Annotated in this window: 59 protein-coding genes and 2 riboswitches (1 of these 61 running past the window's edge); of the genes, 53 read left to right on the top strand and 6 right to left on the bottom strand. The window is 35.4% G+C overall.

Annotation, left to right across the window (positions count from 1 at the left end):
- Together C7381_RS03135 and C7381_RS03130 are read left to right on the top strand one after the other, a co-directional pair.
- Window positions 1-129: the final stretch of a dihydroorotase gene (locus C7381_RS03135; protein ID WP_165803576.1), read on the top strand. The gene continues 1,140 nt to the left of window position 1, outside the view; only the last 129 of its 1,269 coding nucleotides appear in the window; the start codon falls outside the window, past its left edge; its stop codon occupies window positions 127-129.
- The gene (locus C7381_RS03130) at window positions 107-1,213 is read left to right on the top strand and encodes an ATP-NAD kinase family protein (protein ID WP_245893711.1); all 1,107 of its coding nucleotides are present in this window, start codon (window positions 107-109) and stop codon (window positions 1,211-1,213) included. Before C7381_RS03135 ends, C7381_RS03130 begins: the two co-directional genes overlap by 23 nt.
- Window positions 1,214-1,246: 33 nt before the next feature.
- On the opposite strand, the gene C7381_RS03125 is transcribed toward C7381_RS03130, so the two are convergent.
- Window positions 1,247-1,849, bottom strand: coding sequence for an S-layer homology domain-containing protein (locus tag C7381_RS03125; protein WP_116479849.1), 603 nt, complete (start codon window positions 1,847-1,849; stop codon window positions 1,247-1,249).
- 238 nt (window positions 1,850-2,087) lie between these two features.
- Here C7381_RS03125 and C7381_RS03120 point away from each other — a divergent pair, with 238 nt between their 5' ends.
- The 12 genes from C7381_RS03120 (at window position 2,088) to C7381_RS03065 (ending at window position 14,996) form a co-directional block, all read left to right on the top strand.
- Entirely contained in the window at window positions 2,088-4,142 is a 2,055-nt protein-coding gene (locus tag C7381_RS03120) for an S-layer homology domain-containing protein (protein ID WP_165803575.1), read from the top strand.
- A gap of 54 nt (window positions 4,143-4,196) precedes the next feature.
- Entirely contained in the window at window positions 4,197-5,453 is a 1,257-nt protein-coding gene (locus C7381_RS03115; RefSeq protein ID WP_116479847.1) for a tRNA nucleotidyltransferase/poly(A) polymerase family protein, read from the top strand.
- A gap of 1 nt (window position 5,454) precedes the next feature.
- Complete coding sequence (locus tag C7381_RS03110; protein WP_034546022.1) at window positions 5,455-6,783, top strand: phosphohexomutase domain-containing protein; 1,329 nt, start codon at window positions 5,455-5,457, stop codon at window positions 6,781-6,783.
- Window position 6,784: 1 nt separating this feature from the next.
- Window positions 6,785-7,612: a DegV family protein gene (locus C7381_RS03105; RefSeq protein ID WP_116479846.1), complete on the top strand. Its 828-nt coding sequence runs from the start codon at window positions 6,785-6,787 to the stop codon at window positions 7,610-7,612.
- Window positions 7,612-8,643 carry a tRNA 2-thiouridine(34) synthase MnmA gene (gene mnmA / locus C7381_RS03100; protein ID WP_034546017.1) on the top strand — a complete coding sequence of 344 codons (1,032 nt, stop codon included), beginning with the start codon at window positions 7,612-7,614 and terminating at the stop codon, window positions 8,641-8,643. The genes C7381_RS03105 and mnmA overlap by 1 nt, the downstream gene beginning before the upstream one ends.
- Entirely contained in the window at window positions 8,633-9,595 is a 963-nt protein-coding gene (locus C7381_RS03095) for an adenylyltransferase/cytidyltransferase family protein (RefSeq protein WP_116479845.1), read from the top strand. Before mnmA ends, C7381_RS03095 begins: the two co-directional genes overlap by 11 nt.
- Window positions 9,596-10,729 (top strand): GNAT family N-acetyltransferase, encoded by a 1,134-nt coding sequence (locus C7381_RS03090; protein WP_116479844.1) that lies wholly within the window; start codon window positions 9,596-9,598, stop codon window positions 10,727-10,729. It abuts the gene before it with no gap.
- A 219-nt stretch (window positions 10,730-10,948) separates the two neighbouring features.
- Window positions 10,949-12,118, top strand: coding sequence for a TlpA family protein disulfide reductase (locus tag C7381_RS03085; RefSeq protein WP_034546012.1), 1,170 nt, complete (start codon window positions 10,949-10,951; stop codon window positions 12,116-12,118).
- Between the two features lie 32 nt (window positions 12,119-12,150).
- The gene (locus tag C7381_RS03080; protein ID WP_375713352.1) at window positions 12,151-12,267 is read left to right on the top strand and encodes a CD1871A family CXXC motif-containing protein; all 117 of its coding nucleotides are present in this window, start codon (window positions 12,151-12,153) and stop codon (window positions 12,265-12,267) included.
- On the top strand, window positions 12,260-13,168 hold the full coding sequence (locus C7381_RS03075; RefSeq protein WP_245893708.1) for a 4Fe-4S binding protein: 909 nt from the start codon (window positions 12,260-12,262) through the stop codon (window positions 13,166-13,168). The genes C7381_RS03080 and C7381_RS03075 overlap by 8 nt, the downstream gene beginning before the upstream one ends.
- A 33-nt stretch (window positions 13,169-13,201) precedes the next feature.
- Window positions 13,202-13,867, top strand: a complete 666-nt coding sequence (locus C7381_RS03070; RefSeq protein WP_116479843.1) for a response regulator transcription factor — start codon at window positions 13,202-13,204, stop codon at window positions 13,865-13,867.
- Window positions 13,868-13,871: 4 nt separating this feature from the next.
- Window positions 13,872-14,996 carry a sensor histidine kinase gene (locus tag C7381_RS03065; protein ID WP_116479842.1) on the top strand — a complete coding sequence of 375 codons (1,125 nt, stop codon included), beginning with the start codon at window positions 13,872-13,874 and terminating at the stop codon, window positions 14,994-14,996.
- A gap of 162 nt (window positions 14,997-15,158) precedes the next feature.
- Here the strand turns inward: C7381_RS03065 and metK are convergent, their stop codons facing one another.
- The 3 genes from metK to C7381_RS03050 all read right to left on the bottom strand — a co-directional run bounded on the left by metK (window position 15,159) and on the right by C7381_RS03050 (window position 18,067).
- Entirely contained in the window at window positions 15,159-16,331 is a 1,173-nt protein-coding gene (metK, locus tag C7381_RS03060; protein ID WP_116479841.1) for a methionine adenosyltransferase, read from the bottom strand.
- An 81-nt stretch (window positions 16,332-16,412) separates the two neighbouring features.
- Window positions 16,413-16,502: riboswitch (SAM riboswitch) on the bottom strand.
- Between the two features lie 37 nt (window positions 16,503-16,539).
- The gene (locus C7381_RS03055) at window positions 16,540-17,718 is read right to left on the bottom strand and encodes a cation:proton antiporter (RefSeq protein WP_116479840.1); all 1,179 of its coding nucleotides are present in this window, start codon (window positions 17,716-17,718) and stop codon (window positions 16,540-16,542) included.
- A gap of 16 nt (window positions 17,719-17,734) precedes the next feature.
- Window positions 17,735-18,067 carry a hypothetical protein gene (locus C7381_RS03050; protein ID WP_116479839.1) on the bottom strand — a complete coding sequence of 111 codons (333 nt, stop codon included), beginning with the start codon at window positions 18,065-18,067 and terminating at the stop codon, window positions 17,735-17,737.
- A 228-nt stretch (window positions 18,068-18,295) separates the two neighbouring features.
- On the opposite strand from C7381_RS03050, the gene guaB reads away from it, so the two are divergent.
- The 5 genes from guaB to C7381_RS03025 all read left to right on the top strand — a co-directional run bounded on the left by guaB (window position 18,296) and on the right by C7381_RS03025 (window position 24,326).
- Window positions 18,296-19,753 carry an IMP dehydrogenase gene (gene guaB / locus C7381_RS03045; RefSeq protein ID WP_116479838.1) on the top strand — a complete coding sequence of 486 codons (1,458 nt, stop codon included), beginning with the start codon at window positions 18,296-18,298 and terminating at the stop codon, window positions 19,751-19,753.
- A 244-nt stretch (window positions 19,754-19,997) separates the two neighbouring features.
- The gene (locus tag C7381_RS03040; RefSeq protein ID WP_116479837.1) at window positions 19,998-22,016 is read left to right on the top strand and encodes a heavy metal translocating P-type ATPase; all 2,019 of its coding nucleotides are present in this window, start codon (window positions 19,998-20,000) and stop codon (window positions 22,014-22,016) included.
- A gap of 94 nt (window positions 22,017-22,110) precedes the next feature.
- Window positions 22,111-22,692 carry a hypothetical protein gene (locus C7381_RS03035; protein ID WP_116479836.1) on the top strand — a complete coding sequence of 194 codons (582 nt, stop codon included), beginning with the start codon at window positions 22,111-22,113 and terminating at the stop codon, window positions 22,690-22,692.
- Window position 22,693: 1 nt separating this feature from the next.
- On the top strand, window positions 22,694-23,332 hold the full coding sequence (locus tag C7381_RS03030) for a cobalamin B12-binding domain-containing protein (RefSeq protein ID WP_116479835.1): 639 nt from the start codon (window positions 22,694-22,696) through the stop codon (window positions 23,330-23,332).
- A complete protein-coding gene (locus C7381_RS03025; protein WP_245893706.1) occupies window positions 23,319-24,326 on the top strand; it encodes a uroporphyrinogen decarboxylase family protein in 1,008 nt (335 codons plus the stop codon). The genes C7381_RS03030 and C7381_RS03025 overlap by 14 nt, the downstream gene beginning before the upstream one ends.
- 36 nt (window positions 24,327-24,362) lie before the next feature.
- On the opposite strand, the gene C7381_RS03020 is transcribed toward C7381_RS03025, so the two are convergent.
- Both C7381_RS03020 and C7381_RS03015 read right to left on the bottom strand, forming a co-directional pair.
- Window positions 24,363-25,160: an ABC transporter permease gene (locus tag C7381_RS03020; RefSeq protein ID WP_245893703.1), complete on the bottom strand. Its 798-nt coding sequence runs from the start codon at window positions 25,158-25,160 to the stop codon at window positions 24,363-24,365.
- Entirely contained in the window at window positions 25,132-25,764 is a 633-nt protein-coding gene (locus C7381_RS03015; protein WP_116479832.1) for an ABC transporter ATP-binding protein, read from the bottom strand. The genes C7381_RS03020 and C7381_RS03015 overlap by 29 nt, the downstream gene beginning before the upstream one ends.
- 172 nt (window positions 25,765-25,936) lie before the next feature.
- Between C7381_RS03015 and map the strand changes: the two genes are divergently transcribed.
- The 34 genes from map (at window position 25,937) to grdD (ending at window position 57,510) form a co-directional block, all read left to right on the top strand.
- Window positions 25,937-26,695: a type I methionyl aminopeptidase gene (gene map, locus C7381_RS03010; RefSeq protein ID WP_116479831.1), complete on the top strand. Its 759-nt coding sequence runs from the start codon at window positions 25,937-25,939 to the stop codon at window positions 26,693-26,695.
- Window positions 26,688-28,031: an MATE family efflux transporter gene (locus tag C7381_RS03005; protein WP_116479830.1), complete on the top strand. Its 1,344-nt coding sequence runs from the start codon at window positions 26,688-26,690 to the stop codon at window positions 28,029-28,031. The genes map and C7381_RS03005 overlap by 8 nt, the downstream gene beginning before the upstream one ends.
- Window positions 28,021-28,344, top strand: coding sequence for a DUF1667 domain-containing protein (locus C7381_RS03000; protein WP_245893722.1), 324 nt, complete (start codon window positions 28,021-28,023; stop codon window positions 28,342-28,344). The genes C7381_RS03005 and C7381_RS03000 overlap by 11 nt, the downstream gene beginning before the upstream one ends.
- Before the next feature lie 12 nt (window positions 28,345-28,356).
- The gene (locus C7381_RS02995) at window positions 28,357-29,133 is read left to right on the top strand and encodes a peptidylprolyl isomerase (protein ID WP_081935437.1); all 777 of its coding nucleotides are present in this window, start codon (window positions 28,357-28,359) and stop codon (window positions 29,131-29,133) included.
- A 77-nt stretch (window positions 29,134-29,210) separates the two neighbouring features.
- Entirely contained in the window at window positions 29,211-30,431 is a 1,221-nt protein-coding gene (hflX, locus tag C7381_RS02990; protein WP_116479829.1) for a GTPase HflX, read from the top strand.
- Window position 30,432: 1 nt separating this feature from the next.
- Window positions 30,433-31,056: a YigZ family protein gene (locus C7381_RS02985; RefSeq protein WP_116479828.1), complete on the top strand. Its 624-nt coding sequence runs from the start codon at window positions 30,433-30,435 to the stop codon at window positions 31,054-31,056.
- Complete coding sequence (gene nadE / locus C7381_RS02980; protein ID WP_165803574.1) at window positions 31,056-31,778, top strand: NAD(+) synthase; 723 nt, start codon at window positions 31,056-31,058, stop codon at window positions 31,776-31,778. Before C7381_RS02985 ends, nadE begins: the two co-directional genes overlap by 1 nt.
- 1 nt (window position 31,779) lies before the next feature.
- On the top strand, window positions 31,780-32,508 hold the full coding sequence (locus C7381_RS02975; RefSeq protein ID WP_034545963.1) for a YebC/PmpR family DNA-binding transcriptional regulator: 729 nt from the start codon (window positions 31,780-31,782) through the stop codon (window positions 32,506-32,508).
- Between the two features lie 5 nt (window positions 32,509-32,513).
- Window positions 32,514-33,176 (top strand): TIGR01906 family membrane protein, encoded by a 663-nt coding sequence (locus C7381_RS02970; protein ID WP_116479826.1) that lies wholly within the window; start codon window positions 32,514-32,516, stop codon window positions 33,174-33,176.
- A complete protein-coding gene (gene deoC, locus C7381_RS02965) occupies window positions 33,163-33,807 on the top strand; it encodes a deoxyribose-phosphate aldolase (protein ID WP_116479825.1) in 645 nt (214 codons plus the stop codon). Before C7381_RS02970 ends, deoC begins: the two co-directional genes overlap by 14 nt.
- Before the next feature lie 156 nt (window positions 33,808-33,963).
- Window positions 33,964-34,449 (top strand): division/cell wall cluster transcriptional repressor MraZ, encoded by a 486-nt coding sequence (mraZ, locus tag C7381_RS02960; protein ID WP_245893701.1) that lies wholly within the window; start codon window positions 33,964-33,966, stop codon window positions 34,447-34,449.
- Window positions 34,436-35,368: a 16S rRNA (cytosine(1402)-N(4))-methyltransferase RsmH gene (gene rsmH, locus C7381_RS02955; RefSeq protein ID WP_116479824.1), complete on the top strand. Its 933-nt coding sequence runs from the start codon at window positions 34,436-34,438 to the stop codon at window positions 35,366-35,368. The genes mraZ and rsmH overlap by 14 nt, the downstream gene beginning before the upstream one ends.
- 9 nt (window positions 35,369-35,377) lie before the next feature.
- Window positions 35,378-35,809: an FtsB family cell division protein gene (locus C7381_RS02950; RefSeq protein ID WP_034545954.1), complete on the top strand. Its 432-nt coding sequence runs from the start codon at window positions 35,378-35,380 to the stop codon at window positions 35,807-35,809.
- Window positions 35,809-38,013 (top strand): penicillin-binding transpeptidase domain-containing protein, encoded by a 2,205-nt coding sequence (locus C7381_RS02945; RefSeq protein ID WP_116479823.1) that lies wholly within the window; start codon window positions 35,809-35,811, stop codon window positions 38,011-38,013. The genes C7381_RS02950 and C7381_RS02945 overlap by 1 nt, the downstream gene beginning before the upstream one ends.
- 1 nt (window position 38,014) lies before the next feature.
- Complete coding sequence (mraY, locus tag C7381_RS02940; protein ID WP_116479822.1) at window positions 38,015-38,986, top strand: phospho-N-acetylmuramoyl-pentapeptide-transferase; 972 nt, start codon at window positions 38,015-38,017, stop codon at window positions 38,984-38,986.
- A complete protein-coding gene (gene murD, locus C7381_RS02935) occupies window positions 38,983-40,305 on the top strand; it encodes a UDP-N-acetylmuramoyl-L-alanine--D-glutamate ligase (RefSeq protein WP_116479821.1) in 1,323 nt (440 codons plus the stop codon). Before mraY ends, murD begins: the two co-directional genes overlap by 4 nt.
- Window positions 40,283-41,392, top strand: coding sequence for an FtsW/RodA/SpoVE family cell cycle protein (locus C7381_RS02930; RefSeq protein ID WP_116479820.1), 1,110 nt, complete (start codon window positions 40,283-40,285; stop codon window positions 41,390-41,392). The genes murD and C7381_RS02930 overlap by 23 nt, the downstream gene beginning before the upstream one ends.
- On the top strand, window positions 41,389-42,456 hold the full coding sequence (locus C7381_RS02925; RefSeq protein WP_116479819.1) for a UDP-N-acetylglucosamine--N-acetylmuramyl-(pentapeptide) pyrophosphoryl-undecaprenol N-acetylglucosamine transferase: 1,068 nt from the start codon (window positions 41,389-41,391) through the stop codon (window positions 42,454-42,456). The genes C7381_RS02930 and C7381_RS02925 overlap by 4 nt, the downstream gene beginning before the upstream one ends.
- Complete coding sequence (locus C7381_RS02920; RefSeq protein ID WP_116479818.1) at window positions 42,457-43,221, top strand: cell division protein FtsQ/DivIB; 765 nt, start codon at window positions 42,457-42,459, stop codon at window positions 43,219-43,221.
- Entirely contained in the window at window positions 43,211-43,930 is a 720-nt protein-coding gene (locus C7381_RS02915) for a DUF881 domain-containing protein (RefSeq protein WP_034545937.1), read from the top strand. The genes C7381_RS02920 and C7381_RS02915 overlap by 11 nt, the downstream gene beginning before the upstream one ends.
- A gap of 4 nt (window positions 43,931-43,934) precedes the next feature.
- Entirely contained in the window at window positions 43,935-44,603 is a 669-nt protein-coding gene (locus tag C7381_RS02910) for a DUF881 domain-containing protein (RefSeq protein ID WP_165803573.1), read from the top strand.
- A 2-nt stretch (window positions 44,604-44,605) separates the two neighbouring features.
- Entirely contained in the window at window positions 44,606-44,956 is a 351-nt protein-coding gene (locus C7381_RS02905) for a small basic family protein (RefSeq protein ID WP_034545931.1), read from the top strand.
- A 31-nt stretch (window positions 44,957-44,987) separates the two neighbouring features.
- Window positions 44,988-46,064, top strand: a complete 1,077-nt coding sequence (gene ftsZ / locus C7381_RS02900) for a cell division protein FtsZ (RefSeq protein WP_116479816.1) — start codon at window positions 44,988-44,990, stop codon at window positions 46,062-46,064.
- A gap of 90 nt (window positions 46,065-46,154) precedes the next feature.
- Complete coding sequence (nrdR, locus tag C7381_RS02895; protein WP_034545926.1) at window positions 46,155-46,628, top strand: transcriptional regulator NrdR; 474 nt, start codon at window positions 46,155-46,157, stop codon at window positions 46,626-46,628.
- Window positions 46,615-47,448, top strand: a complete 834-nt coding sequence (locus tag C7381_RS02890) for a Cof-type HAD-IIB family hydrolase (RefSeq protein ID WP_116479815.1) — start codon at window positions 46,615-46,617, stop codon at window positions 47,446-47,448. The genes nrdR and C7381_RS02890 overlap by 14 nt, the downstream gene beginning before the upstream one ends.
- Window positions 47,442-47,906, top strand: a complete 465-nt coding sequence (locus C7381_RS02885) for a tRNA (cytidine(34)-2'-O)-methyltransferase (RefSeq protein WP_034545922.1) — start codon at window positions 47,442-47,444, stop codon at window positions 47,904-47,906. The genes C7381_RS02890 and C7381_RS02885 overlap by 7 nt, the downstream gene beginning before the upstream one ends.
- 91 nt (window positions 47,907-47,997) lie before the next feature.
- Window positions 47,998-49,611: a Na/Pi cotransporter family protein gene (locus C7381_RS02880; RefSeq protein ID WP_116479814.1), complete on the top strand. Its 1,614-nt coding sequence runs from the start codon at window positions 47,998-48,000 to the stop codon at window positions 49,609-49,611.
- A gap of 96 nt (window positions 49,612-49,707) precedes the next feature.
- Window positions 49,708-49,802, top strand: a riboswitch (glycine riboswitch).
- Window positions 49,803-50,026: 224 nt separating this feature from the next.
- On the top strand, window positions 50,027-50,965 hold the full coding sequence (trxB, locus tag C7381_RS02875; protein ID WP_034545917.1) for a thioredoxin-disulfide reductase: 939 nt from the start codon (window positions 50,027-50,029) through the stop codon (window positions 50,963-50,965).
- A gap of 14 nt (window positions 50,966-50,979) precedes the next feature.
- Window positions 50,980-51,294 carry a thioredoxin family protein gene (locus C7381_RS02870; RefSeq protein ID WP_116479813.1) on the top strand — a complete coding sequence of 105 codons (315 nt, stop codon included), beginning with the start codon at window positions 50,980-50,982 and terminating at the stop codon, window positions 51,292-51,294.
- 228 nt (window positions 51,295-51,522) lie between these two features.
- A complete protein-coding gene (locus tag C7381_RS02865) occupies window positions 51,523-52,809 on the top strand; it encodes a glycine/sarcosine/betaine reductase component B subunit (protein WP_034545911.1) in 1,287 nt (428 codons plus the stop codon).
- Between the two features lie 95 nt (window positions 52,810-52,904).
- Window positions 52,905-53,378 (top strand): glycine/sarcosine/betaine reductase complex selenoprotein A, encoded by a 474-nt coding sequence (gene grdA / locus C7381_RS02860; RefSeq protein ID WP_116479812.1) that lies wholly within the window; start codon window positions 52,905-52,907, stop codon window positions 53,376-53,378.
- Window positions 53,379-53,412: 34 nt separating this feature from the next.
- Entirely contained in the window at window positions 53,413-54,723 is a 1,311-nt protein-coding gene (gene grdB, locus C7381_RS02855; RefSeq protein ID WP_081935433.1) for a glycine reductase complex selenoprotein B, read from the top strand.
- 52 nt (window positions 54,724-54,775) lie between these two features.
- Entirely contained in the window at window positions 54,776-56,317 is a 1,542-nt protein-coding gene (grdC, locus tag C7381_RS02850; protein WP_116479811.1) for a glycine/sarcosine/betaine reductase complex component C subunit beta, read from the top strand.
- Between the two features lie 11 nt (window positions 56,318-56,328).
- The gene (gene grdD / locus C7381_RS02845) at window positions 56,329-57,510 is read left to right on the top strand and encodes a glycine/sarcosine/betaine reductase complex component C subunit alpha (RefSeq protein WP_034545896.1); all 1,182 of its coding nucleotides are present in this window, start codon (window positions 56,329-56,331) and stop codon (window positions 57,508-57,510) included.
- Window positions 57,511-57,671 lie beyond the last annotated feature (161 nt).

The raw sequence follows: 57,671 nt of genomic DNA, 5'->3' as shown, positions 1-57,671 counted from the left end.
AGCAAGTCTAAAAACACACCGCTATTCGGTAGAAAAATGATTGGAAAGGTTTTGATGACAATAAAGGATGGAAAGGTTCTTTATAACGATATGAAGGAGGATAAACGTGAAGATAGGTTTAATTGTTAATCCGATGGCTGGAATCGGTGGCTCTGCAGCACTTAAGGGAAGTGACGGTAAGGAAATTCAAAAACTTGCAATAGAGCGTGGGGCTAAACCGAAGGCAAATGAACGTGCAAAAGAAGTATTTGAAATTTTAAAATCTGAAAATAGTATTCCTGAAATTGTTGCGGCTCCGGGCGTCATGGGATCTGCCATGCTCAATAGTTTGGGGATTAAGCATAAAGTTGTGGGCAATATAAAAGATGAAACATCAGGGGAAGACACAACTGATATCGCAAGGGAAATTTTAAAAGAAAATGTGGACCTAATAGTTTTTGCAGGGGGGGACGGAACAGCAAGAAATATTTATGACGCTGTAAAAGACAGTCTTCCTGTTGTGGGAATTCCTGCAGGAACAAAAATGCACTCTGCAGTTTTTGCAAATACTCCAAAATCCGCGGCTTTTCTTATAAATCGAATGATGAACGGGGAAAAAGTAGATAAAATTTTAGAAGAGGTAATGGATATAGATGAAGAAGCATTCAGAAATGAAATCTTAAATGTTAAACTTTATGGTTATATGTATGTTCCGTTTGTTGCAAAATTGATGCAGGCATTAAAGAGTCCATCAACTGCTGGAGGCCAGGCCGATATTGATACAATATGTCATTGTACGGTTGATAATATGGAAGAGAACGTGCTCTATTTTATTGGAACGGGTTCAACTTTAAAACCGATTGCAAACATTTGTGGATATGAAGGTTCCCTTTTGGGAGTCGATGCTGTTTTAAATAAAAAACTTGTGGGAAAAGATCTATCGGAAAAGGAAATATTGGGACTTATTGATAAATATGGAAAGAGTAAAATTATTGTTACAGTAATTGGAGGACAAGGATATATATTTGGTCGTGGAAATCAACAATTTTCACCGGAGGTAATAAAAAAAGTAAGAAAAGAGAATATCATTGTTCTTGCAACAAGAAAAAAATTAAATTCCATACAAGGACCTTTGAGGGTTGATACGGGAGATGAAGACGTAAATAATATGCTAAGAGGATATGTAAAAGTTTTGGTGGATTATGATTTCTATTCCATGAAAAAAGTTGAATAATAAAAAATAACTCTCAATCATATCGATTGGGAGTTATTTTATGTCAAGATTCAAAACGTCCTTTAATTTTATAGTTGAACCTTTTCTTTCTATATTCAGTGCATTTATAATCATCTTTGAAAGTTCGCCACGTTTTATACTGTCGCTGTTTCTTGAATTAATGCCTTCGTTCAGTCCAAGCGAATCTGAAAGAGTAACAATCAAATCTGAATTTTTAGCTTCTTCTTCGTATCCCAGTATCCTGAGTAAGATTGTTTCGAGTTGAAGAACTGTGACGTCATCGCCAACACCAAATATTTTATCAGATTTACCTTCCATAATGCCTTTTTCAGCAGCCCAGATAATAAACGGTCTGTAATAGGCCTTGTTGTCAACATCTTTGAATTCAAGTTTTCCAGTCATAGATTGAGCTCTTTTTTCTTCAGAGTAAAGTCTTGCAATGATTATTACAAGGTCTTGCCTTTGAAGAGTTTCCTCGAGCATCAAATCTCCTTTAGTATCCCCCTTAATGATGTCTGACTTTTCAAGAAGTTTCGCCTCACTATAATATTTAGTTGTATAAGCTTTTACATTTGAATTAAGACAAAACAAAATGACAAAAAACAAAGTGAAAAGCGAATTAACTATTCTTCTCAAGTTCGTGGCCCCTTTCAAGTTTATACAAAAACAACAGTGCACTCGCACCTATACTTATATGATACTTTATACAGGTGTTTTTTTCAATAGAATCAAGATAAACGTCACAAAAATGTAATATAACAAATTATTATTTCAAGTATGAAACATAAATGTAACACTCATGAGATTGACATTAGTGTATTTAAAGTGTACAATTAAAAGTAGATTCTAATGGATTGATATAAGGAGGATGGAAATGAACAAAAAGATTACTAAATTTGTGGCAATTGCAGCAGCTGTTCTAATGCTGCCTGTTACAACATTTGCCGCTAATTTCAAAGATATCAAAGACACTTACTGGGCAAAAAGTTATATTGAACAATGTGCAGACTTGGGATTTATAAACGGATTTCCTGATGGAAAATTCAAACCGAATGAACCGGTAAGATTTACAGAACTTATAAAAATGCTATCGAACTTTTTAAATGTGTCTGAAGCTGATATGCAAAGTGCAGAAAGCACATATGGACCGACGCTGAATAGCGTGAAACCGACACCATGGGTAAGACCATATCTTTTAAAATGCCTTCAAAAAAAAGTTGTTAGTTTGGAACTTTTAAATTCTGCTGCAAAAAAAGGAACACCATCAATGATAAAAGATAATGCACAATATCAAATGTCAAGGATAAGTGCAGTAGATTTATTTTTCAATGCCATGGGTCTTGATAAAGTTCCTACAGCATTACAATATAAGGATTCAAATGTTTTGATTAAAAATTATGCTGATCAAATACCTAAGATAGGTGCACTTCAAAAAGCTGGAGTATTAAGCACACAAGGAGATGAAAGCGGAAACTTTAGACCTAAGTCTACAATTACAAGAGCTGAAGTTTCAAAAATGTTGTATGTTGCATACGCATACATTGAACAAAACGGAAATAAATTAAATGATACTACTGTAACACCTGTGCCATCAACACCGTCAGTACCATCAAATCTTGAAAATGTAATGGGTGTTGTTAAATCAATTTTCGGCATGGGCAATGGACAAAATTTTATTTCAATCAATACTCCAAACAATGAGTTAAAAGTATACAATTTCCCGGCAAATGCAAACGTTACGGTTAACGGTCAAACAAGCAACGCCTCAAATGTTAAAGAAGGCATGGAAGCTGTTCTTACAATTTCAGGGGAAACAGTATATAACGGAGAGTTTAAAGATGCTATAAAAGAAATCAATGGAACGATCAAAGAAATTAGAAGCAACAATTATGATACAAAGATTGAGTATAAGGAAAATAACAGTACAAAAACTATAACACTCGACTTTAGAAACGCCGACATAAAACTCGACGGTAAGACTGCAAGATTTGATCAATTGAGAGAAGGATATGAAGTAAAAGTAACTTATAGCCAAGACAAAGCAACAAAAGTTGAAGCTAAGAAAAATATAAACTTCGCCGGATTCTTTGAAAAATTTGAATATGACTCAAGAAGCAGAAAATATAGAGTATATTACAGACCTGACTATAACTCAAGCAGAACAGACTATTATGAACTCGACAATTATGTTTATATAAATAAATCAAATAGAAGTGTAGATGCAAGAGAATTAACGAGAAATAACAGCAATAAATACTTTGTAAAAGGGCAACCTGTAAGTTTCGAATTCTATAGAGGAAGTAATGATATTGTTACAGGAATCTATTATGATTTTGACGGAAATGTAAGAGACGGAAATATTTACGGATATATTTATAACGATGTAAGAAGAAATTACTCAACTATGGATGTATCTCCAAAACTATACAAAGACACTCGTAGAAATGAATATGTTTCAATAAACGTTGACAGCTACACAGATGTCTATGCATACAATAGCAATAGAAGATTGGATTTAACATATCTAAGAAGAGATATGCTTGTTAATATCAAAATGAAGAATGGTGTAGCAACATCAATTGAAATTCTAAATAACGCATATGACGGAATTCCGGCAGGAACATATGTGGGAGAATTATATCAAATTTATTCTCGTGATGGATACATTGATTTGGATACATCTAGAAACAGTAGCTATTATTCTTATGATAATGCAAAGATTCAAAATGGCTCAAACCAAATCCCAATTGACGATTATAAAACAAAATTCTATTTGGACGGCAAAGCTATGACTATTACACAAATGATGCAAGCAATAGAAAATCGTTCATACAATGTTTACTTTGAAGCAGTTGTTAAGGTTGAATTAAAAGACGGAAAATATATTGCAACGGAAGTAAATGCTAAAACAACACCTTTTAACTATTAAACCAAAAGCCCTTCGGGGCTTTTTTATTACATAAAATTCGGGTATAAATAAGATATGAACAAGAAATTTGAAATCAAATATTTAGAAAGAGCGATATATATTTTAAATAAAATATATGAGTTATTGGGATATGAGGCATATTTGGTAGGAGGTGCAGTTCGAGATTTTCTTCTAAATCGGAGCACCTCTGATTTTGATGTTGCTATAAATGTTAAATCGCTTATTGTTTTTAAAGCTAGATTTTTTCAAGAAGAATTTAAATTTTTGCGATATGAGAAGTATTATAAATCAATAAAGTTTATAGATAAGAAGACAGGATTAAAGTTTGAGTTTACACCTATGAGAAAAGAATTTTATGGTAAAACTTGTGAACCGAGAATAATTTTTACTAATAAGCCCGAGGTCGATTCAAGACGAAGAGATTTTAAAATTAATGCAATATATATGGACAGAAATGAGAAAATTTTAGATTTTACAAACGGTATCTCAGATTTAAAGAATAGTAGAATAAGTTTTATCGGAAGTCCTAGAAAAAGAATTTTAGAAGACACAAAAAGAATTATAAGAGCTCTAAAATTTAGAGAACTACTAAGTTTTAAATTTCAAAAAGAAACTTATTCTGAGATTTTTAAAAATTTTTATTTAATTAAAAATATTAGTAATGACTATAAATATGATGAGTTAAAAACAATTATTTTAAAACAAGATGATTTAGTATTTAATTTACTTTGTGAAATAGGATTTATTAATAAAAGAACTTATGATCGAGAATATAAACAGAAATATAATTTATTTAAAAATTGTTTAGAAAAATATAGAATAAAATATGATATATTTATATCTATATTAATTATTAAATTTGAAATTAAAGACATTGAATCATTTCTGAATTTTCTTGGCTTTAGAAATAAACAGATTATAAAAATAAAAGAACTTATTAAGTTTTACAATTCTTCAGAAGATTATTTGGAAGTTTGCGCTTATATTTTGAATAAATATGGAGCAGATTTACTTTCTGATTTTTATGATGTTTATAATTTCATCAGAATTGTGTGGGGCGTTTCGTCTGCAGAGAGTGAAAAAATTGACAAAATAGCAAAAATCATTCATAATATAGAGAGGGGTTTGATTCCAAGTTCTATTAGAGAGGTTGATATAAACGGCGATGACCTGATGAAAATTGGAATTAAAGGTGCCCTTATTGGAAAAACTTTAAATGAGATTTTTAAGTTAACTTTGGTTGAAGAGAATAACCAAAAAGAAAATCTCTTGAAATTTGCCGATATAATTCATAATAGAATCCGGAGGTAATATGAAAAAGTATTTTGGTACGGACGGAGCTCGAGGAATAGCAAATAAAGAGCTAACAAACGAGTTCCTATATAAAACGGGAAGAGCAATTGTAAAATATATAAAAAAAGAAAGACCTACTGTTGTTGTCGGGATGGATACAAGAATTTCAAGCAAGATGCTTCAAATGAGTTTAATGTCTGGGGTAATTGCTGAGGGTGGCATAGTTTATGATTTGGGTATTGTACCGACACCGGCGGTTGCATATATTGCTAGAAAAAATAATGCAGACATTGCTGTCATGATCAGTGCAAGTCATAACCCGTACGAATATAACGGTGTTAAGCTTATTGGCGGTGATGGTTATAAGCTTTCGGACGAAATCGAAGAGGAAATAGAATCCATTATCGATACAATCGAAAATGATGAAAAAAGTTATGATGAGATTGGCGAATATCGTGATGGAACAGATTTCAAGGAAGATTATGTAAATCATATTTTGGAAATTCCAAAGCATAGTTTAAAGGGTCTTAAAGTCGGCATCGACTCAGGAGATGGCGTTATGAGCTATTTTGCTGAAAGAATTTTTAAAGAACTTGGATGTGAAGTCAAGAAAATTTTCTCGAATGGAGACGGAAGGCATATTAATGAAAATAGCGGTTCAACTTGTCCGAAAAAAGTTGCAGAACTTGTGTTAAAAGAAAAGCTTGACTTTGGAGTCAGCTTTGACGGGGACGCAGACAGAGTTATATTCTCCGATGAAAAGGGAAATGTGCTGGACGGAGATCATATTATTGCATATTCTGCTAGGAATTATCTTGAACACGGTATTCTTACAAATGACGGCGTAGTTACGACAACTATGAGCAATATGGCATTTGAAGAATATTTGAATAAAAATAATATTAAACTTGAAAGAGCGGATGTAGGCGACAGATATGTTATGGAAGGCATGAGAAAGCATGGATATGTTATTGGTGGAGAAAAATCCGGACACATAATTTTCCTTGACCACAACACTATGGGTGACGGTGTACAAACGGCTGTTATTGTTGCAGATATGCTTGCATCCAAGAATGAAAAGGCATCAGTAATAGGTGAAGCCTATACGGATTATCCGCAAGTTCTTGTAAATGCGAATGCGGACGATCATCTGAAGAAAACGTTTAGAGAAAACAAAAATATATCTATTGCAATTGAAAAGATGCATGAAAGACATCCTAATTATAGAGTATTAATTAGACCTTCGGGAACTGAAAAATATGTTAGAATTATGCTCGAAGGAACAGACTTAGAAGAGCTAAAAATTGAGGCAAACACACTGAAAGATGTAATAGAAAAGGAGGCATAACGTGGTTAAGATTGTTGTGGATTCTTGTTGTGAACTCAATCCCGATATGACAGATGGGTTAAATGTTTCATTTGTACCTTTCAAGCTCGGAATCGGCAATGATGAGATACTTGATGATGAAAATTTAAATATTGAAGAATTTAGATTTAACATGTCGGAATCCAAAGAAGCAGTTAGAACGGCATGTCCGTCTCCGCAGGATTTTTTAGAAAAATTTGAAGGTGATACTGTCTATATTATTACAATAACAGGTGAGCTTTCGGGGACTTATCAATCAGCAATGATTGCAAAAGAAATGTATATGAAAGAAAATCCTGAATCACAAGTCCATGTTTTTGACTCAAGAAGTGCAGTTGCAGGAGAAACGGCGGTTTTTCTAAATCTTGCAGATTGTATAAAGGCAGGCAAGTCTTTTGAGGAAACTGTGTCTTTGACAGAGGAGTTAATCCAAAGATCTGTTACGATTATAAATCTTGCAAGTCTTTCAAACCTGGCGAAGAATGGAAGAATTCCAAAGATTGCAGGTAAGCTTTCAAAAGTTTTAAATATTAGAATGATTGCAAAAGCGAAAGATGGGAAAATTGTTCCTGTTTCAATTGAAAGAGGCTTGAAACGCTCAATAAAATCTTTAGTAAATAAAGCTATGGATTTGTGTGACAAGAGTTTAAAGACGGCGATTGTGATAAGTCAAGCGGGTGCACTTGATGCTGCAAAAGAAGTAAAGGAAATGCTTCTTAAAAGTTTCCCTGATAGAATTATAGAAATTACCGGCATGAAGGGTTTAAGTTCTACGTATGCCGAAGAAGGCGGATTGGTGTTACATTTATAATGAAAGTATTATTAGCTATGAGCGGCGGAGTTGATTCGTCGCTATGTGGTTATCTCTTACAGGAAATGGGTTATGAAGTCCATGGCGTTACATTTGATACGGGGATGACCGAGAGAGAAAAATTTAAAAAAGATGTAGAGGATGCAAAAGCTGTGGCGGAATCTTTGGGATTTGGCCACAGTGTTGTGGAATATAAAGATTATTTCAGAAAAAATGTTGTCGCTCCATTTATTGACGCATATATTGCAGGAAAGACTCCAAATCCTTGTATAATTTGCAATCGCGTGCTAAAATTCGGGACTCTTATGGATTATGCACTTTCGCATGGATATGATATGCTTGCAACAGGTCATTATGCGAATATTGGGAAAATTGGAGAAAAATATCTACTAAAGAAAGCGAAAGATGAAAGAAAAGATCAGACCTATTTTATGTATGGTGCGTCAAATTTGGATCGCGTGATTTTTCCATTGGGCAATTTTACAAAAGTTGAAACTAGAGAACTTGCTCATAAGCTAGGAATCAAAACGATGGACAAAAAGGACTCTCAAGAAGTTTGCTTTATTAGCAGCAATTATAGAGATTTTTTAAATTCTGAAAAGGTGGAACTTCCGAAAGAAGGGAACTTTATTGATATAAATGGGAATATTCTTGGAAGACATGAGGGAACTTTTAATTATACCGTTGGTCAAAGAAAAGGACTAAATATTGCACTTGGCGCGAGGGCATATGTTATAGATATTGATAAAAATAATAACACAGTGACGTTGGGAGACGAGTCTTATCTTTTTAAAAAGACCGTTGTTGCAGAAATGCCGGAAACGGTGGATGCAAACCTACTTGAAGATAAGATTTATGAGGTTAAGACACGATATAAATTACATGGCGATCCTGCACGAGTAAAGTTTGATGGAAAATATTTAATCGGTGAGTTTGAGGAAGGGGTGAGAGCTCCTGCTGTCGGACAATCTATGGTTGTTTATGACGGTGATTATGTTATTACAGGTGGTGAGATAATTGATGCCTACTAAAATTAATTTGGATTTGGATTTTGAAAAAGAAGAATTTATTAATTTCTTAGAAAAAGAAAATCTAAGTTTTGACGGTTGTGATGAGGCTTATGCGATAAGGGAAGATGGGAAAATTGTTGCAACCGGAGCCTATAAAGGAAATATTTTAAAACTTTTTGCGGTGCTTGAAGAAAAGAGAGAAGAGGGATATATTCCAAAAATAGTCACTTTTTTAAAGGATTTACTTTTTAAGAAAGGCATTCATGAAACTTTTATATTCACAAAGCCTGAATATAAAAATGTATTTACTTCACTTTTTTATACAGAACTTGCGTCTACAGATAAGATGCTTCTTCTGACTGATAATATAAAAGCCTATGAGGATTGGATTCAAAGCATTAGGGAGCTTGGGGATTTCAACGGCTGTATTGTTATGAATGCAAATCCTTTTACGAAGGGGCATAGATATCTCGCTCAAACTGCAGCTAATGAGATTACAAATATTATAGTTTTTGTGGTTGAAGAAGAAAAGAGTTTGTTTGATTTTAAAACTAGATATAAGATGGTTGAGAAGGGGCTTGAAGATATTTGGCTACAAGTAGCTCCGGGAGGTAAATTTATAATATCGGAAACTACTTTTCCAAGCTATTTTTTGAAGAAAAGTGACGATCACTCAAAGGAGTTTGCAAAGCTTGATGCGGACCTTTTTGTTGGCAGAATTGCAAAAGATTTAGGGTTAAAGGTTAGATATGTTGGCGAAGAACCCTCGGATGAACTAACAAGTTCATACAATGAAGCACTGATTGAAAGAGCGAAAAATACAAATTTAAAAATTAGAGTTGTTCCAAGAAAAGAAATAGATGGGGTCCCGATTTCTGCATCTTTCGTGAGGGAACATTTAAGTAATATTGAAGAGGTAGAAAAATATTTACCTAGGACTACAATTGAAATTTTACAGAAGGGGGTGAAGTAGATGATAGAAATTAGAGAGGTTGTTACAGACAAAGATATAGATTTGTTTATTGACATTACGGATAAGATATATGACGATAAGGATTATTATATAAAGCCTTTAAGGGGAGATTATAAAAAATATATAACCGGAAAGACAACCGCTGTCAATAAAGTAGGGGATAGCAAGATGTTTATTGCATTAAAAGATGGCGAAGCGGTAGGCAGAATTTTAGTTGGTATAAATGAAGAATTAAATGAATATCACAATCTAAAGGATGCGTATTTCTCACAATTCGAGTCGATCGATGACAAGGAAGTTTCAAAAGCACTTTACGATACAGCTGCTGCCTGGGCAAAGAATCATGGAGCAAATAAACTTAAAGGACCGATGAGTCTTCCCGGCGGTGATGACAACAGAGGATTTTTGTTGGATAATTTTGATGATTATCCATATATTCAAAATGTCTATAACAAATCATATTACAATGATCATATAGTTTATTACGGATTTAAAAAATATCACGACTGTTTTGCATTTTCAGCAAAGCCTACTGATAGTATGATTGAAAGATATGAACGCGTTATTCCGTATGCGATGAAAAAATATAAGTTTAGGCTTGACAAAATAAATCTTGATAAAGAGGGAATAAAAAAAGACGCTCGTGACATTAGTAATGTTATGAAAATCGGAATGCCTAAAAATGAAGATTGGCAAGATTTGATGCCACCATCTGACGAAGAAATAGACGATATTGTATCGGCACTAAGACCTTATGCGGATTCGGATCTCATTTATATCGCAAGAAATGAAAATGATGAGCCAATAGCTTTTAATATAACGATGCCGGATTACAACCAAATTATTAAACATATGAACGGTAAGATGAATTTACCAGGTATTATTAAGTATTTATATTATAAAAATAAAATCAACCGTTTAAGAGTGTTTGTTTTGTTTGTTATTCCGGAATATAGAAATAAGGGTGTAACACAAGCTATGTATTTGAAGACACTTAGAACAGCAATTGAAAAGGGTTACACAGAAGTCGAAGGAAGCACAATATGGGATTACAATGTACCGATGATTAACGACATACTTAAAGTGGGTGGAGAACTTTCAAAGACATATAGAGTCTATGAAATTGATTTATAGAATATAGATTTGTAAAAAATGAACCGCGATTGAAATATATCGTGGTTTTTTATGAGTTTATTTAATTTTATTTTAACAGTTATTTTAAATATAATAATAGAACGTTAAAAAATAGAGCTCTATAAGATAACAAAAAATAATAAAAAAATTTTTAAATCTTAACACTATCTTTATATCCCATCTGCTATGATAGGCCTATAAGATAAAGGAGGATTTCTTATGAAAACAAGTTTTAAAAAAGATTTATTAACATTTTTAATTTTGGCAATGACATTATTTATGTTCGCTTGCACAAAAGGTAATGACCAAAAAGGTCAAGAGGGCACTGCAACGGAAGGGAATGTAGAAGATTCAAAGGCTGTTGTAGCAGACGAAAATGGAACTTCTATGGAAGTTTCAAAAGACGCTATGAATCAAAAAATAAAGGCAAGTGATTCATCATATCCGGTTATGGATGAATATATTATGGAAACAATGGGTCTTAAATTCAAACTTTCAGAAAGAATCAAGAAGGCTCTTAACAACAAAGAAATGGTTATGCTTTGCAATGAAATGCTTAAAGACGGTTACACAGATATTTCTTATGCGCAATTTGATTTTTACAAATTGACTGACGAGCAAAGAGAAACAGAAGTCGGCAAGATGGGCGACGAATACATGAATTGGGTGAATAGTCTCGAAAAGATTGGCTCAATCGGTGTTTATGAAAAGGCTTTGGAAGATAAAATTGGAGAAACAACTAAGTGTGACAACAACAGAAAGTTCGGCGAATCAAAAGATGGGGAATATCTTTATTATCAAGGTATAAACACTTCATCCGATAAGGAACTTCAAGATGCACTTTTGGACAGCGAATTTGAAGTGATTGAAAAAGGCAAATTTAACGGTATGTCAGCATTTGATCCACCAAAGAAAGATATGAACGGCAGCTCAATTTTACCGCTTGATACAGAAAATCTTGATGGTGAAAAATTTGGAGATGAAAATATTAAAAAAGCTGATTTGACTTTAGTTAATGTATTTGCAACATGGTGCACTGCATGTATTCAAGAAATTCCTGATTTGGAAAAGATTTATGAAGAATACAAAGACAAGGGATTAAATATTGCTGGCGTTATCATGGATACAGTCGATGCATCGGGTGAAAATAAAGAAGCAATGGAAAAATCTCATGCGTTAAAAAATAAACTCGGTATCACATACGATTTGATTAAACCTGACAAGACAATGATGAACGGTAGACTTGAAGGCATTTACGCACTTCCTGAAACATTCTTTGTCGATAAAGAAGGAAAAATTGTGGGCGATGCTATAAGTGGAAGCCACGATTACGAAGGCTGGAAGAAAATCGTTGAAGAAAAATTGGCGCAAGTAAACGGAGGCAAATAGTGAAGACTATTACTCGAAAAAAGAGCTTTTCAATTGCCGTTTCAATTATCGGAATAATATTTATGATAATTGGTGTGTATCGTGGAGAAGCTCTAACTGTTTTACAAAAAGCAGTAAAGATTTGTATGGAGTGTATTGGAATTGGATAAGTTAAAGAAAAAAAGTAAAGAATACAAAAGACATTTGTTTCAAAGTGCGTGGGCGCTTGCAACAAACAGCAATTTCAAGGGCTTTTTTAAAGGAAACATATATACGGGCGATATGAAAAAACTTTGCGTTCCGGGCATGAACTGCTATTCTTGTCCGGGCGCAAAGGGCGCTTGTCCTATTGGTGCACTTCAAGCGGTCATTGGAAGTTATAAGTATAAGTTTTCGTTTTATGTTGTCGGATTTTTAATTTTTATAGGTGCAATGCTTGGTAGATTTGTCTGTGGATATCTCTGTCCGTTCGGACTTGTTCAGGATTTGCTTTATAAAATTCCATTCTTTAAAAAAATCGGAACATTTAAATACGATAAGAAACTAAGAAAACTTAAATACATCATACTTGGACTTTTTGTAATCATACTTCCGATGTTTGTGGTTGACGTGTTGGGACAAGGTTCGCCGTTTTTCTGCAAACTTATTTGTCCTGTTGGAACACTTGAGGGAGGATTGCCACTAGTTCTTTTAAATAAGTCGATGCGCGGGGCAATCGGATTTTTATACTTATGGAAAAACACAATTTTAATAGTGCTTTTAATTTTGTCGGTCATAATTTATAGACCGTTTTGCAAGTACATTTGTCCGCTTGGAGCTATATATTCATTTTTCAATCCTATTTCCGTTTTTAAATACAGAGTTGATTCACACAAGTGTATAAAGTGTGGTCTTTGTAGAAAATGTTGCAACATGCAGGTTGACCCGGTTCAAAATGCAAATTCGCTTGAGTGTATAAGGTGCGGAAAGTGCAAAAACATTTGTCCGACAGGAGCAATCTCTTGCGGATTTAGAACAAAAGAAGAATGTCTAGAAGCAAATAAACAAATGACTGCACAAGTGGAAAAATAATTTTTTTATTGGTATAATGAATAGAGGTGAGATATGCGAATTCTAGTGATTGAAGACGAAAAAGAACTATGTGATTCAATAAAAGAAGGACTTATTCTTGACGGATATGAAGTTGATGCTTGCTACAACGGCTTAGATGGTGAAGAAATGGCTACTATTGAGACTTATGATTTGATACTTCTCGATTTGACGCTGCCCGATATGGACGGAATGGATATTTTAAAATCTGTTCGTAGTCAAAATGCACTGGTTCCGATTTTAATTTTATCTGCAAGAGTTCAAACAGAGGATAAAGTTGAAGGTCTTGACAGAGGAGCAAATGACTATCTAACAAAGCCATTTGATTTTAGCGAGCTTGAGGCAAGAATTAGAAGTCTTACAAGAAGAAAATTTGAGCAAAAGAGCATTTATCTTTCATTTGATGGACTTGAAATGGATACGAAAACAAGAAGGCTTCATTACAACAATGAAGAAATATTTTTGACAAAGAAAGAAATGGGAATTTTGGAATATTTGCTTTTAAATCAAGAGCGAGTCGTGAGCCAAGAAGAGATTATCGAGCATGTTTGGAATAATGAAGTAAATGAATTTTCAAATTCAATAAGAGTGCATATTTCCGCTCTTAGAAAAAAATTACGTGAAAAGATGGGACATGATCCAATAGTGAACAAAGTAGGGCAAGGTTATATTTTAAAATAGTGATATGAAAAAATTAAGTTTAAAATGGAAACTTACAATTTTATCCTCGAGTATAGTTGCGGTAACTTCATTTGTTATTTATATTCTGCTCGGCATTACAACTGTGAGCGAGATGAATAAAATACAAAAAGCAGTAATGGATAATATGGACAATATAGAGCCCAAGGAACTTAAAGGGGCGATCATGATTGTTCCGGATCTTTCTTCTATATTTTACAACGGAAAGAGTCTATTTTGGCTGAAAAGCTTTGGAATAACAGTGTTAGTTGTAGTTATTGCAGGTTTTGTAACATATAAACTCGTTGAAAGATTTTTGGAACCGATAACTGATTTAAAAAACAGAATGAAAGAGGTAAATGTTCAAAATCTTTCTAATCAAATCGAGGTAAAGGAAACTGGCGACGAGATTGAAGAAATCACGATTTCTTTTAATGATATGATAATAAGGCTTTCGCGTCTTTTCGGTGAGGAGAAGAGTTTTTTGCAAAATGCGGCACATGAGCTCAGAACACCTCTTGCTGTTTTAAAGACCAAAATAGATGTTTTTAAGAAAAATGAAAACAACAGCATAGAGGACTACAAAAAAATGTTGGCATCGGTCACTGAATACAACGACCGGATGTCGCACATGGTTCAAATGTTGCTTCAAATCCAAGAAAGTCAAACCATTGAGAGAAAAGATGAGATAAATATTTATGATTTGATTGATGAAGTTATAATGGATCTTTCGATTTATATAGACGAGAAGCATCTAAGCGTTAGTGAGGAAGGGGACAATCCACAAATAATTGGCTCGGATTTACTTATGTATAGGGTGTTTTATAATCTACTTGAAAACGCTATAAAGTATAATGTTGACGGTGGTTATATTAATATTTTGATAAAAGAAAATATGGATGATGTTATTATAAAGATTGAAGATTCGGGATGTGGAATAGAGTCTGAGAAGAAAAAGATTTTCGAAGCTTTTTATCGTGAGAGAAGAGCGGGGAATGAATCAAATGGCGTTGGACTTGGACTGCATCTTGTAAAGAAAATACTTGAACTTCATTCCGGAAGGATTGAAGTAAAAGACGGAGAAAAAGTTGGAACACAGTTTATTGTGACCATTCCTAAAAATAATAAATAAAAAAGAGAATCATTTGATATGTACGAATTTTGAACATATCAAATGATTCTCTTTTATTTTAGTCCGACTATAAAAATTTTATAATAAAGTATCGCCGAGAGGAGCATCAAAACTCCTCCAACTGCGAGTGCTCTTAAAAGCATTGTATCAATCGGTCTTTTATTACGCATTCTTAAGTGCCTCAACTTTGTCCAGCTTTTCCCAAGGTAGATCTAAATCGTCTCTACCGAAATGTCCATAGTTTGTGCATTGCGAATAAATCGGTCTCTTCAAATCGAAGTTCTTTATGATTGCTGCAGGACGTAAGTCAAAAATGCCAGAAACTTTTCTTCTGATTTCTTCTAAGTCGATTTTTTCAGTTCCTCTGCAATCAATATCAATTGAAGTAGGAGCAGCAACGCCTATTGCATAGGATAGAGCAACCTCACATTCTTTTGCAAATCCTGCGGCAACTACATTTTTTGCAACATATCTTGCAGCATAAGCAGCCGAACGGTCAACTTTTGTAGGGTCTTTTCCTGAGAAAGCACCGCCGCCGTGTCTTGCATATCCACCGTAGGTATCGACAATAATTTTTCTTCCGGTTAGTCCGACATCTCCTTTAGGTCCGCCTACAACGAATCGACCGGTTGGGTTTATATATATTTTTGTATCGTCTGAAAGAAGCTCAGCCGGAATTACAGCATCAATAACTTCTTTTTTCACATCTCTTCTCAATGTTTCGATATCGACCGAAGGAAGGTGTTGAGTTGATAAAACTAGAGAAGTTATTTTCTTTGGCTTGTCATCTTCATACATAACCGTAACTTGAGCTTTTCCGTCCGGTAAAATGTAATCGAGAATTCTCTCTTTTCTAACTTCAGCGAGCCTTCTTGTGAGCTTATGAGCTAGAAATATTGCAAGCGGCATATAAACCGGAGTTTCGTCGGAAGCATAGCCGAACATCATGCCTTGGTCTCCGGCACCGATTGCATCAAACTCGTCCTTTGCACCTTCTTTTGATTCAAGAGACTCTTTTACTCCCATCCAAATGTCAGGGCTTTGTTCTTCGAGAGATGTCAAAACGCCGCATGTTTCAGCATCAAAACCGAATTTTGCACGAGTGTATCCTATGTCTGCTAAAACTTGTCTTACAATTGACGGAATATCAACATAACATTTTGTTGAAATTTGTCCGCCTACTACAATGTAACCTGTTGCTGCAAATGTTTCGCATGCAACTCTTGCTTCACTATCCTTAGATAAAATTGCGTCTAAAATACTGTCTGAAATTTTGTCACAAACTTTGTCAGGGTGACCTTCTGTGACACTTTCCGATGTGTGAAATCTGATCATATTTCTCCTTCTTTACATAAAAATTATTAAAATAAAAACAGTAGGTTAAATCCAAAACCTACTGCAAAATAGTCCTTTAAAAACTCATCTTTCAGTCGAACTGTAGGATTTGGCACCGTCTGGGTTGCCGGGTTTCAAAGGGCCTATTCCCTCCACCACTCTTAATGAGTAATTTAATTATAACATTATTTTTTTTACTTGTCAAATATTAAGCGTTTTCTTCTATACAACCTGAACGTTTAAGTGCAAATTTTGCAAGAAGCGGTCCTACAAGTTCATACACAATTGTTGCACCCAATATAATTGTTCTGATATATTGTCCGTGATCACCGTGAATAATGTTTGCGGCAATAAGACTCAAACCGAGAGCAACCCCTGCTTGAGGAACAAGAGTAAGACCGAGATTTCTTTGAACGCTTTGGTCAAAGCCACTGATTTTAGTAGAAACCATTGAACCGAGATATTTACCAATTACTCTTGAAACAACATAACCGATTCCGACGATACCGACGGACTTAAGGTTTGAAAGATTTAAATCTGCACCGGATAAAACAAAGAAACATATAAATATAGGTGGGGTAATAGCGTTTACAAGGTCAAGATAACGCTTATTTACGTGTCCGACATTTGTAATTACAACACCCATAACCATTAGGGTTAAAAGTCCTGATAAATTTAATTTCAATGCTGCTGCCGTTACGAGGAAAATCATTGCCAATGTAAAGGAAAGATTTTCTCCGTCGTTTCTAACTTTTTTTGCAATTAACGAATAAATAAAACCTGCAACTGCACCGAGACCTATTGACATTAAAATTTCCAAAAGCGGCTTTCCGACCATCGTTGCAATATTTAAACTTTCACCGTTTATTAAAGCGTTTGCCATAAAGGAAGCTATACCGAAAGCTATGATACAAACTGCGTCGTCCAAAGCTACAACTGGAATTAAAACATCTACAAGCGGTCCTTTGGCTTTGTATTGTCTTATGACCATAAGAGTTGCTGCCGGAGCTGTTGCACATGAAATTGAGCCGATTGCAAGTGAGAAAGCCCAATCTTGTTTGAATATTAAAAGCATTGACGCTGTTACAAATAAGAATGCTCCCAATGCTTCGAAAATTGTAACAATAATAATTTTTGAGCCCATCTTTTTGATTGCTCTTAAATCCATTTCAGAGCCTATTGAAAAAGCTATAAAACTAAGAGCGATAGTACTCAAAACTTCCATACCTTTTACTTGATCTTGTGAAAGCAGTCCCAAAACAGAAGGGCCTATTAAAATTCCACCGATAAGATATCCTGTAACATCCGGAAATTTAAATTTTCCTAATAGGCGCGAAAAAATAAGGCCACTTGCAATAAGAACTGCTAAAGCATAAATTGATTCCATATAAAATTATCCTTCCTTATTTTGTTAAGCCTTCAAATGACTTAACATCGATTGAAAACATTATTCCAACATTTTCCTTTTCGAGATTTCCTACGACTTTTCTTACACATTCTTTTGCCTTTTTGACTTCTTCTTCACTTAAAATTAGAAATATTGTTTTGTTGTATGGTCTTCCACCGTTTAAAAGATTTCTGAAAAAATCATAACCGACTTCTGAATGTTCTGCAAGAGTAGCAGCGAGACCTTGACTCTCCAAAATTGTTCCGCCGTGAATACCTTCTGCAGAAAAAGCTCTGAGCACTTCATCGAAGTGTTGTTCATGATTTAAAACTATAAATAAGACTTCCATATTATCCTCCTTGTATACAGTGTCGATTGTGGCACCTTTAAGTCTAAACTTATTATACTACAAATAAAAAAATATTGCACATTTTTACAAATAGTGATTTAATTGCTTGATTTTATAAGTCTTTATGTTATATAATAAAGTAAAGAAAAAAGCTACTCATTACGGTAGCTTTATTATATCTAAAAATAGATAGTATCTATTTAACTATTAATACACATGGAGGGGTTTATGGAATTTTACAAAGAAGCACTGACTTTCGACGACATTTTACTTGTTCCGGCAGAAAGTCACGTTTTACCGAGAGAAGTCGAAACAAAAACAAAACTAACAAACAAGATTACACTTAATATTCCAATTATGTCCGCAGGAATGGACACTGTCACCGAATCAAAAATGGCAATTGCAATCGCAAGAGAAGGTGGCATCGGAATCATTCACAAAAACATGAGCATTGAAGAACAAGCTCATGAAGTTGACAAGGTCAAAAGAAGTGAACATGGAGTTATAACAGACCCGTTCTACCTTTCAAAAGATCATACGTTAAAAGATGCTGACGATTTAATGAGAACATATAAAATTAGCGGAGTTCCAATAGTTGAAAAAGATGGAAAGCTTATCGGCATTATCACAAACCGCGACATCAGATTCGAGAATGATTTAACAAAAAAAATCGACGAAGTCATGACTAAAGAACGTCTTATTACAGCTAAAGAAGGCGTTACAATGGACGAAGCAAAAGAAATTTTGATGAAACACAAAATTGAAAAATTGCCAATTGTTGATGATGACTATAAATTAAAAGGTTTAATTACAATAAAAGATATTGAAAAATCCATAGAATATCCAAATAGCGCAAAAGACGAACAAGGCAGGCTCTTAGTAGGTGCTGCAATCGGCGTTACAGCTGATATGCTTGATCGTGCAAAAGCACTTGTCGAAGCAAAAGTTGACTGCGTTGTTTTGGATACAGCACATGGACACAGTGCCGGAGTTATTGAATCGGTCAAAAAAGTTAAAAAAGCATATCCGGATCTTCAAGTTATCGCAGGAAATGTTGCGACATATGAAGCAGCATGTGCACTTTTTGAAGCAGGAGCAGACTGTGTTAAAGTAGGTATCGGACCTGGATCTATCTGTACAACTCGTGTTGTTGCAGGAATCGGTGTTCCACAAATAACAGCAATTATGGATGCAAGCAAAGCTTCCAAAGAATACGGCAGACCTATCATTGCAGACGGCGGAATCAAATACTCTGGAGATATCACAAAAGCAATTGCAGCCGGCGGTTCGGTTGTAATGCTTGGAAGTCTTCTTGCAGGAACTGAAGAATCTCCGGGAGAAGAAGTTATCTACGAAGGAAGAAGATACAAAGAATACAGAGGAATGGGAAGCTTGGGAGCAATGAGCGCCGGCTCAAAGGACAGATATTTCCAAGAAGGCGTAAAGAAATACGTTCCTGAAGGAGTTGAAGGAAGAGTTCACTTCAAAGGAAAAGTATCCGAAGTTATTTACCAACTCATGGGCGGTCTAAAATCCGGAATGGGATATTTGGGATGCAAAGACATCGATGAACTCAAAGTAAAACCACGCTATGTAAAAATTACAAGCGCATCTCTCATCGAAAGCCATCCGCACGACATCACAATCACAAAAGAATCACCGAACTATTCACCGTCTTCAAAATAAGACAGAGTAAGTTTCATATTATATTTTTGGAAAGAATCAATCGGTTCTTTCCATTTTTTTGTTTTGCAAAGCATATAAGATAGATGACAAAATATTTTTATATTTTTTTAAAATTTTATATATTTTCTGTTGACTTTTAATTCGGTTATGGGTATAATGATATTAAATTGAAAAAGAATTGAAAAACTTTTCAATAACTTATCATTTTGAAAATGATTATCTTTATTGGATTAAGGAGGTCAATATGACAGAGTATATTTTAAAAGGCGAGTTGTGTCCGAATTGTGCAAGGAAGATTGAGGACAAACTAAATAAGCACGAATCGGTAAAAAGTGCAACTCTAAATTATATCGACAGAAGTTTGGCAGTCGACGGAGACTTAAAGAAAAATGAAGTTTTAGAGATTGTTCAGTCAATCGAGCCGGATGTGATTTTGGTGGATGTAAAATCTTCAGAAGATTTGGGCGAAGTGGAAGAGTTTATGGAAGAAGAGGAAGAAATTGATTTTAAAAGTTTTGAATTTTTAAGTATTTTATTTGGTGGCGCTCTTCTTATTTTATCGTTTGTCTTTAAAAATAATTATATCGCGATAGCATCTCTAATAATTTCCGGATTTGTTGTTTATAAAAACGCAATAAAGGTTCTTATGAAAGGAAATGGACTCGATGAACAAGTTCTTATGATGGTTTCTTCAATCGGCGCCGTTTTAATCGGTGAAGCGAGAGAAGGGGCTGCGGTTATTGTTCTATATAGAGTAGGTGAATTTTTGACCGATTTAGCTGTAGACCGTGCAACAAAGGATTTGAGAAACACTGTAACTAAGAAGGAAAGACGAGCAAGGGTTGTTTTTGAAGACGGAACGACAGTTGAAAAATCTGCAAGCGATGTCAAGGTCGGTTCAAAAATTGAGGTTGAACCGTTCGAAATGGTAACGCTTGATTCCATATTACTTGACGAGTATGCATCAATTGACACATCTTCATTTACAGGAGAATCGGAACCTAGAATATTTAATAAAGGCGAAATTATTTCGGCGGGTTCGATCGTTGTTGGTAAAAAAGCGACGCTTGAAGTTTATAAAGATTCAGACAACTCACTCCTTAAACAAATGGACGATTTGGTAAGAGAAGCTGCGAAAAAGAAGAGTAAACAGGAAAAATTCTTGACGGTTTTTGCAAGAATTTACACTCCGATTGTTGTCGGCCTTGCAGTTTTAATTGCAGTTGTACCGCTTATAACAAAGGGCGATTTCAATGATGCGATAAGAAAAAGTCTTGCATTTTTGGTAACCTCATGTCCATGTTCGGTCGTGCTTGGTGTTCCACTTAGCTATGCCGTTGGCCTTGGGTCTCTTTCAAGACAAGGTATTCTTGTCAAAGGCTCTGAATTTATTGATGCTACGAGCCATATAAAGACAATCGGATTTGATAAAACCGGAACGGTTACTGAAAATAAATTGTCGCTTGTAAAGGTTGTAAAAAAGGCTGATGTGAGCGAAGAAGATTTGAAACTTTTAATGGCGATTGGAGAAAAGAGGTCAACTCATCCGATTGCAACCGCTTTTAAAATGGAAAATGCACCGGAACCTGAAGAACTTTCAGAAATTCCGGGAGCAGGAATCGATTTTAAATACCAAAACAAACACTACGAAATCAGAGGCGGCGGGGAAAGTCTTGTAATTCATCTTTTAGAAGAAAACAATTTGATTGGTGAATTCTATCTTGAAGAAAAGCTTAAAGACTCTGCAATGGATGTTGTTAGAGAGATTAAAGATTTAAACATTGAACCGGTGCTTGTATCTGGGGACAATGAATCAAAGGTAAAAGCTCTTTCAGATATTTTGGGATTTGGCACCTACAAATCGGAAATGAGTCCGTCGGATAAGCTTGAGTTTATGCTCGAAAAAAGAGATAGCGGCCACATGAGCTTCGTCGGCGACGGAATAAACGACAGCGCAGTGCTTGAAGCAGCGAATGTCGGAATCTCGATGGGAAAGATGGGCTCAGATGCTGCAATTACCTCGAGTGATGTTGTTATTATGGATGATGACATTAGAAAAATTCCAATGGCAATAAGAGCGTCGAGAAGAATTTTGAAAAATGTAAAATTCATCGTTGCATTGTCACTTTTAACAAAGATTTGTGTTTTGACGGCGATTTATCTTGGTGTAAAGAACGGAATGTATCTTGCGGTTCTTGCTGACGTTGGACTAAGTTTAGTATGTGTAATGATTGCACTTCTCAACAATAAATGTGTAAAATAGAGTTTTAGAGGTTGAATTTTCAACCTCTTTTTATTTGATTTTTTTATATCAATATGCTAAAATCAGGCTATAGAATAAAATTATTAGAGGTATTATGAAAGATTATAGAGAAGCGGTCGTAAGAGACGTAAAAGCAAAAAAGGATACTGTAATAAAATTTTTGGGATTTAAAGATAGGGAGCCGAGACCTGTTATGATGAAAAAAATTGATAAAGGTCTTGAAGATTTTGAACAATATATAAATCTAAGTTATGGATATTGTTTAAATGAAGATGAAATGTATGCGGACATAGTCTATACAATCGGAGAAAATTTTGAAAAAGAAATTGAAAAGTTGATTGAAAGCGGGATGGCTTTTCCGGCGATGGTTTTGGACAAAGTTGGGATTGTAACTCTCGATATGTACAGAAAACATATTATGAAAGAAATTTATGAGGCATCAGGACTTTCTGTAAAAAAATATGTATATCCGGGAACAAAGACGCATCCTGTTAGTTTTCAAAAAGAAATTTACAAAAATGTCGGGCTTGATACGGTTAAGATTAACGAATACAACCAACTTTATCCAGTGAAATCTGTGGCAATAAGAGCACTGCTCCAAAAAAGTGAGAGCTTAAAGGAATTTTCTCCGTGTGAGGGGTGCGAAGCGAAATGCGAAATGAAAGGGAGTTTTTAATATGAATGAATATATTGAAAAGATTGCAAATGCGATTGTTGAGATGGATGAAGACAATATTTTAAGTTATATAGATGAAGCACTCGATGCCGGGGTTTCAGAAGACGATATATATAATGTTGCACTGAGTCAAGGAATGCTCCGAGTGACGCATCTTTTTGAAGAGGAAGAATATTATGTTTCCGAAGTAATTGTTTGTGCAGACACTTTAAATATGGCTATTAATTATCTCCAAGAGAAAAGTAGTCACAAGATGGAGTCTGACGGACCGACGATTGTTATCGGTGTTGTTGAAGGGGATTTGCACGAAATAGGAAAAAATATTGTCAAGATAATGTTTGGGGCTGCGGGTTTTAAAGTCATCGACCTTGGACAAAATGTTAAAGCTGATGAATTTATAAAAAAAGCGGAAGAGGTAAATGCGGACTTTATTGGTCTTAGCACAATGATGACGACAACAATGCCTAATATGGAGGAGGTTGTAAAGCTAAACAACAATAAAAACAAGCCGCTTATTATCATCGGCGGCGGACCGGTTTCCGAAGAATTCAGACAAGAAATTAAAGCTGACGGCTTTTCAAAGAATGCAGTTGAAGCTGTAGAACTTGTAAAGGAGTTGATGAAACGTGAATTGGCATAATATGACTCTAATGGAATATATCAAAAGCGAAAATAGAAGATTTTTCCTGACAGATTTGGGCACAAACGGTTTAAAATTTGTCGATAAAAAAGTTTATGAGGTATATAATTCACCGGAAACGCAACTTAAGATGGCGGAAAGGCTAGACGAGGAATTTCCGGGCGATTTTATCTATCCTTTGAGCGACGGAAATATTATAAGTGAATCGCTTGGGGTTAAACTTTTAAAGCCGGATTACGATTTTCCGAGTCCACTCGAACATAAATTCACAACTACTGAAAGCATCAGAAATCTTGAAATCCCTGACCCATATAGTTTGAAAAGAATGCCTACAAATTTGAAGAGCCAAAACTTAATCAGCTCAAATATAGACAAGCCTTTATATGTTTCAATATTCGGACCGTTCACACTTGCAGTTCAACTTGCTGGTGCGACGCATCTCTTACGCGAAATTATAAAAAATAAAGATTTTGTAATCGAAATTTTGGAATACACAAAAAATGCTGTTCGGGAATATGCAAAGGCGGTTGTCAAGGCGGGAGTAAAATATATGTCTATTGCAGAACCTGCAAGCGTAACGCTTAGCCCTGAAAATTTCAGAGAGCTTGTGCTTCCGAGATTAAATTATGTATATGATTCGGTTGACTGTTGGAAACAACTTCATATTTGCGGCGACACGTGGAAGTTTTTGGATATGATGATTGAAACAAACTCCGATGCAATAAGCCTTGACCAAATAATGAATATGGAAGAGGTTATAAAACATTTTCCGAGCGACAAAATTTTAGTTGGAAATCTCGACCCGATAAGACTTATTGGAAAGGGAACGCCTGAAGAAGTAAACAAAAAGACGACTGAACTTTTAGATAAGATGGAGCCGTATGACAACTTTATGATGGCTTTCGGATGCAATGCACCGAATGATGCTCCGGATGAAAATATAAAAGAAGCTATAAGAGTAACAAAAAACAGATTTAGAGCCTATGGAAATTAAAAAATTCCCTCCGTAATTGATGCGGAGGGTTTTATTTTACTCTATGTCTATAATTTGTGCTCTGTTGTTAAAAAATGCCATGTGTGCAATCTCAGAAATCAAAATTACGCTGATTGCATTACTCGAAAACGAGGCGAGCATAATTACAATTTGGTATATTATTGCTGTGTTAGGACTTATTCCGGAAAGAATTTGACCGGTCATCATGCCCGGCAAAAATACTATTCCCATGCCGAACATTTTGTTTAGTGACGGGAGAAGGGCATTGTCAATTGCTTCTTTTGCAATAAATTGTGTCGCTGCTTTTGGGGAAGCGCCAATCATAAGACTGCCGTTTACAAGTTCTTTGTTATCTTTAAATCCGGTCATATATGTCTTTATAGCAAGTGTAACACCTGTCATTGTATTTCCAATGACCATTCCGGCAATAGGAATGAAAAATTGCGGATTGTACCAAGGAGTTATTTTTATAACTGCTAACAAAAAGTAAAAAATAACAACGACAGAACCTGAAATGATGGAAATAGCTGTAATTTTTTTCATCATTTTGTTTTTTATTTTCAAACGCTTTATAGCATTTAAAATCGCAAAAGTTTCGGTTATACCGAGAATTAAAAGAGTTATATATGGACTTGGTTTATCGAAAATATAACTCAAAATATATCCGACGAGTATAAGTTGCAAGGTCATTCTGAAAGTAGAATATGCGAGAATTTTACTGAGTCGGATTTTTTTTACATTAAAAATTACAATCATTAATGCAATGAATATAAATGCATAAATAAGATTGTATAAACTTATATCGCTAACATTCATGACTAAGCACCTTTCCATTCTTCATCGTTATGATTTCGTCGGCAATCATTTCCGGATTGTCTGAGTGAGAAATAAAAATCAAAGTTTTGTTTCGTTTTTTTATTTCGGAAATAACATTATTCATCAATATTTCTTCAGTCTTTGAATCTAGAGATGCACCCGGCTCGTCAAGTAGAAAAACTTCAGGCTCAACTAAAAAAAGCCTTGCAATTGAGAGTCTTGTCTTTTCTCCACCGCTTAGATTTTGTGCGTCATCAGTTAAATCCTTTTTAAGATTTACAATTTCCAAAGCTTTTAAAAGTTTTTCGTCGTCAAGTCCTTCTTCTCCGCGTAAAGTAAAAATGATATTTAAATTTTCTCTCACATTTCCGGGAAAAATATTTGGAAATTGCGATTGCATTATGACATCTCTTCGAAGAGTTATAGGATTTATATCGTTCACGTCGACTCCATTGTACATAACGACGCCGCTGTCCGGAGAGATTATATTATTTAAAAGTTTAAGCATTGTGGATTTTCCCGAACCACTTTCGCCCTTAACAATGGTCACGACATTTTCGTGTATTTCAAGATTTTCTATATCGAGAATATTTTTAAATTTTATATCCTTTAATTTAAACAAATTATCACCTCATATTATAATTTTAAAATATTGAATGTATCATTTCAAGTTTTATATAAAAATATTTATGCGAATATAAAATATTTCGAATTAAATAGAATTTGTAATAAATAAAAGTTGAAAAATCCAAAATATTATCTTATAATATTAGCTATAAGGAATAGGTGATAAAATGATATCAATAAAGACGCCTAGAATGATAGAAGGAATGAAAGAGTCAGGCAGACTTCTTCGTTCAGTGCATGAAAATTTGAGCAAGATTATCGTTCCTGGCATAACTACTCTTGAAATAGACTCATTTGTAGAAAAATATTTGAAAGAACATGGAGCAACACCTGAGCAAAAGGGCTATATGGGATTTCCATTTGCAACTTGCGCAAGTGTTAATGATGAGATTTGCCACGGCTTCCCATCGAACAGAGAACTTAAAGACGGTGATATTGTTACAATTGACATGGTTGTAAATAAAGACGGATATCTTTCCGATTCCGCCTGGAGCTATGCCGTTGGAAATATCAGTGACGAAGCTAAACTTTTGATGGATGTAACAAAAGAAGCAATGTATAAAGGCATTGAAATTGTAAAACCGGGAGCTCATTTTGGTGACATCGGAGTTGTTATAGAAGAATATGTTTCACAGTTTGGATTTTCGGTTGTAAAAGACTTTATAGGTCACGGAATTGGAAGAAAAATGCACGAAGATCCGCAAGTGTTCCATTATAACACGGGCATACGTGGAGCAAGAATGAGAGAAGGCATGGTATTTACCATTGAGCCGATGATAAATGTCGGAACATGGCAAATGAAGATGGATAAAAATGGCTGGACGGCAAGGACAAAGGATGGCAAGCTTTCCTGTCAATATGAGCATACAATGGCTGTAACAAGCGATGGCGTGCGAATTTTGACCGATGAGGGCTTAGATGGCTAGGGTTGTAGATCTAACCGAAGGAAATATTTCCAAAAAAATGTTAAAGCTGGCGATACCTTTAATGGGAACCAGCTTTTTAACAATGGCATACAATTTAACTGACCTCTACTGGGTTGGCACAATCGACACTTCCGCTGTTGCAGCGGTTGGAATATGTGGACTTTTTTGGTGGTTAGTGCAAAGTTTTACGATGATAGCACAAGTTGGACTTGCGGTTACTGTCAGTCAAAACTTTGGTAAAAAAGACTTTGAAGCAGTTCACGGTTATATAAATTCCGGAGTTAAATTAAATGCGATAATAGCTTTGACTTTTTCCTCTATTGTATTTTTCTTTTATAAGGAACTTTTATCATTTTTTAATATTATAGATGCGAGCACTTTACAAAATGCATACACATATCTTAGAACTGTCAGTGTCGGATTTCTATTTTTGTTTATGAATCCGATAATGTCTGTCATTTTAAACTCGACAGGTAATTCGAGAGCTACTTTTGTTGTGAATGGAATCGGAGTTTTTGTAAATATGATTCTTGATCCGCTTTTCATCCATTTCTTTAATTGGGGAGTGTTTGGCGCGGCTCTTGCAACAACAATTTCGCAACTTTTCGTATTTATGATGTTTATATATTTTGGCAAGAAACACGAATTCCTGTACGCTCAAGTTGACTATTTAAAAAAATGGGAACCGAAGAAAGTAAGGAGAATTCTTAGTCTTGGTATTCCACCGGCTCTTCAATCGGGTATGCACTGTTTTATTTCGATGTATCTTAACAAAATGGTGAATGCTTTTGGTGCAGCACCTGTTGCAGGTCAGTCAATCGGAACGGAAATTGAAAGTATTTCGTGGATGACAGCTGGAGGTTTTAGTACGGCAAACGCGACTTTTGTTGGACAAAATTACGGTGCCGGAAAGCATGAAAGGGCGAACAAGGCTTATTTTACAAGTTTAAGAATAATGATTTGTGTCGGGATTTTCTCAAGTGCGCTTTTATATTTTGCAAGATACCCGATAATAAAGTTATTTTTACACGAAGCAGAAGCAATAAAATATGGAGCGATGTATTTGATGGTTCTTTCGTTCAGTCAGTTATTCATGTGTATTGAAATTGTAACAGAGGGAGCTTTTAACGGTATATCGATGACAAAACCGCCTTCTTTTATAGGAATTGCAGGAAATCTGCTCAGAATACCACTCAGCTATTTGTTGATTCCGTATTTCGGTATCGAAGGCATTTGGATTGCTGTGAGTGCGTCAAGCGTGTTAAAGGGAACTATTTCATTCACGTGGTTTAATATATTTAAGCACAGGAGGTTGCATCTTGGAAGTGGTTTGTAAAAACTGTCCGGTCGGCTGCCATCTTGTTGTAAAGGATGGGGAAGTTTACGGAAACAAGTGTGCGAGAGGGCTGTCGTATAAAAACTATGAAGAAAAATCTGTTTTTTATACACAGGTAAATTTAGTAAATTCATCAAAAGGACACTTGAGTGTGAAGTCGGACAGAGAACTTACGGAAGCGGAAAAAGAAGAGTGCAAGGAACTTTTGAAAAGTATAACGCTTGAGCCGCCGATAGTGGCAAACAAAGTTGTTATAGAAAACTTGGGAAATACAGGGATAAATTTTATATCCCAAAGAAAAATATCAAATTAAACGGAGGAAAATATGAAACATTTGTTAAGATTAATGATAGTATTGGCTTTCTTTTCATTAGGATGCCAAAATCAAAACACAGATAAAGGAAATGTAGAAAAAGACGATAAAAATGGAATTACGGAGGATGAATATATGAGTGAAGAATCAATTAAGAAAAATTTTACAGAAGAAGAAATAAAGAATATGCCACAACTTCAACCACTAAAGAAGGGGGACGAAATTGCAATTTTCCATACAAATATGGGAGATATCAAAATTAAATTATTCAGGGATTTAACACCTAAAACAGTGGAAAATCTCACAAAGCATATCGAAGACAAATATTATGACGGTGTTACATTCCACAGAGTTATTAAAGATTTTATGATTCAAGGGGGAGACCCTGATGGAACAGGAATGGGCGGAGAAAGTATTTACGGCGAAGGTTTTGAAGATGAATTTGTTCCGAATTTAATTAATATAAGAGGTGCACTTTCAATGGCAAATACCGGACAACCTATGTCCAACGGAAGTCAATTTTTTATCGTTCAAAACAGCAGCATTCCGGCAGAAGCAATGCCTCAATATGAATCATACGTCGATCCGTCATACGTAAATGATACATGGAAGAAGATGTATTCAGTATTCGGTGGAACACCGCATCTCGACGGACACCACACGGTCTTCGGTCAAGTTGTTGAAGGTATCGACGTTGTTGATAAAATTGCAAATACAAAGACCGGCGAAATGGATAAACCGGTTGAACCTGTAATTATTAAAACAGCAGAGGTAATAACATATAAGTAAAATAAAAGGTCGATTTTTAATCGACCTTTACTTGTCAAGTTCGCTAAAATGCTGTATAATGTAGTGGGTGAAGATGCTTGGATTTTAAAGATAAAAAAGCAGTTATAATAGCAAATGATATTTCAGAAGATTCTCCACGTCAAAAAGAGAATATTGAACTTGTAAAAAGTCTAGGTGCAGAAGTCATTTCGGTTTTAATTCAAAATATTCAAAGAATAAATCCGAAATATTATTTTGGCAGCGGTAAAATCGAGTACTTTTCAAATATATCTAAAGAACTTAAAGCAGACTTTATCGTTGTATGCGAAGATTTGAGTCCAAGGCAACTTCAAAATGTGAAAGACGAGTTTGATATGCTTGTAATTGACGGAAATCAACTTATATTGGAACTTTTTAATCAGCGTGCGACGACAGCGTTTGGAAAATTGCAAGTCGAACTTGCAACACTTTCGTATATGTATCCGAGACTTCGTGGCATGCGAAAAGATATGGATAGACAATTTGGAGTCATGGGTATGAGAGGCGCCGGCGAACAAAAGCTCGAACTCGATAGACGTGTTCTAAGAAAGCGAATTGACAAGTTAAAAGAAGATGTTAAGGCAGCGCAGGTAGTTCTTGATACGAAATCGAAGATGAGGTCTGATAGTAGTATTCCGATTGTTTCGTTAATTGGGTATTCAAATACGGGAAAGTCAACTCTTTTAAATAGAATCATCGAACTTTCAGGAGCAGATGAAGATAAAAGAGTTTATGCAGATGATAGACTTTTCGCAACACTTGATACTCATGCAAGAAGAATTGAACTTCCACATGGAGGAGATATAATTTTAACGGATACTGTTGGACTGATAAGTAATCTTCCGCATCAACTCATAGACGCATTTCGTTCAACTTTATTGGAAATAAAGAAGGCGGATCTTCTTGTTCAAGTTTTAGATATATCAAATAAGCATCTTGATGTTGAAATTGAAACAACAGAAAATCTTATAAAAGATTTGGGACTTGGTGACAAAAAAATAATAAAGGTTTATAATAAAGCTGATAAAGTAGTTGATAAACATATTTATGCGGATGCCGACATGGTGATAAGTGCATATAACGACGGCGATGTTAGGAGTCTCTTGAAAGCAATTGAACTTGAATTGTATGGAGAAACGGTGGAGGACACAAAGTTTTTTCCGTATAGTGAAGCGAAAGAGCTAAGTTTGTTTATGGAAAACAATCAAATAATTTCCAAGAAATATTCAGATGAAGGCACTGTCGTAACATATACAAAATATTTGAAGAGGGGTTTATGATATGGATATAAAACCTTTTAAGTCGGTTCAATCGACCGAAGAATTCAGATATGAGATAAAGAAGTCGGTATTTTTGTCGGAAGCGAGAATGATTCAGTCCGAAGAAGATGCCGAAAAGTTTATAAACTATGTTAAGGAAAAACATCCAAAGGCGACGCATCACTGTTATGCATACACATTTGATGTAGGGGGTCTGCGTGAAAAGGCAGAAGATGACGGCGAACCTTCAGGAACAGCAGGGCTTCCGATTTTAAAAGCTTTAAAAATGAATGAACTCCAAAATTGCATGATTGTCGTTACGAGATATTATGGAGGAATTAAACTTGGAGCCGGCGGTCTTACAAGAGCTTATATGTCTTCAGCGACAGGCGTAATTGAAGATGCGGGAATTAGGAGTTTTAAGACTTTTTATGATATAATGATTAATGTAGGTTATGATTTATATGATATTCTTTTGAATTATATAAATAATGCTGCAATTCAGATTTTAAATACGGAATTTTATGAAGATATAAAGGTCGTTGTAACTGTTCCGGAAAAAACGAAAGATAAATTTATTTCCGATATAGCAGATTTAACTTCGGGAACTGCGAAGACGGAAATTATAAAAGAGGTTTTAAGATAGTGATTGATTTTAATGTTGAAATAAATAAAATACGAGAATTTCTTTTGAACTATTCCAAACAAACCCACACGGATGGATATGTTCTTGGAATCTCAGGCGGTCTTGATTCGTCTGTAATGTTTAAAATTTTAGAACCTTTACCGATTAAATTCATTGCGATAAAGATGCCAATTCATTCACTACAAAGTGATGAGTTTGATGCAGATTTGCTCACAAAAAATTCCAATCGAGAAATTTTAAGAATTGATTTAAGCGATATTTATGACGAGTTTATAAAAGTGCTTCCAGATACAAGTAACACACTTGCAAACACAAATCTGAAACCACGACTTAGAATGGCGACACTATATCAAGTTGCACAAACGAATAATTTGTTGGTTTGCGGAGCGACAAATAAGAGTGAATATTTGACCGGATATTTTACAAAACATGGTGACAGCGGAGTTGACGTTATGCCACTCAGGGAATATATAAAGAGCGAGATTTATAAAATGGGAGAACTTCTTGAAGTCCCCGATGCGATTTTAAAAAAGCCGCCGTCGGCAGGACTTTTTGAGGGACAGACGGATGAAGATGAAATGGGAATTTCATATGATGAGCTCGATAGCTATTTGTCGGGCAAAAAGATAGATGAAAAACAAAGACAAAAAATAGAATTAATGATTGAAAAAACAAAACACAAAAGATGTGTACCTATATTTTATAAAAGAGAGGAAGAATAATATGTCAGGACATTCAAAATGGAACAATATTAAAAACAAAAAAGGTAAAGAAGACGCAAAAAGAGCACAAGCTTTTACAAAAATTGCAAAGTATATAATGGTTGCTGTTAAAGAAGGGGGGTCAAATCCTGATTTTAACCCATCTTTAAAGGCTGCAATAGATAAAGCTAAAGCTGTAAATATGCCTGCAGATAATATCGATAGAGCTGTTAAAAAAGGTGCGGGTGAACTAGACGGCGTAAGTTACGAAGAAATAACATATGAAGGATATGGTGGAGAAGGCGTTGCAATTATGGCACACTGTTTGACCGACAATAGAAATAGAACTGCAGCAGATGTACGTCACGTCTTTGATAAATGCGGCGGAAACCTTGGAACAACAGGTTCTGTTTCATATATGTTCAATATGAAAGGCTATATTGCAATCGAACAAGATGAAGATAAGCCAATAGACGTTGACGAACTTATGTTGGATGCTATTGACGCAGGTGCAGAAGATGTTCAAGCGGAAGATGATGTTATTGAAATATATACAGATCCAAAAGACTATGACGCTGTAAAGACTGCCCTTGAAAACAAAGGATATACAATCGCGGCATCTGAAGTTACATTCATCCCGGATACTGAAATTGAAGTTGAAGAAGAAAAGAGAGCAAAGATTGAAAGACTCATAGATTCTCTTGAAGAACTTGATGACGTTCAAGAAGTTTATCACAATTTGGCTGATTAATTAATATGAAAATTAAACTAAAGCCCGTTACGTACGGGCTTATATTTTTAATATTTGTATTTGTACTAAGTTTTTCTGTGCTCGTGTCTTCATTTAATACGAGAATTTATAAATCGGTTTATAGAAGTGACGAAAATATAAAGGAATTCAGTGGATTTAGTGAAGAGGAGTATCTTGGAGAAATAGACAGACTTAAGGCATATCTTTTTAACACGAGAGAAGACTCGAACTTGATTGATTCGGTCTATAGCGAAGACGAGGTCAGCCACATGAAAGATGTCTATAAGCTTTTTCGAATGGTAAGGATTATTTGCGTCTTAAGTTTTTTTGCAGCGTGGTTTATTATAATCAAGAATAAAAATCATATTTCTTACATCGATATTTCTAGAAGATGGTATTTGTTTATCGTATATCCGGTTTTGATTTTTGCACCGGCAATTATAAACTTTGAAAAGTTTTGGACAACATTTCATAAAGTTTTGTTTTCTAATGACCTTTGGCTAATGGACCCGAGATATTCTCTGATGATTAATTTATTGCCGGAGAAAATATTTTATTCGATATCGATGATGACTATAATTGTTTATTTTATTATAGTTTTGGTTGCAGTTCTATGTTTTAGATTTTTTTCGAAAAGAGAGGAGAAGGCTTCTTATGGAACTAAGTAAATATTTTGACCACACGAATTTGAATCCGAATGCTGTTGAAAGTGATATAATAAAACTTGCGGATGAAGCGAAAAAACTGAATGTTAAAAGCGTTTGCGTAAATCCATCGTTTGTAAAATTGGCTCACGAACTCTTAAAAGACGGCGATGTTGAGGTTTGTACGGTCGTCGGTTTCCCGCTCGGACAAAACACAACTGCCACAAAAGTTTTTGAAACAAAAGATGCGATCGAAAATGGGGCGGACGAAATCGATATGGTCATCAATATAGGCAAACTTATTGGTGGAGATACTGAATATGTTTTGAACGAAATAAGAAATATAAAAAAAGTTTGTGGCGAAAGAATTTTGAAATGCATAATCGAAACTGCACTTTTAACAGATGAAGAAATTCTTTCGGCATCGAAGCTTGTTATGGAATCGGGGGCGGATTTTGTTAAAACTTCAACAGGTTTTTCAACAAGAGGTGCATCGGTTCATGACATATTACTTATAAAAAGTGTTGTAAGTGGGGAATGTGGGATAAAAGCTGCTGGCGGAATAAAGGATAAAAAATTTGCTTTGGAGCTTATAGAAGCTGGAGCGACGAGAATCGGAGCAAGCAAATCAAGTTCAATACTTATGCAAAATTAGGAAGTAATAGGATTAAAACGGGGTTAACATGCCCGTTTTTTTTATTACTTTTTTTTATTGTCATAAAACGGTAATAATTAGTGGTAAATCACCAATCTTTACGGTAAAATATAAGTAAGTGGAGGGAAGTGGTGCTAAGTGGCACTAAGTGGTGATATGACTGATTTAGATTTTGCTTCAATTGAAAACAGCATGTTGGGCTCATATGAACACACAGTTGACGGAAAAGGCAGACTTATAATTCCGTCAAAACTCAGAAGCTCATTAGGTGACAGGTTCTTTGTAACAATAGGACTCGATCACTGCTTGTTTGCGTACAATGAAGAAAATTGGTTGAAGTTCCAAAATCATATTTCATCGCTTCCACTCTCGAAAAAGGATGCAAGAAGATTGCAAAGAAGCTTCTTTGCAATGGCTGCAGATGTCACAACAGATAAACAAGGAAGAATACTTATACCTGCAAAACTCCGAGAATATGCCGGACTCGACAAAGATGTAGTGCTACTTGGACTAGCAAATAGAGTTGAAATATGGTCCAAGGAAAGATACGAAGATTACAACGATTTTGAAGACAGCGAAGACGCACTTGAAGAAGTTATGGAAAAGTTTAATTTCGGAGGTGGTCTTGATGGAGACATTTAGCCACAAAAGTGTACTCTTAAATGAGACGATTGACGGTTTAAACATAAAGCCTGACGGATTATATTTGGACGGAACTGTCGGCGGTGGCGGACATAGTTATGAAATTGCAAAAAGACTTACAACGGGTCGTCTTGTCTGCATCGACCAAGATGAGGATGCTCTAAAGGCGGCAAAGAAGAAACTTAAAGAGTATGAAGATAAGACAACTTTTATAAGAGGCAATTTCAAAAACATGAAAGAACTTTTGATGCCATATGGATTATTCGGATTTGACGGAATAATGCTTGATATCGGAGTAAGTTCATATCAAATTGACGAAAAATCAAGAGGGTTCACAATTAGGGATGACGCTCCACTCGATATGAGAATGGACAGAAGACAGTCTCTCACAGCTGAAGAAATCGTAAACGAGTACAGTCTTGAAGATCTTACAAAAATTTTCTTTGAATACGGCGAAGAAAGATTTTCAAAAAAGATTGCTCAAAATATTGTCAACGAAAGGTTAAACAGAAGAATCACAAGCACAAGTCAATTAAATGACATAATAAAAAAGTCGGTTTTCGGAGTACCGGACAAAAAGACAAAGTCACTTTTAAGAATTTATCAAGCTCTTAGAATAGAAGTCAATGATGAATTAAATGCACTCAAATCTGCAATAGAGGATGCGTTTTTTCTCTTAAAAAAAGGTGGACGACTTGCAATTATATCGTTCCATTCACTCGAAGACAGAATTGTAAAAAATGCTTTTAGATACTATGAACTCGATTGTATCTGTGATCCGAAGCAACCTGTTTGCACATGTGACAAAGAAAAGACAGGGAACGTTATAACGAAAAAACCTATAACAGCTTCGAAAGATGAACTTAAAGAAAATACCAGAGCTCACAGTGCAAAGCTCAGAATAATAGAAAAAATATAAGGAGGAAATATGACGAATTTAGCATATGAAATTAAAAATGACGAGTTGGATTCAAAGCGTAAAAAGGCTCTTGCAGTAAAAAAGAAGAACGAAAAAGCGCTTAAAAGAAAGCTTATGAGAGACGCCTCACTTGCATTATTTGTGATTATTTCCTTTGCATTTTCTTATATAAACGGGAGAGCCGGGGTTTCAAAACTGCAATCTGAAGTAAATCACATAAAAACAGATATTATTACAGTTCAAAAAGAAATCGATTTGAAAGAAGCAAAACTTGAAAAGATTCGCTCATCAAAACTTGTTGAAGAACAAGCTCAAACTCTTCTAGGCATGATTTATCCGGGGGAAAATGATAAGATTTATATAAATTCACAAGAAACTGAGGAAAAAGTTATAGTTAAGAAAAAGACGTTTGAAACAATTTTGGGAGCATTATTCAGATAATGAAAAAGAATAAGAGGATTAGAAAAACAAATAGACTAAAAAACGCTAGAGTTTTGTTTGTACTCTTTGGAATTTCTGTATTCACTTTATATGTTTTATTTAAACTTTTTGACGTTGCAATAATAAAAGGAGCGAGTTTAAAGAAAGATGCACTTTCACAATGGACAAAAAGCTACAGTATTAACAATACTCGTGGTGAAATTTTGGACTCTGAAGGGGCTAGACTCGCTTTTAATATTCCGGCATATACTATTTGGTTAAACCCAAAGACATATAAGGGTACGGCAACTGATGGTTCTGATGGAAACAGCAACAAGGAAAAGTTTGTTCAGGAAATCGCGAAGGTTTTTGATTTAGAAACCGATGACATTTTAAAAATTCTCGAAGGGGAAACAAGGAAGAAAATTGTTCAATGGGCACCTGAAACAGCTATAGAAGAAATAAGAAACATGGAAGATTTTGATGTAAGAGGTCTCGAAATCGAAGAAAGAGAAAGACGTTTTTATCCGGATGGTTTTTTGTATGATCATATTTTAGGTTTTACAGACATAGACCAAAAAGGATTATCCGGAGTAGAGCTCACAATGAATGATAACCTCTTTGGAGAGCCTCAAAGGGTTATCAAGATGACGGATATGTATAACAAAATCTTGCCGTTTTCGGAGGTAAAAACATTCGGAGGCGATGGAAGAGGAGATGTTATTTTAACTGTCTCAGATAAAATTCAGCGTATTGCAGACAAGGAAGCACTCAGAGCAAAGGAAGAAAATAATGCAAAGAGTGTTTCAGTAATTGTTATGGATCCGACAAACGGTGACATTCTAGCAATGACCGACACAAATAAATATGATAATAACAATCCGCGTGCTCCAAGAGATGAAGAGCAGGCTGAGGAGTGGAAAGACAAGACTAATGATGAAATGATTGGGGAGTGGCAAAAGAATTGGAACAATTTAAATGTAAATGTTCTTTATGAGCCGGGCTCCACTTTTAAGACTGTTACATTATCTGCGGCAATTGAAGAAGGACTGGCTGATGATTCGACGGAACTTTATTGTAATGGGGCCGTTACAGATATTCCTGGGATTGTGTTAAGATGTGTAAGGTGGCAACATCCACACGGAAGACTTGACATCACACATGCATATGCTGAAAGTTGTAACGTAGCGTTTATTCAAATTGCAAGAAAACTTGGACGCGAAAAGTTTCTTAAATATATTAAAGCATATGGATTTGGAGAAAAAAGTGGTGTAGATTTAAACGGTGAACAAAGTGGAATTATACCGCAAACCGTTGCTGATATGACGCCTGCAACTCTTGCAACAGCAAGTTATGGTCAAGGTGTTGCAACTACAAATCTTCAAACATGTATGGCGACAGCTGCGGCAGTTAACGGCGGTTACTTATTGAAGCCGAGAATTGTAAAAGAGATTCGCTCTAACGGTGAAGCTATAAAAAGATTTCCTGTAGAAATAAGAAGAAAAGTTATTTCTAAGAGAACCTCGGATAAAATGAGGGAAATTATGGAAGTTACTGTAAACGAAAACAATAAACTTGGCCGTGTTGAAGGTTTTAGAGTCGGAGGAAAATCCGGAACAGCTATGGTCCCGGATAAAGGAAAGTATTTAAAGGATAAATATATTGCCTCATTTGTTGGGGTTGCACCGATTGATGACCCGAAAGTTTTGGTATTTGTATCTGTTGAGGAACCGGGAAATGGAATTCCTTATGGTGGGACTATTGCAGGCCCTGTAAGTTCAAGAATTATGTCAGATATTTTCCCGATTTTAGGTATTAAGCCTACAACTGAAGCACATGAAAACAAAGATGAAGTTCTTTCGGTTCCGAATATTATGGGAATGAGTTTAAAAGATGCTGCAAAACTTCTCAATCAAAGTAAGGTTAAATTCAGACTTGATCAAGATGATATAAAGGAAAATTCAATCGTAGAAGAAGTAAATCCTGCAGTCGGATCTTATATAGGAAAAGATGCTATTGTTCTTATTGAGGTAAAAAATTTAAAGCCTGAGGAAGAGGTGCCTGATTTTAAGGGTCTTACAATTGACGAAGCGAAAGATTTGGCAAAGAGTCGTGGAGTAAAAATTAACACTTCAGGCAAGGGCAAATGTGTAAAACAAACAGTTCCGCCTGGAAGCGAAATTAAAGACGACATGAGAATTGATTTAGTATTTGAAGAGGAATAAAATGGATTATTTTTATCTTATAGCTGCATTTGTAGTATCTGTGTTTTTGGGTAACTGGACTGTAGCATATTTGAGAAAACTCAAGATGGGACAAGAAATAAGAGAAGAGGGTCCAAAGAGTCACTATGTTAAGGCGGGGACTCCAACGATGGGCGGAATATTTTTTATTGCAACCTATGTAATTTTCTCAATTGTATTTATGATATTTAAAAAATGCGATTATAAAGTTGCCTTATTTCTTTTGGTTGCACCGCTATTGTTTGCAGGCATTGGCTTTTTAGATGATTATGAAAAGATTGCAAAGAAAAACAATTTGGGTTTAACTGCAAAACAAAAACTAGTTCTTCAAATATTGTTTTCGCTTGCAATGACACTTTATGTTCGATTTGTATTGAAATACACAACTGAAATAAATATTCCTTTTATTAAAAAGACGATTGATATAGGAGTTCTTTATTTTCCGTTTATGGTTTTAGTAATAACAGGTTCAACAAACGCTGTCAATCTGACAGACGGACTCGACGGACTGTGCGGAGGAGTGAGCGCGGTTGTGCTTGTGGCTCTTGGGATTGTTGCACGCCATATTCCACAATTCGAAGTGGAATTTATGTCACACATTCTTTCGGGGGCACTGCTTGGATTTCTGGTTTATAATATCTATCCTGCAAAGGTTTTTATGGGAGACACAGGTTCTCTCTTTCTTGGAGGATATTTGGCAACGGCATTTATGCTAATGAAGCAACCGATTCATCTAGTAATACTTGGATTGGTTTATGTAATTGAAACACTTTCTGTAATAATACAAGTTTTATATTTCAAAAAGACCGGCAAAAGATTTTTCAAGATGGCACCGATTCACCATCACTTTGAGATGAAGGGCCATCATGAAAAAGATATTGTTATGGCATTTGTAGTGGTAACTTTTGTTATTGCAGTCATTTATATTATATTTACAAGGAATGGTATATTATGATTCTGGTTATGGGTTTAAAAAAGACGGGACAAAGTATTACTGATTATCTTTCAAAAAAAGATAGGCCTTACTGTGTCTATGATAAAAAAGAAGAAGTTCTTTTAAGATACAAAGTTTTAGGAATTAAGACTTATAAAGATGATGAGCCGATTACAGATCGTTCAATTGACCTTGTTATAAAAAGTCCTGGAATACCTCCTTATGAGCCGCATATAAAATATTTTAGGGAAAAGGGTATTCGAGTGATTTCTGATGTTGAATTCTTTTATATGGAATTCAAGCCGAAAAATGTTATTGCAATAACGGGTACAAACGGAAAAACGACTACTACTGAAATGGTTTATGAGTTATTGAAAAGCAAGGAACCAGTACTCGCTGGAAATATCGGAATGACGATTTTTAATGACGACAGGAATAGAGACGATATTTACGTGCTTGAACTGTCAAGTTTTCAACTTGACAACACAGATACATTTAGACCTAAGGTTGCTATTCTTTTAAACATTGAAGAGGATCATCTCGATTGGCACGGAAGTTTTGAAAATTATAAAAAGGCTAAGTATAAGATTTTTAAAAATGAACGGCCGGGTGATGCACTCATAATAAGTGCGGACCATATAAATGAATCGGAGATTCACACAGACGCCGATATTTACAGACTTTCATTAGATAAAAAAGAAGGCATGAATGCATACTTAGATGGAGATGATGTTGTTTTTGACATAAATGATTTCCGAAAAAGGGTGCCGGTTTCAAAACTCAGATATAAAGAAAAACATAATATAATAAATTTTATGGCGGCTGTTTTAGCAGCAAGCTTTTTCGACCTGACGGATGAAATGCTTGATGATTTTTTGGGCAAATTCAGGCTTGATTATCACCGTGTTGAATTTGTTGATGAAGTCAAAGGAATCACATTTATTGATGACTCAAAAGCAACAAATCCATCTGCAACAGCTTCGGCTCTTATGAGCACGCCTCAAAATACAACACTTCTTCTTGGAGGATTTGATAAAAAAACAGATTTTACTGACTTAATCAATCTTGGTGGCAAGAAAGTTAAGAGTATGATTTTCTTTGGAGATATCAAGGATAAACTAAAAGATACTGCTGATAGGCTTGGAGTAACAAATTATTTTATGGCTGATAGGCTGATTGATGCATTTAAAAAGTCTATTGATATTGCAGAAACGGGTGACACTGTTCTTCTTAGTCCGGGTGCATCCAGCTTTGATGAGTTTAAAGGCTATGAAGAAAGAGGAGACTATTTTAAAGAACTTGTAAGGGAATTAAAAGATGGAACAATCAAACGTATATAGAATAAGACCAAAATTTGATTATGTTTTGTTTTTTTCTATATGGGCACTTGTTCTTATCGGAATTTTGATGGTTTATTCGTCGAGCTATCCAATTGGGATAAAAGAAAAAAATAATGGAACATATTTTTTTATGAGACATTTGGTCTTTATTCTTATTGGAACAATAGCAATGTTTATTGCAATGGTTTTTCCGTTGAAGATACTCAGAAAATATAGTGGTTTTATTTGGCTTATGACTGTTGGACTATGCGTTATACCTTTTTTATCCTCACCGATTGAAAACACATATAGATGGATAAATGTTTTTAATAAATTCACATTGCAACCGTCAGATTTGTTAAAAGTTTCGGCGGCATTACACTTTCCAACAATTCTATCGAAAAAGAGAAGGTCAGATGTTGAAAGACTTGTTTTTTCGTTAGGATTTATAGGCTTTAATGTAGGACTTGTATATCTTCAAAGAGACCTTTCGACAGCACTCGTAATTGCAGCGGCTCTCTTTGTAATGTATTTTGTTACGACAATGAAACTTGGAGAAGCATTTGTATATGCTATGGCAGTTCCTGTTGGTGTATTTTATATAGCAAATAGGGGATTTAGATCGAACAGAATTAAAGCGTTTTTGGACCCGTTTTCAGATAGTTTGAATGTAGGGTGGCATACTATTCAAGGTATGTACGCCGTTGCGAACGGGGGGCTTTGGGGTGTAGGTATTGGAAATTCAATTCAGAAGTACTTTTATGTTTACGCAGCTTACTCCGATTATGCTTTTGCAATTGTTGTTGAGGAACTTGGATTTGTTAGAGCGGCGCTTATACTTTTGTGCTATATTTTCATATCTTTTAAATTTATAACATCCGGATTTAAAATGATGGATACATTCACATCTACATTTTTGGTTGCGGTTGGAACATATATCGGATTTCAAAGTTTAGTTCATATGGGGGTTGTTGTAAATGCAATTCCTTCTACAGGTATAACACTTCCATTTATTAGTTATGGCGGAACATCAATTTTGGCCTATTTCACTATGGTTGGAATCTCTTTTAATATTTTGAACCATTGTCCAAGAAGGGAGCTTAAATGATATATTTTATAAGCGGTGGAGGAACAGCGGGACATATTTATCCTGCAATTTCAATTGCCGATTCAATTCGAAAAATAGATGAAAATGCAAAGTTTTATTATGTAGGCATTAAGGGCAAACTTGAAGAAGAAATCGCAAAAAAAGAAGGATATGAGTTTTTGCCGGTAACTTCTATGCCGCTTATTTTAAAACCGTCTATAAAAGCTATAAAAAGTTTGAACTCATTTATTAAGGGCGTAAAAACTTCAAAACAATATATTGATAAATATCATCCTGATGCAATAATTTGTACTGGAGGATATGTTTCAGGACCTATAGGTTATGCTGCAAAACTTAAAAAAATTCCACTCTATATTCACGAATCAAATGCATATCCTGGAATTACTACGAATTTTTTGGACAGATTTTCAAAAATCACATTCCTACCATATGAAAGCGTGAAAGAAAATTTTAAAAACAAAAAAAATAAAGTCGTTGCGGGTACTCCTATAAGAAGTCAATTTAATATGGAAATAAAAGATGAAAATCATAAACTTACAGTTTTATCTTTTGGAGGAAGTGGAGGACAAAAGTCTTTAAATGAAGCTGTTGGCGGAATATTTAACGAGTATAAAGATTTTAAATACGATTGGATTCATATTTGCGGAAGAAATTGGGAGAAAGAATTTCATGAATTGGTTCCTGAATTACCTAAATACGCTACTGTTTATACTTATTATTACGAGTTTTATGAACTTATGAAAAAAGCAGACTTGGTGATTTGCGGATGTGGTGCTCAAACTTTAAACGAAGTAAGTGCTATGAAAAAGCCGTCGGTATTGATTCCGAAAATGAATGTTGTTAAAAATCATCAATATTTCAACGCAAAGAAATATGAAGATGAAAATGCCGGGGTACTCATCAAGGAAACGGACTTAAACAAGGACATTTTACTCGAAGTTGTCGACAAGCTTATGAATGATAGAGAAAAACTTAAAACTATGGGTGAAAATGCTGGGCACCTCTTTGTTAAGGATTCGGCAGATATTATTGCAAAAAATATTTATGAGGATTTAAAGAAATAAATGAAAAGAGTTTCCGGAAAAGAAAGAAGAAGAATTAGACAAGCTAGAAATTTGGGCATAACAATAAGTATGTTTATGTCCATTATTTTGCTTGCATTCATGTATATTGGAAATGTTTTCAATATAAAAAACATAGAAACTTCCGGAAATAACAAGACCTCATCTAGTGAACTCATTAATGGTAGCGGTATACATTTCGGTGAAAATATTTTTAAAGTAAGCACAAAAAACGCTGAAAAAAATTTACTTAAACTTCCTTATGTAAAGACGGCAAGTGTTACTAGGGAAAAAAAGAACACATTGAGAATAACGGTGGTTGAAAGGGAAGAAGTATTCAGTATCCTTTCAAACGGTGTTATTTTTACTTGTGATAAGGATGGAAGAATACTTTCGAAAAGCAAAACAACAAGTGTTTATCCTATTGTAAAAGGAATTGATGTAAATGATTCTGACTTGGGTCTTAATATTTTTGAAGAAAATGAGGATATAGAACCATTAAGGGATATAATCACAACCGCTATAGACATGGGTATAATTGATAAATATCTTGAGATTCGTTTACAGAAAAATAAGGAATTCGGACTTACAAGAGTTGGAAATATAAAGATTGATTTTGGTAAAAGCGAAAGAATTAAAAACAAATTCAATTTCATTGAAAAAACTTTAGAGTCTTTGGATGCTAAGGGTAAAACAACCACCCTTATAAAACTCAATATGGATCCGCCTGTTACATTTTTGAAGGACGGTGAAAAAGTTGAAGAATAAAATTGAACTTGCAGTTATAGCAATAATTCTAGGTTTATTGATAGGCCTTCAGATAAGAACGATAAATTTAAATACTTCCCAGAAAAAAGATGGTGGCACTCTTCGAGCAAAAGAACTTGCGGAGCTTTTAAAAAAGTCTAGGGAAGAACGGGACAGACAAAAGGAAGAAATACAAGAACTTAATAAAAAATTATATGATTATGAAACTAGATTGAAATCAAAAGATAATCCCAACAATAAACTTTATGACGAGATTGAGAAGCTTAAAATTATTTCGGGGCTTTCAGACGTTAAAGGCCGAGGAATAGAACTCAGAATTTCCGTTCCGTCGAATGTCTCGAGTGTAACGGAGGATATAATTGCTGATAATCCGGAGACGCTTTTGAAACTTATAAGTTCATTAAATGCTGCTGATGCAGAAGCAATTTCGATAAATGGGCAAAGGATTACTTCGACAACGGAGATTGAACGAGCAGGTAATTTTCTACAAATTAATGGTGTAGCAGTAGCCTCGCCGTATATAGTTAAAGCTATCGGCGATTCGGATACATTGAAGTCAGCATTAAAAATCAAGTCCGGAATTATTGACACTTTAAACTCTTTGGGGCTTGTTGTAGATTTAACGGCAAAGGAGGATGTGGAAGTAGAGAAGCTTCAAAAAATGCCGGATATACATTTTACAACAGAAGTGAAAAAGCGTGATGAATAACGTTATGAAGAAAATTATGTTCGGGCTTATTTCAACGCTTCTAGGTATTTTGATTTCAATGAGTATTAGAGAAAAAGCGGAAATAATGAGTCCAATGTCTATTGAAAAAATAGAAAATTATAACAGAGAACTTAATGTTGTTGAGAATCAGATAAATGTTGACAAAGAAATTATATCCCATATAAAGTCTTCAATTGAAGAAAAAAGCAGTCCTGCTTATCAAGATGAGTTGAAACGGAGTCTTCAAAATGAACTTAAAGAACTAAAAATTTTATCCGGTGAATACGATATTAAGGGTGAAGGAATTGTTATTATGATTGATGACTCAAAAGATGAGGATTATAAAAATACCAATCTTGGTATAATTCACGACATTGATATAATGATTATTCTAAATGAGCTCAAAGCTGCGGGAGTTGATGCAATAAGTATCAATGATGTAAGAGTTATGGGAGATAGTGAAATAAAATGTATGGGACCTACAGTTAAAGTTGATGGGCACTCAAAGGCTACACCGTTTATTATAAAAGCAGTGGGAGATATGGAGATGATTTATAATATTATGAACGATAAAAACTCCTATATAAATCTTTTGGAAACGACTTATTATATGGATGTTAAAGTGGAGAAAAATAAAAATATAATAATTCCTAAACGAGATGGGAGGATGTAGTTGTGTCAATTGTTTTAATTGGAATTTTAATCGGAATTTTGATTGGATTATTTTTACCGTACACATATAACACCGTATATAGCCTTTATGTATCGGTTATAATATTAGCGTCGCTAGACTCGATTCTTGGTGGCTTAAATGCGGATCTTCAAAAAAAGTTCAATACAAAAATATTTATGTCCGGTTTAATCGGCAATACGTTGATTGCAGTTTTTTTGACATATTTCGGAGATAGAGTCGGTGTTCCGATATATTATGCCACAATAGTTGTTTTTGGTACACGTATTTTTAACAACTTTGCAGAAATAAGAAGAATTTTAATAGAAAAGTTAGAAAAAAACGAAAAAGTATGATATAATATAAATAAATATATGGAGGATTAATATGATTGATTTTGATATGGACGTTGATAAGTTTGCCAAGATTAAAGTAATTGGTGTTGGCGGAGGCGGAAACAACGCCGTGAATAGAATGATTGAATGCGGAGTAAAGGGTGTAGAGTTTATTGCACTTAATACCGACAGACAAGCATTACAAACAAGTAAAGCAGAATCAAGAGTTCAACTCGGCGAAAAGATTACTAAAGGACTTGGTGCAGGTGCAAACCCAAGTATTGGAGCTCAAGCTGCACTTGAAAACAAAGATGAAATAATTGAACATTTGCAAGGAGCCGATATGGTTTTCATTGCAAGTGGCATGGGTGGAGGCACAGGAACAGGAGCTGCTCCTGTTGTTGCTGAACTTGCAAAAGATATGGGTATTCTTACTGTCGGGGTTGTTACTAAACCATTTACATTTGAAGGCAGACAAAGAATGAAAAATGCAGAGACCGGAATTAACGAGCTCAAAATGAAGGTTGATACATTGGTTACAATTCCAAATGACAAGCTTTTACAAATTGCTGAAAAGAAAACAACAATGAAAGAAGCTTTCATGATGGCAGACGATGTTTTAAAACAAGGTATTCAAGGTATTTCCGATTTGATTTCGGTTCCAAACCTCATCAACCTTGACTTTGCTGACGTCAAGACAATCATGGCAGATCAAGGTATTGCTCACATGGGTATTGGTTATGCTCAAGGCGACAACAGAGCTAGTGAAGCCGCTAAAGAAGCAATAGAAAGTCCGCTTCTCGAAACTTCAATTGAAGGTGCAAGAAGTGTTCTTATTAATATAACAGGTGGAGATGACCTGGGAATGCTCGAACTTAATGAAGCTGCTGATTTCATAAGACAAGCGGTTGATCCGGATGCAAACATCATTCTTGGTGCAGGTATCGATGAATCTCTTGGAGATTCTATTAAGATTACCGTTATTGCTACAGAATTTGGCGAAAAAAAGGAAAAGAACGGAGATGAAAAAACTTCTGAAAAAGAAGAAAAGGAAGATGATAAAAAAGCTTCCACATCATCAAAGGGTTTACCTTGGGATTTAGACATTCCGCCGTTTCTTAAGAATTAATTTCGATTAGAAGACAATAACAATAGGTCCGTACAAATTAAATTAATTTAGTTTGGCGGACCTTTTTTATAGTGCATAAGGAGGTTTTATATGTATTGTCCTAAATGTGGTTATATAGACTCTAAAGTTGTAGACTCAAGGCAAAGCGAAGATAGAAAGACTATCAGAAGAAGACGTGAATGCCTCAAGTGCAAGCATAGATTTACGACATATGAAAGATATGAAGAAACACCTTTGGTTGTACAAAAGAAGGATGGCACAACTGAAGAATTTGATAGAGAAAAAATACTTAAAGGATTGATAAGGGCAGCTGAGAAACGTCCTGTTTCAATTGAATCGATGAATGAAATTGTAGATTCAATCGAAAAGGAACTTTCAAATTCAATGGCAAAGCAGGTTAAGAGTAAAAAAATAGGCGAAATGGTAATGGATAGATTAAAAGATGTTGATGAAATCAGCTATGTCAGATTTGCAAGTGTTTATAGAAGTTTTAAGGATACAAAGAGTTTCTATGAAGAACTCAAAAAGATGATAGAGGACAGAGGTAATAATGACGACAAATAAGAAAAGACTGGCAGCTTTTGATATGGACGGAACACTTTTGAATGATAAGAAGGAAATTACACCGAAAACGGAGAAGGTTTTAAAGGAACTACAAAAACAAGGTGTAGAGCTTGCTTTTATCACAGGGAGAGTTTATGTGAGTCCGTATTATTATGCAAAAGTTCATGGCCTTAATCTGATGATTGCAGCGACAAATGGTTCACATGTTGCCGATGAGAATGGTAATATGATCTATGAAGCAAAGCTTGACAAAGAAACTGTGAATAAAGTTCTTGACTTACTTAAAAACACAGGATTTTATTTTCATTTGTATCCAATTGATGGTCTTATTACAAGTGAAGAAAATCAAACAAATCCTCTCTCAGAAATAAAGGGCAGGATGCCGGAAGGATATGAAGATAAAATGCGACGAGTGATTCTTCCGTATGAAGAACTTTATAATATCGATGACGATATTTATAAGATAATAATCATAACGGATGACAACGAAGCGAGACTTAAGTTTAGAGAGCTTCTTGATAGAGAAGGAATATTTAACTCATCTTCGTGGCATAATAATATTGAGATTACATCGTCTAAAGGAACTAAGAAGTATGGCATTGAATCAATGATTGAAAAGCTTGGGATAACTTGGGACGATGTATGGGCTTTCGGTGACAATGAAAATGATCTTCCTATGCTTCAACTCGCAGGTCATCCGTTTATTATGGGAAATGCGACGGATGAAATAAAGAAGGCAAGCAAAGCAACTGTTGTTGGAGACAACGATGATGAGGGAGTTGCAAATGCACTTATTAAGGAGTTTAATTTAAATTGTTAAATATTGTATTTTTTGAGCCGGAAATCCCGTATAATACGGGTGCAATTGCAAGAACATGTGCTCTTACAGAGACAAGATTGCACCTTATAAAACCTTTAAGCTTTTCGATTGACGAAAAAGCGGTTAGACGTGCCGGACTTGACTATTGGCCACTTGTAGATTTACATGTATATGAAAACTACGAGGATTTTAAATCTAAAAATCCTGGAATAACTCTATATTGCGCGACAACAAAGGGGCAAAGAAGATATTCCGATGTCAAATTCAGAGATGAAGATTTTATAATGTTCGGACGTGAAACATCAGGCCTTCCGGCTGAAATAATGAAAGAAAATCATGACAATCTAATAACTATACCTATGATACCGGAATTAAAAAGAAGCTTAAATCTTGCAAATTCTGCTAATATAATTTTATACGAAGCACTTAGACAGCTTGATTTTCCGTTTTCTCACTAGTTTAATGGAGAATTAAAAGTGCTTTAAATTACTTTTAATAATATTTTGTTTGTGATATTATTTAGGTGTAGTTTATTTTTAAGGAGATAATATGGAAATTGCTATGAAAGTTATCTGCGGCTTGGGCCTTTTCATGTACGGAATGGCTCTAATGGGAGAAGGTCTTCAAAAAGCTGCAGGAAGTAAACTGAAAGCTATAGTGGGTGCTCTTACACAATCCACGTTCAGGGGGATACTTGTCGGGGCGTTGGTTACTTGCCTTATTCAATCCAGCAGTGCAACAACGGTTATGGTCGTTGGTTTTGTAAACGCAAAAATTATGACTCTAAATCAGGCGGTTGGAGTTATAATGGGTGCAAATATCGGGACAACTATGACTTCATTTATCATTGCACTTAACTTGGGTCAGTATTCGCCGATTTTGGTAGGTGTTGGTACAGTTTTTTATTTGATTGGTAAAACTAAATCGACAAAATCCCTTGGGGAATCATTTTTAGGATTCGGTTTGCTGTTTCTTGGAATCATGATGCTTGAACAAGGCTTGAAACCTTTAAGTGATAATCAAATGTTTTCAAATTTCATGAAACAACTAAATTCACCATTCTTGGGCTTGATAATTGGGGTAATTGCGACAACAATCCTTCAAAGCTCATCAGCTACTGTAGGTATTATGCAAGCTCTTGGAATGCAGGGACTTATGCATATTGGGGCAGCATTTCCTATGTTACTTGGAACGAATATTGGAAGTACTACAACCGCAATACTGAGCTCCCTTGGAGCACATAAAACGGCAAAAAGAGCTGCATTAATTCACTTTTTATTCAATTTGGTTGGCTCTATTTTATTCATGATAGTTTTTCTAATAATAAAACCTTGGTACGTTGCTTTTATGGAAAATAACATTCCAAGCCTTCCTACTCAAATAGCAATTTCACACCTTGCTTTCAATCTTTTAAATACAATTATTTTCTATCCATTTACAAATGCGCTTGTAAAAGTTACTGAAAAAATCATACCGGGTATAGACAAAGACGAGGAACAAGTTTCGATTTATCTTGATAATCGTATTTTACAGACGCCGGCAATCGCTCTTGGCCAAGCAATTAAAGAAATGGAAAGAATGAGCGATATGGTAAAAACATCTCTTAAAGAAGCAGAAAACTTAATTGTGTATGGCGATAGGGCAAAATTTGACACTATAATGCAAAGAGAAGCTCTAATTAACAAAATGCAAAGTGAAATTACGTCATATCTTATAGAACTCAGTCATTCTCCGCTTTCGGATGAGCAGCATAAGGATGTTGACGATTTATTTTATATGATAAGTGACATTGAAAGGTGTGGAGATCATATAAAAAACATTGCTGAGTTATTAGAGGATATAGATAAGGATTCAATAAAATTTGATGATGTTTTAAGAGAACAAATGAAAAACATGTTTGAGGAATGTTCACTTTCATTTGAAACATCGATAAGAGCGTTTGTCGGAAGAGATAGCGACCTTGCAAGAGAAGTATTTAAAATAGAAGACCATGTCGATGAAATGGAAGCAGAGTACAGAGAAACACATATCAGGAGACTTTCAAATAAATATACTGATGCACCGCCGGGAATTATTTTTCTCGACTGCATATCGAATCTTGAAAGAGTCAGTGACCACAGTAACAATATCGCAACATACGTTGTTAATAGAGAAAACGTATAGGATTTATTTATAAAAAAAATTAAAAATATTTGAAAAAGCTATTGCATTATTCGCAAGTAAATGATACAATGTAATTACAAGCTAATAACGACTGGTTGATTTTAAACGGGAGAGACCGCTACATGTAGTGGCGCCGAAGGTATAATAAGTAAAACTTAGAAGGACTCAGGCAAAAGGACCGTTTGAGGGACAGACCTCTGGAAAGAAATTTATTCGCCGTAGGAGCAATCAATTAAAAAAATTGAGAATCTCTCAGGTAAAAGATACAGAGCCAAAATAGGTTCTGTATTTTATTGTTTAAAAAAGCTTGTGAAATTTCGTAGTTGTTACAGTGTCGTAACAATGTTGAGTAAATTGTTTATTATATGCCACAAAGGGTATATGTATAATAGATAATCGTATAAGGAGGAATATTATGTACGACGTGATCGTTATTGGTGCAGGCCCTGCAGGACTTGCAGCAGGACTTTATGCTTCAAGAGCTAGACTTAAGACACTTATTCTTGAAAAAGAAAAAGCTGGTGGACAAATTGTTATTACGGATGATGTTGAAAACTATCCGGGTTCAGTTGAAAATGCTTCAGGTCCAAGCTTAATTAAAAGAATGAAAGATCAAGTTGACAATTTCGGTGCTGAATTTGTTCTTGATACAGTACAAAAAGTTGAACTTGAAGGAAAAGTTAAAAAAGTAATTTGTAAAGATAACACATACGAAGGAAAGACAGTTATCGTTGCAACAGGTGCAACACCTAGAAAAATTGGTTGCCCTGGAGAAGCTGAATTCACAGGAAGAGGCGTAAGCTACTGTGCAACATGTGACGCAAACTTCTTTGAAGATATGGAAGTGTATGTTGTTGGTGGTGGAGATTCAGCTTTTGAAGAAGCAATGTATCTTTCAAAATTTGCTAGAAAAGTTACTATTGTTTATAGAAAAGGAAAAGATGAAGCTCGTGCAGCTGAAAGTATTAAAGAAAAAGCTTTCAAAAATCCAAAACTCGATTATATTTGGAACGCAACTGTTACTGAAGTAAAAGGTGATGGAATTTTAACAAGCATTGTTCTTGAAGATACAAACACACACGAAAAGCGTGAAATCTTTGCTGATGAAAATGACGGAACATTCGGTTTATTCGTATTCGTCGGATATATTCCTAAGAACGAATTGGTTGAAGGAATTCTCGATATGGAAAAAGGGTATATTGTAACAGATGAAAACATGCACACAAATATTCCGGGAGTATTCGCAGCAGGAGACAACCGTAAGAAAGAATTAAGACAGGTAGTTACAGCTACTGCAGACGGCGCAATTGCCGCAACACAAGCTGAAAAATATATAAACGAACACTTTGAATAATAAGGAGGGTTAATATGTTAGAATTAACAAAAGACAATTTCGAACAAGAAGTAAAAAATGGTGAAGGTTACATTTTAGTAGACTTCTGGTCACAAGCATGTGAACCATGTAAAGCACTTATGCCACATGTTCACGCAATGGAAGAAGATTTTCCTAATGTAAAATTCTGCTCATTTGACATTGCAACAGGAAGAAGAGTTGCAATCGGAGAAAAAGTTTTAGGACTCCCTGTAATTGCTATCTACAAAGATGGTGAACAAGTTTACAGATTAGACAAAGAAGAAGCTACAAAAGAATCTGTACGCGAAATGCTAGAAAAGACAAAATAGTCTTTTAAATAAACTCATAACCCCGGAGAAAAGGGGGAGACCAAAAGTCGAAATTACCCTTGACAGGAACTTGAACTATTCCTTAAGGGTTACCCTATCACTAAAGTGATATAATCTATAGAAATGATGCGGCATTAACCGCATAAAATTGACGTATTTAACTGCCTGTTTCGTGAGATACGTTCAGGCGGTTCAAATATAAATTAAGTTTTTTAAGGAGGTGAGTTTATGCGTCTCGAAATTGGTAATATCATTATTAAAGATATTCAATTCGGTGATAAAACCGAGATCAAAGATGGTACACTTTTTGTTAACAAACAAGAAATCATCGACTTGGTTTTAGAGGATGAACACATCAAATGTGCTGATGTATTTTTAGCACGTCCGGGTGAAAGTGTAAGAATTACACCTGTTAAGGATGTTGTTGAACCACGCGTAAAAGTAGAAGGTCCAGGCGGAGTTTTCCCGGGCGTCTTGTCAAAAGTTGACATCGTCGGAAGTGGTAAGACTCACGTACTGAAAGGTTGTGCAGTTATGACAACCGGTAAGATCGTCGGATTCCAAGAAGGAATCGTTGACATGACAGGTCCGGGTGCACAATACACACCGTTCTCAAAAACTCTAAATATTGTTCTAAAAGCAGATCCAATCGATGGACTAAAACAACACGAACATGAAAAAGCTCTCAGATATGCAGGTTTTAAAACAGCTGCTTATCTTGCAGAAGCAGGAAGAAATTTAGAGCCGGATGAGACAGAAGTGTATGAAACACTCCCATTCATGGAAGGAGCAGAAAAGTTCAAAGGACTACCGAGAGTAGCTTATGTTCAAATGCTTCAATCACAAGGATTGCTCCACGACACATATGTATACGGAGTAGATGCTAAGCAAATTGTTCCTACGATTTTGTACCCAACAGAATTATTTGACGGTGCAATCATCAGTGGTAACTGCGTATCAAGCTGTGATAAGAACCCAACATATGTCCACATGAACAATGAAGTAGTAAAAAATCTATACAAAGTTCACGGAAAAGACATCAACTTTGTTGGTATGATTATTACAAATGAAAACGTATATTTAGCTGACAAGGAAAGATCATCTAACTGGACAGCTAAGTTATGCAGAATGCTTGACTTGGATGGTGTAATTGTATCTCAAGAAGGTTTCGGTAACCCTGATACTGACTTGATTATGAATTGCAAGAAGATAGAAAAGCAAGGCGTAAAGACAGTTATTATTACTGACGAATATGCAGGAAGAGATGGCGCCAGCCAATCACTTGCAGACGCTGATCCTTTAGCAGATGCTGTTGTTACAGGTGGAAACGCAAACCAAGTAATTGATTTGCCACCAATGGATACAGTTATCGGAGACACTCAATATGTAGACATTATTGCAGGTGGATTTGATGGATCACTCAGAGAAGATGGTTCAATCGAAGTAGAAATCCAAGCAATAACCGGCGCTACAAATGAAACCGGATTTAACTATTTAACCGCAAGAGGAAAATAGTATAATTCAAAATATAAAATAGAGGGAAACCTCTAACCATTTCATTCATTAAATTGAAAGGAAAAACACTATAAATATTTTAAGGAGGAAACCATATGTTATTTACAGATAGCACAAAGGTCATCATTATTGGTGACAGAGATGGTATCCCAGGTCCAGCTATGGAAGAATGCATCAAGACGACTCCAGCTGAAGTAGTATTTAGTGCTACAGAATGCTTCGTCTGAACCGCCGCAGGAGCTATGGACTTGGAAAACCAAAACAGAGTTAAAGAAGCCGCAGAAAAATACGGCGCAGAAAACGTTTTAGTTTTACTAGGTGGGGCAGAAGCTGAAACAGCAGGATTAGCTGCTGAAACAGTTACAGCTGGTGACCCTACATGGGCAGGTCCGCTCGCTGGAGTCTCGTTGGGACTCAAGGTGTACCACGTATTAGAAGAAGAAGTAAAAGCTGAAATCGATCCTGAAGTTTACGATGAACAAATCGGAATGATGGAAATGGTTCTCGATGGGGATGCTATCAACGCTGAAATTAAAGCGATGAGAGACGAACATTGTCAATATCTATAGATTATAAATAACCTTAAAGAAAGGGGGTAAGAATATGGGAGATGTAATTAGAGTAGTTCACTATATCAACCAATTCTTTGCAGGTATCGGCGGCGAAGAAAAAGCTGACATTAAACCTGAAGTAAGAGATGGAGCAGTTGGTCCTGGTAATGCACTTAAAGGCGCATTTAAAGGCCAAGCAGACGTTGTTAAAACAATTATCTGCGGAGACTCATATTTTGGTGAAAATATAGAAGAAGCTAAAAAAGAAATTCTCTCTATTGTAGAAGAAATAAAACCTGATTTATTTGTTGCAGGTCCGGCATTTAACGCTGGTCGTTACGGTGTAGCTTGTGCTACTATCGCAGATGCAGTTCAAAATGAATTAGGAATCCCATCAGTTACAGGAATGTATGTTGAAAACCCTGGTGCAGATATGTTTAAAAAATCTGTATACATCATTGCTACAGGTAACTCTGCAGCAGCTATGGGTAAAGCAGTTCCTTTGATGGCTGCACTTGGACTTAAGCTTGCCAAGGGCGAAGAAATTGGTGATCCTGAAGCAGAAGGATATATGGCAAGAGGTATCAGATACAACATGTTCAGCGACAAGAGAGGTGCTGAAAGAGCTGTTGATATGCTCTTAAAGAAATTAAGAGGCGAAGAATTCGTAACAGAATATCCAATGCCTAATTTCGACAGAGTTGATCCAAATCCTGCTGTTAAAGATCTTGCACATGCAAAAATTGCACTTTGCACATCAGGAGGAATCGTACCTAAGGGAAATCCTGATCATATTGAATCTTCATCAGCAAGTAAATACGGTGAATATGATATCACAGGTGTTAATGACTTGACAGAAGAAACATATGAAACAGCACACGGTGGTTATGACCCTGTATATGCAAACGAAGACCCTGACAGAGTATTGCCGGTTGACGTTATGAGAGAATTTGAAAAAGAAGGAATCATTGGTTCACTTCACAACAAGTTCTACACTACAGTTGGTAATGGTACAGCTGTTGCTAGTGCAAAGAAGTTTGCTGCTGAATATGCTAAGAAATTAAAAGCTGATGGCGTAGATGCAGTTATAATGACCTCTACCTGAGGCACCTGTACACGTTGCGGTGCAACGATGGTAAAGGAAATTGAACGTGCTGGTCTTCCAGTTGTTCACATGTGTACTGTTGTTCCTATTTCTCTAACAGTTGGTGCAAATAGAATTGTTCCTACAATTGCTATTCCTCACCCACTAGGAGATCCAAAATTGGATAAAGCGGAAGAATATGCACTAAGAAAGAAACTTGTTAGCAAAGCACTAAAAGCCCTAACAACAGAAGTTGACGGACAAAAAGTATTTGACTAATTATTTTAGACCGGGGCATTAGTCCCCGGTCATATTTTTATGGAGGTGTAATTTGAGTTACTCAGTAAACAAAGGTAGTGGTTATGTTCTTATTCAAGCACCGGATATGGTTCTTCATAACGGTACAACACAAACCACAGAGATGATAGTTAATCCAGAAAGCGAATATTTAAAGAAATTACCGGAACATTTGAGATCATTTGAAGATTGCGTTTCATATCTTCCAAACCAAGTATATATTGGAAACAAAAGACCGGAAGATTTAGATGAAATCCCAGAGCCATGGACAAATTATAAGGTGGAAAATGCCGACAGACATGGTAAATTCGGTGAAATCATGCCACAACATGAATTTATCGGACTTATCAAGATGGTCGACGTATTTGATCTTGTAAGACTTGAACATGAATTCTCAAATCATTGCAAACAAGAAATTCTTGACCATCCATTAATCGACAACAAACATGCAGAAAGATTAAAGGATGGAGCAGACATTGAAGAAATAGAAGATCTTGTTAAGAATCACGGTGCAGAACCTTTGATGGACAACAACAAGCTCGTTGGTTGTGTTAAACGTGCTCATGACGTTGACGTTAACTTGACGGCTCATATCATTTTCGAAAACCTTGTAGCAAAAGCTTCAGGCGTTATTGCAGCTTTAAACTGCATTGCTAAGAGTGGATTCGATCCTAAGGAAATCGATTATGTTATCGAATGTTCTGAAGAAGCTTGCGGAGATATGAACCAAAGAGGTGGAGGAAACTTCGCTAAATCTATTGCTGAATTCGCAGGACTTGAAAATGCAACAGGTTCCGATATAAGAGGATTCTGTGCTGCACCTTCACACTCATTACTTGCAGCAAGTTCACTTGTAGCAGCAGGAACATTTAAGAATATTCTTGTTGTAGCAGGCGGATGTACAGCTAAGCTTGGTATGAATGGTAAGGACCACGTTAATAAAGGTCTTCCGATTATCGAAGACTGTATCGGTGGTTTTGCAACAATTATCGGTGAAAATGACGGAAAGAACCCTATTATGAGAAATGACATTGTTGGTCGTCACACAGTAGGAACAGGTTCTGCACCACAAGCAGTTATTCAATCTCTTGTAACAAATCCTTTAGATGCAGCAGGACTTAAAGTTACAGATATCGATAAATTTGCTCCGGAAATGCAAAATCCGGATATCACAAAACCTGCTGGAGCAGGAGACGTTCCTGAAGCTAACTACAAGATGATTGCAGCACTTGCTGTAAGAAAAGGTGACATGGAAAAATCAGAATTAAAAACTTTCTCTAAAGATCACGGCTGGAGAGGTTGGGCTCCTACACAAGGACATATTCCTTCAGGTGTTCCGGCACTAGGTTATATGAGAGAAGATATGCTTTCAGGAAAGATTAAGAGCGGTATGATTATTGGTAAAGGAAGCTTGTTCCTAGGAAGAATGACAAACCTATTCGACGGTGTTTCAATCGTTATTGAAGCAAACGACGGCAAGAAGGGAGAAGAGTCACAAGGAGTTTCTGAAGATACTATCAAGAAGTATGTAGCAGAAGCTATGAGAGATTTTGCGGCTTCTTTTAAAGCTGAATAGGAGGGGAATTCATGTCTGAACAAAATATCAAAAAGATGATAGCTGATGTTTTTGAAGATATTGCAACAGGTATTGAAACAGGTGGATTCGCAAAAAAAGTTAGAGTTGGTGTAACAACTATAGGTTCTGAACATGGTGAAGAAAATGTCATCAAAGGTGCAGAAATTGCACAAGCAAAAGATCCTTCAATAGAAGTTGTACTGATTGGACACAAATGCGATTCTAAATTAAAACAATACAATGTTGAATCTGATGAAGAAGGCTACAAAGTAATGGAAGAACTTCTCGACAACGGGGAAATTGATGCATGTGTTACAATGCACTACAGTTTCCCAATTGGAGTAAGTACAGTTGGTCGTGTTGTCACACCTGCAATGGGTGCTGAAATGACACTTGCAACAACTACAGGTACATCTTCTCCACACAGAGTTGAAGCTATGGTTTTAAACGCTATTGCAGGTATTATTACTGCAAAAGCTATGGGTAATCCTGAACCAACACTTGGAATTCTTAATGTCGATGGAGCAAGACAAGTTGAAAGAGCACTTAAAGAAATTGATAAAGGCGGATACAAAATCCATTTCGCTGAATCTGCAAGAGCAGATGGCGGTTGCGTTATGAGAGGAAACGATTTATTGATGGGAACTCCTGATATCATGGTTACTGATACATTGACAGGAAATCTATTGATGAAAATTTTCTCCAGTTATGTAACAGGCGGTAGTTTCGAAGCTCACGGATACGGTTACGGTCCTGGAATCGGTAGTGGATATGAAAGACTTATCTACATCATTTCACGTGCAAGCGGTTATCCTGTAATTGCAAATGCTATTAAGTATGCAGCAGAATGCGTACGTGGCGATATTAAAAAGCTTATAAAAGATGAATATAAAAAAGCAAACAAGGCAGGACTTGAAAAAGTTATAAACGAATTGGAAGAAGCTTCTAAGAAGACTTCCGGTCCTAAGGAAGAAGTCAAGGCTCCGGCTGAAGAAGTAACAGATGGTTCTATCGGTGGAATCGACATTCTTGAAATGGAAGATGCTGTCCAAGCTCTTTGGAAAGAAGGCATCTTTGCATCAAGCGGAATGGGATGCACCGGACCTGTTGTTATGGTTAACAGCTCAAAACTTGATGCAGCTAAAAAAGTTCTTGCTAAAGCAGGATTTATGGCTGAAGAAACACCTTGTTAGTATGAAAAGATCGACTTATGTCGGTCTTTTTTATTATAAATTGGCTCTATAATATCTATGGGGGAGTAAAACCCTCCATAGATATTTTTATGTAAAAAAATTGCACTTATACGCAAAACATCCTATACTAAAAATAGAAACCACAAGTAAGGAGGTGCATA

The organism is Ezakiella coagulans (assembly GCF_003096635.1).
GTDB classification, from domain to species: domain Bacteria; phylum Bacillota; class Clostridia; order Tissierellales; family Peptoniphilaceae; genus Ezakiella; species Ezakiella coagulans.
The sequence above is the reverse complement of the archived record's forward strand: the minus strand, read 5'-3'. Positions and strand labels throughout refer to the sequence as shown.

Coding starts and splice junctions, on each gene's coding strand:
- C7381_RS03115 (WP_116479847.1), top strand. CDS start 4,197: ATGAACAAGAAATTTGAAATCAAATATTTAGAAAGAGCGATATATATT.
- C7381_RS03085 (WP_034546012.1), top strand. CDS start 10,949: ATGAAAACAAGTTTTAAAAAAGATTTATTAACATTTTTAATTTTGGCA.
- C7381_RS02970 (WP_116479826.1), top strand. CDS start 32,514: ATGAAAATTAAACTAAAGCCCGTTACGTACGGGCTTATATTTTTAATA.
- C7381_RS02925 (WP_116479819.1), top strand. CDS start 41,389: ATGATATATTTTATAAGCGGTGGAGGAACAGCGGGACATATTTATCCT.
- C7381_RS02945 (WP_116479823.1), top strand. CDS start 35,809: ATGAAAAAGAATAAGAGGATTAGAAAAACAAATAGACTAAAAAACGCT.
- C7381_RS03050 (WP_116479839.1), bottom strand. CDS start 18,067: ATGGAAGTCTTATTTATAGTTTTAAATCATGAACAACACTTCGATGAA.
- C7381_RS03035 (WP_116479836.1), top strand. CDS start 22,111: ATGAAAGATTATAGAGAAGCGGTCGTAAGAGACGTAAAAGCAAAAAAG.
- mnmA (WP_034546017.1), top strand. CDS start 7,612: ATGAAAGTATTATTAGCTATGAGCGGCGGAGTTGATTCGTCGCTATGT.
- mraY (WP_116479822.1), top strand. CDS start 38,015: ATGGATTATTTTTATCTTATAGCTGCATTTGTAGTATCTGTGTTTTTG.
- C7381_RS03065 (WP_116479842.1), top strand. CDS start 13,872: ATGAAAAAATTAAGTTTAAAATGGAAACTTACAATTTTATCCTCGAGT.
- rsmH (WP_116479824.1), top strand. CDS start 34,436: ATGGAGACATTTAGCCACAAAAGTGTACTCTTAAATGAGACGATTGAC.
- C7381_RS03110 (WP_034546022.1), top strand. CDS start 5,455: ATGAAAAAGTATTTTGGTACGGACGGAGCTCGAGGAATAGCAAATAAA.
- nrdR (WP_034545926.1), top strand. CDS start 46,155: ATGTATTGTCCTAAATGTGGTTATATAGACTCTAAAGTTGTAGACTCA.
- C7381_RS03020 (WP_245893703.1), bottom strand. CDS start 25,160: ATGGAAAGGTGCTTAGTCATGAATGTTAGCGATATAAGTTTATACAAT.
- C7381_RS02890 (WP_116479815.1), top strand. CDS start 46,615: ATGACGACAAATAAGAAAAGACTGGCAGCTTTTGATATGGACGGAACA.
- guaB (WP_116479838.1), top strand. CDS start 18,296: ATGGAATTTTACAAAGAAGCACTGACTTTCGACGACATTTTACTTGTT.
- ftsZ (WP_116479816.1), top strand. CDS start 44,988: ATGATTGATTTTGATATGGACGTTGATAAGTTTGCCAAGATTAAAGTA.
- C7381_RS03030 (WP_116479835.1), top strand. CDS start 22,694: ATGAATGAATATATTGAAAAGATTGCAAATGCGATTGTTGAGATGGAT.
- C7381_RS03005 (WP_116479830.1), top strand. CDS start 26,688: ATGGCTAGGGTTGTAGATCTAACCGAAGGAAATATTTCCAAAAAAATG.
- C7381_RS03070 (WP_116479843.1), top strand. CDS start 13,202: ATGCGAATTCTAGTGATTGAAGACGAAAAAGAACTATGTGATTCAATA.
- C7381_RS02870 (WP_116479813.1), top strand. CDS start 50,980: ATGTTAGAATTAACAAAAGACAATTTCGAACAAGAAGTAAAAAATGGT.
- C7381_RS02950 (WP_034545954.1), top strand. CDS start 35,378: ATGACGAATTTAGCATATGAAATTAAAAATGACGAGTTGGATTCAAAG.
- map (WP_116479831.1), top strand. CDS start 25,937: ATGATATCAATAAAGACGCCTAGAATGATAGAAGGAATGAAAGAGTCA.
- C7381_RS03120 (WP_165803575.1), top strand. CDS start 2,088: ATGAACAAAAAGATTACTAAATTTGTGGCAATTGCAGCAGCTGTTCTA.
- C7381_RS03055 (WP_116479840.1), bottom strand. CDS start 17,718: ATGGAATCAATTTATGCTTTAGCAGTTCTTATTGCAAGTGGCCTTATT.
- C7381_RS02985 (WP_116479828.1), top strand. CDS start 30,433: ATGGATATAAAACCTTTTAAGTCGGTTCAATCGACCGAAGAATTCAGA.
- mraZ (WP_245893701.1), top strand. CDS start 33,964: ATGACTGATTTAGATTTTGCTTCAATTGAAAACAGCATGTTGGGCTCA.
- C7381_RS02930 (WP_116479820.1), top strand. CDS start 40,283: ATGGAACAATCAAACGTATATAGAATAAGACCAAAATTTGATTATGTT.
- murD (WP_116479821.1), top strand. CDS start 38,983: ATGATTCTGGTTATGGGTTTAAAAAAGACGGGACAAAGTATTACTGAT.
- C7381_RS02865 (WP_034545911.1), top strand. CDS start 51,523: ATGCGTCTCGAAATTGGTAATATCATTATTAAAGATATTCAATTCGGT.
- C7381_RS02880 (WP_116479814.1), top strand. CDS start 47,998: ATGGAAATTGCTATGAAAGTTATCTGCGGCTTGGGCCTTTTCATGTAC.
- grdD (WP_034545896.1), top strand. CDS start 56,329: ATGTCTGAACAAAATATCAAAAAGATGATAGCTGATGTTTTTGAAGAT.
- C7381_RS02995 (WP_081935437.1), top strand. CDS start 28,357: ATGAAACATTTGTTAAGATTAATGATAGTATTGGCTTTCTTTTCATTA.
- deoC (WP_116479825.1), top strand. CDS start 33,163: ATGGAACTAAGTAAATATTTTGACCACACGAATTTGAATCCGAATGCT.
- C7381_RS02910 (WP_165803573.1), top strand. CDS start 43,935: ATGAAGAAAATTATGTTCGGGCTTATTTCAACGCTTCTAGGTATTTTG.
- C7381_RS02920 (WP_116479818.1), top strand. CDS start 42,457: ATGAAAAGAGTTTCCGGAAAAGAAAGAAGAAGAATTAGACAAGCTAGA.
- C7381_RS02975 (WP_034545963.1), top strand. CDS start 31,780: ATGTCAGGACATTCAAAATGGAACAATATTAAAAACAAAAAAGGTAAA.
- C7381_RS03090 (WP_116479844.1), top strand. CDS start 9,596: ATGATAGAAATTAGAGAGGTTGTTACAGACAAAGATATAGATTTGTTT.
- metK (WP_116479841.1), bottom strand. CDS start 16,331: ATGATCAGATTTCACACATCGGAAAGTGTCACAGAAGGTCACCCTGAC.
- C7381_RS03095 (WP_116479845.1), top strand. CDS start 8,633: ATGCCTACTAAAATTAATTTGGATTTGGATTTTGAAAAAGAAGAATTT.
- C7381_RS03040 (WP_116479837.1), top strand. CDS start 19,998: ATGACAGAGTATATTTTAAAAGGCGAGTTGTGTCCGAATTGTGCAAGG.
- trxB (WP_034545917.1), top strand. CDS start 50,027: ATGTACGACGTGATCGTTATTGGTGCAGGCCCTGCAGGACTTGCAGCA.